At 70.7% G+C, this 55,372-nt stretch carries 54 protein-coding genes and 1 tRNA gene (1 of these 55 cut by a window edge); 38 read left to right on the forward strand and 17 right to left on the reverse strand.

Features of this window, described 5'->3' with window-relative positions; translation table 11 throughout:
- From glgX to glgA, 4 genes are all read left to right on the forward strand, one after another.
- A partial coding sequence (glgX, locus tag VF522_RS01950; protein ID WP_330906526.1) for a glycogen debranching protein GlgX occupies positions 1 to 1,921 on the forward strand: 1,921 nt, incomplete at its 5' end.
- 2 nt (positions 1,922 to 1,923) lie between these two features.
- A complete protein-coding gene (gene treZ, locus VF522_RS01955; RefSeq protein WP_330906527.1) occupies positions 1,924 to 3,744 on the forward strand; it encodes a malto-oligosyltrehalose trehalohydrolase in 1,821 nt (606 codons plus the stop codon).
- Positions 3,741 to 8,807, forward strand: a complete 5,067-nt coding sequence (locus VF522_RS01960; protein WP_330906528.1) for a malto-oligosyltrehalose synthase — start codon at positions 3,741 to 3,743, stop codon at positions 8,805 to 8,807. The genes treZ and VF522_RS01960 overlap by 4 nt, the downstream gene beginning before the upstream one ends.
- Positions 8,804 to 10,303, forward strand: a complete 1,500-nt coding sequence (gene glgA / locus VF522_RS01965) for a glycogen synthase GlgA (RefSeq protein ID WP_330906529.1) — start codon at positions 8,804 to 8,806, stop codon at positions 10,301 to 10,303. The genes VF522_RS01960 and glgA overlap by 4 nt, the downstream gene beginning before the upstream one ends.
- Before the next feature lie 58 nt (positions 10,304 to 10,361).
- Here glgA and VF522_RS01970 read toward each other — a convergent pair whose 3' ends face one another.
- Both VF522_RS01970 and VF522_RS01975 read right to left on the reverse strand, forming a co-directional pair.
- Positions 10,362 to 10,829 (reverse strand): DM13 domain-containing protein, encoded by a 468-nt coding sequence (locus VF522_RS01970; RefSeq protein WP_330906530.1) that lies wholly within the window; start codon positions 10,827 to 10,829, stop codon positions 10,362 to 10,364.
- Positions 10,826 to 11,740, reverse strand: a complete 915-nt coding sequence (locus VF522_RS01975; RefSeq protein ID WP_330906531.1) for a LysR substrate-binding domain-containing protein — start codon at positions 11,738 to 11,740, stop codon at positions 10,826 to 10,828. Before VF522_RS01975 ends, VF522_RS01970 begins: the two co-directional genes overlap by 4 nt.
- A 117-nt stretch (positions 11,741 to 11,857) precedes the next feature.
- Here VF522_RS01975 and VF522_RS01980 point away from each other — a divergent pair, with 117 nt between their 5' ends.
- Positions 11,858 to 12,499, forward strand: coding sequence for an FMN-dependent NADH-azoreductase (locus VF522_RS01980; RefSeq protein ID WP_330906532.1), 642 nt, complete (start codon positions 11,858 to 11,860; stop codon positions 12,497 to 12,499).
- A gap of 168 nt (positions 12,500 to 12,667) precedes the next feature.
- On the opposite strand, the gene VF522_RS01985 is transcribed toward VF522_RS01980, so the two are convergent.
- Both VF522_RS01985 and VF522_RS01990 read right to left on the reverse strand, forming a co-directional pair.
- Entirely contained in the window at positions 12,668 to 13,234 is a 567-nt protein-coding gene (locus VF522_RS01985; protein ID WP_330906533.1) for an NADPH-dependent FMN reductase, read from the reverse strand.
- A 70-nt stretch (positions 13,235 to 13,304) separates the two neighbouring features.
- Entirely contained in the window at positions 13,305 to 14,327 is a 1,023-nt protein-coding gene (locus VF522_RS01990; RefSeq protein WP_330906534.1) for a sulfate ABC transporter substrate-binding protein, read from the reverse strand.
- A 108-nt stretch (positions 14,328 to 14,435) separates the two neighbouring features.
- On the opposite strand from VF522_RS01990, the gene VF522_RS01995 reads away from it, so the two are divergent.
- The 12 genes from VF522_RS01995 to VF522_RS02050 all read left to right on the forward strand — a co-directional run bounded on the left by VF522_RS01995 (position 14,436) and on the right by VF522_RS02050 (position 25,012).
- Entirely contained in the window at positions 14,436 to 14,708 is a 273-nt protein-coding gene (locus tag VF522_RS01995) for an oxidative damage protection protein (protein ID WP_330906535.1), read from the forward strand.
- Positions 14,709 to 14,712: 4 nt separating this feature from the next.
- The gene (mnmC, locus tag VF522_RS02000; protein ID WP_330906536.1) at positions 14,713 to 16,548 is read left to right on the forward strand and encodes an FAD-dependent 5-carboxymethylaminomethyl-2-thiouridine(34) oxidoreductase MnmC; all 1,836 of its coding nucleotides are present in this window, start codon (positions 14,713 to 14,715) and stop codon (positions 16,546 to 16,548) included.
- 170 nt (positions 16,549 to 16,718) lie between these two features.
- Positions 16,719 to 18,548: a nitrite/sulfite reductase gene (locus VF522_RS02005; protein WP_330906623.1), complete on the forward strand. Its 1,830-nt coding sequence runs from the start codon at positions 16,719 to 16,721 to the stop codon at positions 18,546 to 18,548.
- On the forward strand, positions 18,545 to 18,925 hold the full coding sequence (locus VF522_RS02010) for a DUF934 domain-containing protein (RefSeq protein WP_414709423.1): 381 nt from the start codon (positions 18,545 to 18,547) through the stop codon (positions 18,923 to 18,925). Before VF522_RS02005 ends, VF522_RS02010 begins: the two co-directional genes overlap by 4 nt.
- Before the next feature lies 1 nt (position 18,926).
- Complete coding sequence (locus VF522_RS02015; protein ID WP_330906537.1) at positions 18,927 to 19,664, forward strand: phosphoadenylyl-sulfate reductase; 738 nt, start codon at positions 18,927 to 18,929, stop codon at positions 19,662 to 19,664.
- On the forward strand, positions 19,661 to 20,614 hold the full coding sequence (gene cysD / locus VF522_RS02020) for a sulfate adenylyltransferase subunit CysD (RefSeq protein ID WP_330906538.1): 954 nt from the start codon (positions 19,661 to 19,663) through the stop codon (positions 20,612 to 20,614). Before VF522_RS02015 ends, cysD begins: the two co-directional genes overlap by 4 nt.
- A complete protein-coding gene (locus VF522_RS02025) occupies positions 20,614 to 21,888 on the forward strand; it encodes a sulfate adenylyltransferase subunit 1 (protein WP_330906539.1) in 1,275 nt (424 codons plus the stop codon). The genes cysD and VF522_RS02025 overlap by 1 nt, the downstream gene beginning before the upstream one ends.
- A 69-nt stretch (positions 21,889 to 21,957) precedes the next feature.
- Positions 21,958 to 22,287, forward strand: coding sequence for a ferredoxin FdxA (gene fdxA / locus VF522_RS02030; RefSeq protein ID WP_330906540.1), 330 nt, complete (start codon positions 21,958 to 21,960; stop codon positions 22,285 to 22,287).
- A 6-nt stretch (positions 22,288 to 22,293) separates the two neighbouring features.
- Positions 22,294 to 23,409, forward strand: a complete 1,116-nt coding sequence (locus tag VF522_RS02035) for an NAD(P)/FAD-dependent oxidoreductase (protein ID WP_330906541.1) — start codon at positions 22,294 to 22,296, stop codon at positions 23,407 to 23,409.
- Between the two features lie 64 nt (positions 23,410 to 23,473).
- Positions 23,474 to 23,549: transfer RNA gene (locus VF522_RS02040), tRNA-Asn, on the forward strand.
- Positions 23,550 to 23,668: 119 nt separating this feature from the next.
- Complete coding sequence (locus VF522_RS02045; protein ID WP_330906542.1) at positions 23,669 to 24,451, forward strand: pentapeptide repeat-containing protein; 783 nt, start codon at positions 23,669 to 23,671, stop codon at positions 24,449 to 24,451.
- 123 nt (positions 24,452 to 24,574) lie between these two features.
- Complete coding sequence (locus VF522_RS02050) at positions 24,575 to 25,012, forward strand: hypothetical protein (protein WP_330906543.1); 438 nt, start codon at positions 24,575 to 24,577, stop codon at positions 25,010 to 25,012.
- Here VF522_RS02050 and VF522_RS02055 read toward each other — a convergent pair.
- Positions 25,009 to 25,638 carry a response regulator transcription factor gene (locus tag VF522_RS02055; protein ID WP_330906544.1) on the reverse strand — a complete coding sequence of 210 codons (630 nt, stop codon included), beginning with the start codon at positions 25,636 to 25,638 and terminating at the stop codon, positions 25,009 to 25,011. The genes VF522_RS02050 and VF522_RS02055 overlap by 4 nt on opposite strands.
- The gene (locus VF522_RS02060) at positions 25,635 to 26,999 is read right to left on the reverse strand and encodes a histidine kinase (protein ID WP_330906545.1); all 1,365 of its coding nucleotides are present in this window, start codon (positions 26,997 to 26,999) and stop codon (positions 25,635 to 25,637) included. Before VF522_RS02060 ends, VF522_RS02055 begins: the two co-directional genes overlap by 4 nt.
- A 60-nt stretch (positions 27,000 to 27,059) precedes the next feature.
- Here VF522_RS02060 and pqqA point away from each other — a divergent pair, with 60 nt between their 5' ends.
- Genes pqqA through pqqE form a run of 5 tightly spaced genes read left to right on the forward strand, consistent with a single transcriptional unit; the run spans position 27,060 to position 30,245 of the window.
- Positions 27,060 to 27,221 (forward strand): pyrroloquinoline quinone precursor peptide PqqA, encoded by a 162-nt coding sequence (gene pqqA / locus VF522_RS02065; protein WP_330906546.1) that lies wholly within the window; start codon positions 27,060 to 27,062, stop codon positions 27,219 to 27,221.
- 25 nt (positions 27,222 to 27,246) lie between these two features.
- A complete protein-coding gene (gene pqqB / locus VF522_RS02070) occupies positions 27,247 to 28,167 on the forward strand; it encodes a pyrroloquinoline quinone biosynthesis protein PqqB (protein ID WP_330906547.1) in 921 nt (306 codons plus the stop codon).
- A complete protein-coding gene (pqqC, locus tag VF522_RS02075; RefSeq protein ID WP_330906548.1) occupies positions 28,164 to 28,868 on the forward strand; it encodes a pyrroloquinoline-quinone synthase PqqC in 705 nt (234 codons plus the stop codon). Before pqqB ends, pqqC begins: the two co-directional genes overlap by 4 nt.
- Positions 28,865 to 29,131, forward strand: coding sequence for a pyrroloquinoline quinone biosynthesis peptide chaperone PqqD (gene pqqD, locus VF522_RS02080; protein ID WP_330906549.1), 267 nt, complete (start codon positions 28,865 to 28,867; stop codon positions 29,129 to 29,131). The genes pqqC and pqqD overlap by 4 nt, the downstream gene beginning before the upstream one ends.
- Before the next feature lie 4 nt (positions 29,132 to 29,135).
- Positions 29,136 to 30,245 carry a pyrroloquinoline quinone biosynthesis protein PqqE gene (pqqE, locus tag VF522_RS02085; RefSeq protein WP_330906550.1) on the forward strand — a complete coding sequence of 370 codons (1,110 nt, stop codon included), beginning with the start codon at positions 29,136 to 29,138 and terminating at the stop codon, positions 30,243 to 30,245.
- On the opposite strand, the gene VF522_RS02090 is transcribed toward pqqE, so the two are convergent.
- The 5 genes from VF522_RS02090 to VF522_RS02110 form a co-directional block, all read right to left on the reverse strand.
- Positions 30,242 to 31,063, reverse strand: a complete 822-nt coding sequence (locus tag VF522_RS02090; RefSeq protein WP_330906551.1) for a formylmethanofuran dehydrogenase subunit C — start codon at positions 31,061 to 31,063, stop codon at positions 30,242 to 30,244. The genes pqqE and VF522_RS02090 overlap by 4 nt on opposite strands.
- A complete protein-coding gene (fhcD, locus tag VF522_RS02095; protein ID WP_330906552.1) occupies positions 31,060 to 31,971 on the reverse strand; it encodes a formylmethanofuran--tetrahydromethanopterin N-formyltransferase in 912 nt (303 codons plus the stop codon). Before fhcD ends, VF522_RS02090 begins: the two co-directional genes overlap by 4 nt.
- Complete coding sequence (locus VF522_RS02100; RefSeq protein ID WP_330906553.1) at positions 31,971 to 33,590, reverse strand: formylmethanofuran dehydrogenase subunit A; 1,620 nt, start codon at positions 33,588 to 33,590, stop codon at positions 31,971 to 31,973. The genes fhcD and VF522_RS02100 overlap by 1 nt, the downstream gene beginning before the upstream one ends.
- Positions 33,587 to 34,822 (reverse strand): formylmethanofuran dehydrogenase, encoded by a 1,236-nt coding sequence (locus tag VF522_RS02105; RefSeq protein WP_330906554.1) that lies wholly within the window; start codon positions 34,820 to 34,822, stop codon positions 33,587 to 33,589. The genes VF522_RS02100 and VF522_RS02105 overlap by 4 nt, the downstream gene beginning before the upstream one ends.
- A gap of 173 nt (positions 34,823 to 34,995) precedes the next feature.
- A complete protein-coding gene (locus VF522_RS02110) occupies positions 34,996 to 35,727 on the reverse strand; it encodes a HisA/HisF-related TIM barrel protein (RefSeq protein WP_330906555.1) in 732 nt (243 codons plus the stop codon).
- Here VF522_RS02110 and VF522_RS02115 point away from each other — a divergent pair.
- Genes VF522_RS02115 through VF522_RS02125 form a run of 3 tightly spaced genes read left to right on the forward strand, consistent with a single transcriptional unit; the run spans position 35,726 to position 38,459 of the window.
- Positions 35,726 to 36,721, forward strand: coding sequence for an ATP-grasp domain-containing protein (locus tag VF522_RS02115; RefSeq protein WP_330906556.1), 996 nt, complete (start codon positions 35,726 to 35,728; stop codon positions 36,719 to 36,721). The genes VF522_RS02110 and VF522_RS02115 overlap by 2 nt on opposite strands.
- The gene (locus VF522_RS02120) at positions 36,708 to 37,778 is read left to right on the forward strand and encodes a hydantoinase/oxoprolinase family protein (RefSeq protein WP_330906557.1); all 1,071 of its coding nucleotides are present in this window, start codon (positions 36,708 to 36,710) and stop codon (positions 37,776 to 37,778) included. Before VF522_RS02115 ends, VF522_RS02120 begins: the two co-directional genes overlap by 14 nt.
- 3 nt (positions 37,779 to 37,781) lie before the next feature.
- On the forward strand, positions 37,782 to 38,459 hold the full coding sequence (locus VF522_RS02125) for an aspartate kinase (RefSeq protein ID WP_330906558.1): 678 nt from the start codon (positions 37,782 to 37,784) through the stop codon (positions 38,457 to 38,459).
- Here the strand turns inward: VF522_RS02125 and VF522_RS02130 are convergent.
- Genes VF522_RS02130 through VF522_RS02150 form a run of 5 tightly spaced genes read right to left on the reverse strand, consistent with a single transcriptional unit; the run spans position 38,400 to position 43,642 of the window.
- The gene (locus VF522_RS02130; RefSeq protein WP_330906559.1) at positions 38,400 to 39,131 is read right to left on the reverse strand and encodes a (5-formylfuran-3-yl)methyl phosphate synthase; all 732 of its coding nucleotides are present in this window, start codon (positions 39,129 to 39,131) and stop codon (positions 38,400 to 38,402) included. The genes VF522_RS02125 and VF522_RS02130 overlap by 60 nt on opposite strands.
- Positions 39,128 to 39,715, reverse strand: a complete 588-nt coding sequence (locus VF522_RS02135) for a DUF447 domain-containing protein (RefSeq protein WP_330906560.1) — start codon at positions 39,713 to 39,715, stop codon at positions 39,128 to 39,130. Before VF522_RS02135 ends, VF522_RS02130 begins: the two co-directional genes overlap by 4 nt.
- Positions 39,712 to 41,115, reverse strand: coding sequence for a DUF6513 domain-containing protein (locus VF522_RS02140; protein WP_330906561.1), 1,404 nt, complete (start codon positions 41,113 to 41,115; stop codon positions 39,712 to 39,714). The genes VF522_RS02135 and VF522_RS02140 overlap by 4 nt, the downstream gene beginning before the upstream one ends.
- Positions 41,094 to 41,669: a flavoprotein gene (locus VF522_RS02145; protein ID WP_330906625.1), complete on the reverse strand. Its 576-nt coding sequence runs from the start codon at positions 41,667 to 41,669 to the stop codon at positions 41,094 to 41,096. Before VF522_RS02145 ends, VF522_RS02140 begins: the two co-directional genes overlap by 22 nt.
- Positions 41,666 to 43,642 (reverse strand): sigma-54-dependent Fis family transcriptional regulator, encoded by a 1,977-nt coding sequence (locus tag VF522_RS02150; protein WP_330906562.1) that lies wholly within the window; start codon positions 43,640 to 43,642, stop codon positions 41,666 to 41,668. The genes VF522_RS02145 and VF522_RS02150 overlap by 4 nt, the downstream gene beginning before the upstream one ends.
- A 157-nt stretch (positions 43,643 to 43,799) precedes the next feature.
- Between VF522_RS02150 and VF522_RS02155 the strand changes: the two genes are divergently transcribed.
- The 13 genes from VF522_RS02155 to VF522_RS02215 all read left to right on the forward strand — a co-directional run bounded on the left by VF522_RS02155 (position 43,800) and on the right by VF522_RS02215 (position 54,986).
- Entirely contained in the window at positions 43,800 to 44,288 is a 489-nt protein-coding gene (locus VF522_RS02155; RefSeq protein WP_330906563.1) for a dihydroneopterin aldolase, read from the forward strand.
- A 9-nt stretch (positions 44,289 to 44,297) separates the two neighbouring features.
- Positions 44,298 to 45,326, forward strand: coding sequence for a beta-ribofuranosylaminobenzene 5'-phosphate synthase family protein (locus VF522_RS02160; protein ID WP_330906564.1), 1,029 nt, complete (start codon positions 44,298 to 44,300; stop codon positions 45,324 to 45,326).
- Between the two features lie 5 nt (positions 45,327 to 45,331).
- A complete protein-coding gene (locus VF522_RS02165; RefSeq protein ID WP_330906565.1) occupies positions 45,332 to 46,240 on the forward strand; it encodes an NAD(P)-dependent methylenetetrahydromethanopterin dehydrogenase in 909 nt (302 codons plus the stop codon).
- A gap of 10 nt (positions 46,241 to 46,250) precedes the next feature.
- Positions 46,251 to 47,393 carry an ATP-grasp domain-containing protein gene (locus VF522_RS02170; RefSeq protein ID WP_330906566.1) on the forward strand — a complete coding sequence of 381 codons (1,143 nt, stop codon included), beginning with the start codon at positions 46,251 to 46,253 and terminating at the stop codon, positions 47,391 to 47,393.
- Positions 47,390 to 48,370, forward strand: coding sequence for a methenyltetrahydromethanopterin cyclohydrolase (mch, locus tag VF522_RS02175; RefSeq protein ID WP_330906567.1), 981 nt, complete (start codon positions 47,390 to 47,392; stop codon positions 48,368 to 48,370). The genes VF522_RS02170 and mch overlap by 4 nt, the downstream gene beginning before the upstream one ends.
- A complete protein-coding gene (locus VF522_RS02180; protein WP_330906568.1) occupies positions 48,367 to 49,329 on the forward strand; it encodes a RimK family alpha-L-glutamate ligase in 963 nt (320 codons plus the stop codon). The genes mch and VF522_RS02180 overlap by 4 nt, the downstream gene beginning before the upstream one ends.
- On the forward strand, positions 49,326 to 50,204 hold the full coding sequence (locus tag VF522_RS02185) for a triphosphoribosyl-dephospho-CoA synthase (protein WP_330906570.1): 879 nt from the start codon (positions 49,326 to 49,328) through the stop codon (positions 50,202 to 50,204). Before VF522_RS02180 ends, VF522_RS02185 begins: the two co-directional genes overlap by 4 nt.
- 94 nt (positions 50,205 to 50,298) lie before the next feature.
- Positions 50,299 to 50,811, forward strand: a complete 513-nt coding sequence (gene fae / locus VF522_RS02190) for a formaldehyde-activating enzyme (protein ID WP_330906571.1) — start codon at positions 50,299 to 50,301, stop codon at positions 50,809 to 50,811.
- A gap of 33 nt (positions 50,812 to 50,844) precedes the next feature.
- Positions 50,845 to 52,659 (forward strand): methanol/ethanol family PQQ-dependent dehydrogenase, encoded by a 1,815-nt coding sequence (locus VF522_RS02195; RefSeq protein WP_330906626.1) that lies wholly within the window; start codon positions 50,845 to 50,847, stop codon positions 52,657 to 52,659.
- Positions 52,660 to 52,667: 8 nt separating this feature from the next.
- Positions 52,668 to 53,069 (forward strand): c-type cytochrome, encoded by a 402-nt coding sequence (locus VF522_RS02200; RefSeq protein ID WP_414709427.1) that lies wholly within the window; start codon positions 52,668 to 52,670, stop codon positions 53,067 to 53,069.
- Complete coding sequence (locus VF522_RS02205; protein ID WP_330906573.1) at positions 53,066 to 53,929, forward strand: substrate-binding domain-containing protein; 864 nt, start codon at positions 53,066 to 53,068, stop codon at positions 53,927 to 53,929. The genes VF522_RS02200 and VF522_RS02205 overlap by 4 nt, the downstream gene beginning before the upstream one ends.
- A gap of 8 nt (positions 53,930 to 53,937) precedes the next feature.
- Complete coding sequence (locus tag VF522_RS02210; protein ID WP_330906574.1) at positions 53,938 to 54,633, forward strand: hypothetical protein; 696 nt, start codon at positions 53,938 to 53,940, stop codon at positions 54,631 to 54,633.
- Positions 54,630 to 54,986 (forward strand): hypothetical protein, encoded by a 357-nt coding sequence (locus tag VF522_RS02215; protein WP_330906575.1) that lies wholly within the window; start codon positions 54,630 to 54,632, stop codon positions 54,984 to 54,986. The genes VF522_RS02210 and VF522_RS02215 overlap by 4 nt, the downstream gene beginning before the upstream one ends.
- An 11-nt stretch (positions 54,987 to 54,997) precedes the next feature.
- Here the strand turns inward: VF522_RS02215 and VF522_RS02220 are convergent, their stop codons facing one another.
- On the reverse strand, positions 54,998 to 55,372 hold the 3' portion of the coding sequence (locus tag VF522_RS02220; RefSeq protein ID WP_330906576.1) for a 4a-hydroxytetrahydrobiopterin dehydratase. 15 nt of this gene lie beyond the right edge of the window; 375 of the gene's 390 nt are visible here — the last part of the coding sequence; its start codon lies off the right edge, out of view — the gene reads right to left on this strand; the stop codon is at positions 54,998 to 55,000.

A 55,372-nucleotide genomic window follows, 5' to 3' on the forward strand; every position in this document is an offset into this window, starting at 1 on the left:
GAGGGCCGGCGCGCGCTACGGGGTGCGCGTGCACGGGCCGTACGCGCCGCACCACGGCTGGCGCTGCAACCCCTACAAGTTGCTGCTCGATCCCTACGCGAAGGCGCTGGACCGGCCGCTGCACGGCGCGGCCTGGCAATACGGCTATCCGCTGGGCCAGGACAAGCGCGACCTGCACATGGACACGCGGGACAACGCGGCGCATGCGGCCAAGTGCGTGGTGGTCGATCCCGCTTTCGACTGGGGCGGCGACAAGGCGCCGGCCACGACCATGGAGGACAGCATCTTCTACGAGGTGCACGTGCGCGGCTTCACGAAGCAGATGCCGGACGTGCCCGAGAACCTGCGCGGCACCTTCCTCGGCCTCGCTTCCGCGCCCGCCATCGCGCACCTGAAGAAGCTGGGCGTCACGGCGGTCGAACTGCTGCCGATCCAGGCCTTCAACGACGAGCGTCGCCTGATCGACCTGGGCCTGTCCAACTACTGGGGCTACAACAGCATCGCCTTCTTCGCGCCCGACCCTCGCTATCTCGCCCGCGGCGACGCCAACGAGTTCCGCGAGATGGTGAAGGCGCTGCACGCGGCCGGCCTGGAAGTGATCCTCGACGTGGTCTACAACCACAGCTGCGAGGGCAACCACCTCGGCCCGACGCTGTGCTTCAAGGGCATCGACAACCGCAGCTACTACCGGCTGACCGAGGACCATCGCCACTACCTGGACTTCACGGGCACCGGCAACACGCTCAACGCCAGCCACCCCGCCATGCTGCGCGTGGTGATGGACAGCCTGCGCTACTGGGTGGAGGAGATGCACGTCGACGGCTTCCGCTTCGACCTCGCGCCGGCGATCGCGCGCAACAGCCATGGCGGCTTCGACCACCGAGGGCCCTTCCTGTCCGCGGTGGCGCAGGACCCCGTGCTGCGGCGCGTGAAGATGATCGCGGAGCCCTGGGACCTCGGCGACCACGGCTACCAGGTGGGCGGCTTCCCGCACGGCTGGAGCGAATGGAACGGGCAGTACCGCGACCGCGTGCGCGACTACTGGCGCGGCGTCGAAGGCAGCCTCGGCGACTTCGCGGCGGCGCTGTGCGGCTCCTCGGACATCTACGGCCCCTCGCGCCGCTCGCCGCGCGCCAGCGTCAACCTGATCACTGTCCACGACGGCTTCACGCTGCAGGACCTCGTGAGCTACAACGACAAGCACAACGAGGCCAACATGGAGGACAACCGCGACGGCGAAAGCCACAACCGCAGCTGGAACTGCGGCGCGGAAGGCCCCACCGACGACCCCGAGATCCTCGCCTTCCGCGAGCGGCAGAAGCGCAACTTCCTCACCACCCTCTTCGCCTCGCGCGGCGTGCCCCTGCTGCTGGGCGGCGACGAGATGAGCCGCACCCAGGGCGGCAACAACAACGCCTACTGCCAGGACAACGGGGTGAGCTGGTTCGACTGGAGCGAGGAGCGGCGCGAGGACCCGCTGCTCGCCTTCACCACCAACCTGGTCCGGCTGCGGCGCGAGCTGCCGGTGCTGCGCCACAACGCCTGGCTGACCGGCCAGCGCGATGGCGACGGCCGCCGCGACATCGGCTGGTACAGCGTGTGGGGCCTGGAGATGACCGAGGAAGAATGGACCAATCCGGCGGTGCGCTGCGTGGCCGCGGTGCTCGACGCCCGCTTCGCGCCTTCGCATCCCGAAGCGGGCTCCAACCGCTCGGTGCTGCTGGTGTTCAACGCCACCGGCCACGAGGCGATCTTCACGCTGCCCAGCGTGCACGCGCACGCGGGCGACTGGGCGCTGCGCATCTCCACGGCCGAAGGCCATTTCGAGGAAGGCGAGGCGCAGCGCTTCGCCCCCGAGGGCAAGCTGGAGCTGCTGCCGCACTCGATGGCGCTGCTGACGCAGGCGCCCCAGGAGTCGTAGACGTGCATTGCCACCACGAGATGCCCTTCGGCGCCCGCCTGCAGGACGGCGGCGGGGCCGTGTTCCGCCTGTGGGCGCCCGCCGCGCGGCAGGTGGAACTGGCGGTCGAAGCCGCCGGTGCTCCGCAGCTGCGTCCCGCGCAGTCCGACCGCAAGGGCTGGTGGGAATGCCGCGTGCCCGAAGCCGCTGCCGGTACCTTGTACCGCTGGAAGATCGACGGCCAGCTGCTGGTGCCCGATCCCGCCTCGCGCCACAACCCCGAAGGGCCGCACGGCCCGAGCGCGCTGGTGGACGCGCGTCGGTTCGAATGGGACTGCGGCTGGAGCGGCCGGCCCTGGAACGAGACGGTGCTCTACGAACTGCACGTGGGCACCTTCACGCCCGAAGGCACCTTCGCCGCGGCGGCCCGGCGACTGCGGGCGCTGGCGGACCTCGGCGTCACGGCCGTGGAGCTCATGCCCGTCTCCGATTTCGCCGGCGAGTTCGGCTGGGGCTACGACGGCGTGCTGCCCTATGCGCCGCACCACGCCTACGGCACGCCCGACGACCTGAAGCGCTTCGTGCAGCAGGCGCATCGCCTCGGCCTGATGGCGTTCCTCGACGTGGTCTACAACCACTTCGGCCCGGACGGCAATTACCTCAGCGCGTATGCGCCGCCCTTCTTCTCGCGGACCCACCACAGCCCCTGGGGTGCCGCGCTCAACTTCGACGGCCCGGACAGCGAGGTGGTGCGCGAGTTCTTCATCCACAACGCGCTGTACTGGATCCAGGAGTTCCGCTTCGACGGCCTGCGGCTCGACGCCATCCATGCGATCCAGGACGACAGTCCGCGCCACCTGCTGCAGGAACTGTCCGAGCGGGTGCGCACCGCCACGCCGGGCCGCCACGTGCACCTGGTGCTCGAGAACGAGGACAACGGCCATGGACTGCTCGCGCCCGCACCCGTGCACGGCCTCTACGACGGCCAGTGGAACGACGACTTCCACCACGTCGTGCACGTCGTCCTGACCGGCGAGACGCAGCGCTACTACCACGACTACGGGGCCGATCCGCTGGACCTGCTGGCGCGCTGCTTCACGCACGGCATGCTGTTCGAAGGCTCGAAGCGCAAGGAAGGCGGCGCGCGCATGTCCGTCCAGGCGGCGCCGCCCCAGCCGCTGACCACGCTGGTGAACTTCGCGCACAACCACGACCAGGCCGGCAACCGCGCGCATGGCGAGCGCCTGTCGCAACTGGTTCCCGGGGACGCGGCGGCACTGCCCACCCTGCTCGCGCTGCTCACGCCCGCCATCCCCATGCTGTTCTTCGGCGAGGAATGGGGCGCACGGGAGCCATTCCTCTACTTCGCCGACTGGGAAGGCGAACTGCGGGAGGCCGTCCGCGCCGGTCGCAAGCGCGAATTCGGCCATGGGGATGCGCACGACCTGCCCGATCCCTGCAGCCGCGAGACCTTCGCGATGAGCCGGCCCGATCCGGCTCGCGCGCAGGACGACGCAGGTCGCGAACGGCTGCAGCAGGTGCGTGACGCGCTGCGCGCGCGCCGCCAGTGGATCACGCCGCGGCAGCACATGCTGCTGGCCGGCCAGCACACCGCGCAACGCATCGGCGAACGCGGCTTCGCGGTGCAATGGCGCTATGACGACGGCAAGATGCTCGGCCTGGAACTGAACCTCGGCGACCGGCCGCTGCAGGTGGAGGCGCTGCACCTGGGCCCGGTCGAGGCACAGGCGGTCTACAGCCACCGCTGGCCCGCGGACACCGCGCGCGGTACCTGGCCAGCGTACGCCGCGCGCTGGACGCTCGGCGACGAGATCACGCAATGAACGAAGTACTGGAGGCCGGCGCGCCATCGCTTGCCGAACAGGCGCAGCGCCTGGGCGTGGCCGACCGCTATCACGGCTTCTGGGGCAAGGAAGAGACCGTGCCGCCAGCCGTGCTGCAGCGCGCGGTGGCTTCGATGATCGGCGACGGCCGCCAGGTCCCGCCGCAGCATCTCGGCCTGCCGCGGGTGCACGTGGCGCGTGAAGGCGAAGCGGCGGAGCTGCGCTGGACGGACCATGGCAGCGCGCCCGCGCGCTGGAAACTGGTTGCGGAAGACAACGGCCTCGAGGTGGCCACCGGCGAATTGCAGCGCAGCTACGAGCAGGCGGCGATCGCCCTGCCGCAGCCGCTCGCCATCGGCTACTACCGCCTCACGCTGGAAGGGGCGCCGCCGCACGAGTCCTGCCGCGTGGCCGTCACGCCGCGGCACTGCTACGTCGCACCCGGCCTGCAGCAGGGCGAACGCTGGTGGGGCTGCACCATCCAGCTGTACGCCCTGCGCTCCGCGCGCAACTGGGGCATCGGCGACTTCGGCGACCTGCGGCGGCTGTGCGATGCCGCTGCGCACCAGGGCGCGTCGTTCATCGGCCTGAGCCCGCTGCACGCCCTGTTCCCGCACGACGCGGCCGCGGCGAGTCCCTACAGCCCTTCGAGCCGCAAGGCACTCAACCCGATCTACCTCGATGTGCAGACACTGGTCGACCTGAGCGGCTGCGAGGAGGCGACGCAGCGCTTGCAATCGGAGCAATTCCAGGACCGGCTGCAGGCCCTGCGCGAAGCGGAGATGGTCGACTACGAGGGCGTCGCGGCCGCCAAGGAGGAAGTGCTGCGCCTGCTGTGGCGCCACTTCGAGCAGCACGAGCTGGACAAGGACCGCTCGCGCGGCGCGCACTTCATGGCCTTCATGCGCGAGCGCGAACACGCGCTCGGGCGCCATGCGCTGTTCGAGGCGTTGCAGGAGCGGCTCCACGCCGACGACCCGAACGTCTGGGGTTGGCCGGCCTGGCCACAGGAATACAAGGACCCCGAAGGTCTGGCGGTGCAGGCCTTCCGCAAGCAGCAGGGCTCCGCCATCCGCTACCGCTTCTGGCTGCAGTGGCTGGCCGAAGTGCAGCTGGAATCCTGCCAGCGCTATGCGCGCACGCGCGGCATGGGCATCGGCCTGTACTGCGACCTCGCGGTCGGCGTCAACGGCGGCGGCGCCGAGACCTGGATGGAGCACGAGGTGTTCGCGCTGGGCATGCACGCCGGCGCACCGCCGGATCCGCTGGCGCCCACCGGCCAGGACTGGGGCCTGCCGCCCTGGAGCCCGCAGCGGCTGCGCGAAGCACGCTACCAGCCCTTCATCGACACCCTCCGCGCCAACATGCGCCATTGCGGGGCCCTGCGGCTGGACCACGTGATGGCGCTGATGCGCCTGTTCTGGACGGGGCCCGACGGCGGCACCTACGTCGAATACCCGCTGCAGGACCTGATGGGCCTGCTGGCGCTGGAAAGCCAGCGCCACCAGTGCATGGTGATCGGCGAGGACCTGGGCAACGTGGCGCCGCGCATGCGCGAGGCGATGCGCGAAGGCAGCCTGCTGTCGTACAAGCCGCTGCTGTTCGAACGCGAGGAGGACGGCGGTTTCCGCCGGCCCGGGCAATGGCAGTCGAAGGCGCTGGCGGTGGTCAGCACGCACGACCTGCCGACGCTGCGCGGCTTCTGGCTGGGCGAGGACATCGAGCTCTCGTCGAAACTGGGGCTCTATCCCGACGCAAGCTCGCACGAGCAGCAGGTGCTCTCGCGGGCCCAGGACCGCGCGCGGCTGCTGCTCGCCCTGCAGCACGAGGACCTGCTGCCCGAAGGGACCTCGGTGCAGCCGACGTCCCTCCCCGACGCCACGCAGCCCTTCGTCGATGCGGTGTACGCCTTCCTGGCCCGCACGCCCTGCTGGCTGGTGGGCGTGCAGCTGGAGGACGTCACCGGACAGCTGCTGCAGGTGAACGTGCCCGGCACGACGGAGGACCGTTTCCCGAACTGGCGGCGCAAGCTGTCGGTGACGGTGGAAGCCCTCGGCAGCGACGCCCGCTGGGCTTCGCTCGCCGCGGTGCTGCGCGCCGAGCGCAGCGGCCCCAAGCCGCTAGCCAACGCTCCGCTGGAGCTGCCGCCGCTGGACACCGCCAGCGTCCCGTGCGGCACCTACCGCATCCAGTTCCACGAGGGCTGCACCTTCGACCGGATCACGCAGGCGGTGCCCTACCTGCGGGCCCTGGGTATCAGCCACCTGTACAGCTCGCCCTACCTGCGCGCGCGCCCGGGCAGCACGCACGGCTACGACATCGTCGACCACGGCGAGCTGAACCCGGAGGTCGGCGACGAAGCGGCGCACAAGCGCATGTGCCACGCGCTGCGCCGCTGCGGCATGGGGCAGATCCTGGACATCGTGCCCAACCACATGGGCGTGCTGGAGGCCGACAACGCCTGGTGGCTGGACGTGCTGGAGCACGGCCGCGCATCCAGCCACGCCGAGACCTTCGACATCGAATGGAACCCGGCGCAGCCGGAGATGGCGGGCCGCGTGCTGCTGCCGGTGCTGGGCGACCACTTCGGCAGGATCCTGGAAGCCGGCGAGATCCAGTTGACCTTCGACGAGGGCGCCGGCGAGTTCGGCCTGCGCTACTGGGGCCATCGCTTTCCCATCGATCCGCGCAGCTATCCCGAGATCCTCTCGGCCCTGCCCGCGCCGCCGGCGCGCGACGACAGCGAGGGCGACAGCCATGCCGTCGTCTCGGCCCTGCTCGACGCCCTGGGCCGCCTGCCCTCGCGCGACGACCCCGATGCGGAGGCGCGGCGCAGCCGCGTGCGCGATGCCTCCGTGTTCAAGCGGCAGCTCGCCCGGCTGGCGCCGCGGCACGAATGGCTGGCGCGCTGGATCGAGGCCTGCGTCCAGCGCCTCAACGGCCAGGCCGGCGATCCGGCGAGCTTCGATGCGCTGGAGCGGCTGATCTCCAGCCAGGCCTACCGGCTGGCCGACTGGCGCGTGGCGAGCGACGACGTCAACTACCGCCGCTTCTTCGACGTCAACACGCTGGCGGCGCTGCGCATGGAGCGCCGCGAGGTGTTCGAGGCCACGCACCGCAAGGTGCTGCACTGGCTGCAGGAGGGCATGCTCAGCGGCCTGCGCATCGACCATCCCGACGGCCTCAGCGACCCGCGCTCCTATTTCGAGCAACTGCAGCAGCGCCATGCGGCGCAGGCCGAAGTCGGCGGCCACCGGCCGCGCGCGCTGTACCTCGTCGTCGAGAAGATCCAGGCGGAGCACGAATCCCTGCCCGAAGACTGGCCGGTGCACGGCGACACGGGCTACCGCTTCGGCAGCCTGGTCAACGGCCTGTTCGTCGAGTCGCGCAACGAGAACGCGATGCTGTCGGCGTATCACGCGTTCACCGATGCGCCGACCGACTTCGACGCGATCGTCTACGAGTGCAAGAAGCTGATCATCGAGACCTCGCTGTATTCGGAGCTGAACTGGCTCGCGCACACGCTGCATCGCCTCACGCGCCGCAATCGCCGGCGCTGCGACTTCACCCGCAACCGCCTGCGCGCGGCGCTGGCGGAGGTGGCCGCGGCCTTCCCCGTCTACCGCACCTACCTGCGCGCGCACGAACCGGCGAGCGCGATGGACCGCCGCCACCTCGACTGGGCGATCGCCGCGGCGGAGCGGCGCCTGGGCAAGTCCGAAGCCACGGTGCTGGAGTACCTGCGCGAAGTGCTGCTCGGCGAGGGCGAGGCGCAGAACATGCCGCCGGAGGACCGCGAACGCTTCCTCGCGCGCTGGCAGCAGTTCACCGCGCCCGTGACCGCCAAGGCGGTGGAGGACACCGCCTTCTATCGCTATCTGCCGCTGCTGTCGTTGAACGAAGTGGGATCGGAGGCGCGCAGCTTCGGCATGTCCGTGGCCGCCTTCCACTTCGCCAATGCGACGCGGCAGCGGCACCGGCCGCACTGCCTGCTCGGGACCTCCACGCACGACAGCAAGCGAGGCGAGGACCTGCGGGCGCGCATCGACGTGCTGTCCGAGATTCCGTCGCAATGGGAGGACTGCCTCCTGCGCCTGTCCGGCTGGGCGCAGCTGTACCTGACCCGCAAGCCCAAGGAGACCTGGCCCAGCCACAACGACATCTGGCTGCTGTTCCAGACGCTCCTGGGCCTGTGGCCCGCGCAGGCGCCCGGCGAAGCCGCCCGCGAGGACCTGCGCCGGCGCGTGCAGGCCTACATGCGCAAGGCGATTCGCGAGGCCAAGCTGGCCACGAGCTGGGTGTGCCCCGAGGCCGATTACGAGGACGCGGTGGAGAAGTACGTGGACGGCGTGCTGCGCTCCGGACCCAGCCCGTTCGCGGACGAACTGCAGAAGCTCACGGCGCGCATCGCGCCCTTCGGCTTCCGCAACAGCCTGGCGCAGCTGGCACTCAAGTTCACCGCGCCGGGCGTGCCCGACGTGTACCAGGGCTGCGAGCTGTGGAACTTCAGCCTGGTCGATCCGGACAACCGCCGTCCGGTGGACTTCGCTGCCCTCGCCCACGGCCTGGAAGGACTGGAGGCCTTGTACCGCCAGCGCTGGCCTTCGACCGGCGACTGGCAGGCACTGCATCGCGACGCGGCGGACGGCCGCATCAAGCAACTGGTCACCTGGCGGCTGCTGAAACTGCGGCGCGAGCGCAGCAACCTGTTCCACAACGCCGGCTACCTGCCGCTGACGGTGGAAGGCGAAGCGGCGGAACACGCGCTGGCGTACGCGCGCATCCACGAACGCGACGCGGTGCTGGTGGTGGTGGCCCGGCTCACCTCCACGCTGTGCGGCGGCGACGACGCGGCCTGGTCGCCGCGCCTGTGGCAGGGCACGCGGGTGCTGATGGGCGAAGAGAGCGCGCTGCGGCGCTTCCGCCGCTGGCACAACTGGTTGACCGGGGAAGAAACCCCGCTTTCCGGCGAGGAAGACGCAAGCATGGACCTGCAGGGATTGTTCGGCGCGGCGGGCGGACTGCCCTTCGCCGTGCTGGTGGCGGAAGCGGAGGCGGCATGAACATCCTGTTCGCCACGCCCGAATGCGCGCCCTACGTGAAGACCGGCGGCCTCGGCGACGTGAGCGCGGCGCTGCCCGCCACGCTGGCGAGCCTCGGGCACGACGTGCACATCCTGATCCCCGCGTACCGGGGGATGAAGGTCAGCGGGGAAATCGGCGACGGCGTGGACCTGCCGGCCTACGGTCCCTGGCCGGTCGCGCAACTCGTGCCGGTGAAGATCGACAACGGCGTGACGCTGCTGCTGCTCACCTGCCCCGGCCTGTACCAGCGGCCCGGCGGCCCATATGTGGATGCGAGCGGCCGCGACTACCACGACAACGCGATGCGCTTCGGCATGCTGTCGCGCGTGGCGGCGCTGCTCGGCACCGTGCATTCGCCGCTGCGCGGCTGGATCGCGGACGTCGTGCATGCCAACGACTGGCCCTGCGGCATGGCGCCGCTGTACCTGGCGCAGCACCGACTGATCGCGCCGGCCGACAAGACGGCCGCCAGCGTCCTCACGATCCACAACCTCGCCTTCCAGGGCGTGTTCCCCATGGGCAGCGCCGACCTGCTCGGGGTCCCGATGCAATGGCGTGGCATGGACGGCGTGGAGTTCTGGGGCCAGCTGTCGATGCTGAAGGCGGGCATCCAGTTCGCCGATGCGATCACGACCGTGAGCCCGAGCTATGCGCGCGAGATCCAGACGCCGGCGCACGGTGTCGGCTTCGACGGCATCCTGCGCGCGCGCTCGGCCCATCTGCGAGGCATCCTCAACGGCATCGACGCGAAGCAATGGGACCCGGCGCAGGATCCGCTGCTGCCGCACCACTTCAGCCGCGACAGCCTGCAGGGCAAGGCGCAGTGCAAGGAGGCGCTGCAGGCACGCGTGGGCCTGCCGGTCGACGGGGCGGCGATGGTGCTCGCAATGGTGAGCCGGCTCACGCCGCAGAAGGGCGTGGACCTGGTGCTGGGCGCGCTGCCGCGGATCCTGGCGTCCGGTGCCCAGCTCGTCGTGCTGGGCAACGGCGAACCGGCCCTGCAGAAGGCCCTGCGCGAGGCGGCGCAGAAGCATCCGAAGCAGGTGTCGGTGACGCTTGGTTTCGACGAAGCGCTGGCCCACCTGATCGAGGCGGGCGCCGATGCCTTCCTCATGCCTTCGCGCTTCGAGCCCTGCGGCCTGAACCAGATGTACAGCCAGGCCTACGGCACGCCGCCGATCGTGGCGCCCGTGGGCGGCCTGCTCGACTCGGTCACCGACGCCAGCGCGGACCCGCAGCACGGCACCGGATTCGTGATGACGGGCTGCGACGCCGCCGGCCTCGACGACGCGCTGGGCCGCGCCTTCCGGCTGTGGCGCGAGCCGCAGAAGTGGCGCCGCCTGCAGGCCAACGGCATGGCGCGCCATTTCGGCTGGGAAGACAGCGCGGTGCAATACATCGAGGTGTACCAACGGGCCGCGATGGAAGCCGCCGGGGATGCCCCGGCACGCGTCGGGTCGTCGAGGACCCTGTAATTCCCGGTGGGCAAGCGAAGCTTGCCCACCCTACGAGGGACTCGTCGACGACGGGATCTCAGCGGTACTTCGCCGCGGTGATGAAGCGCGAGAAGGATTCGCACCAGACCAGCACCGTGTCGTACTTCTCCAGCGGGGTGCCCGCGGGCAGCGGCACGATGAAGTTGTCGAAGGTGCGGATGTCGCCGACGGCGAGCGACTGCGCCTTCAGCTGCCTGAACTCGTCTTCCGTCTCGACGAAGCGAGGCACCAGATAGAGCTTGTACGCGGGTCCGGGCGCGAGCCGGCCCTCGAATGCGACGGCGGCCGGCGAGAGCGTGAGCTTCCCCTCGCCCCAATGGAAGGCATCGCTGCCCTTCAGCTCGCGCCGGAAGGTGGCGCCGAACATGCGCGCCTGCGCGGCCTGCTGCACTTCCGCCGCCGTCGGCGCGGGCGGCGCGGAGAGGATGGGCAGCAGGTAGATGCCCAGGCCGAAGCCCACGACGAGGACGACCAGGTGCGACAGCGCCAGCAGGACGATCTTCATGCGGCCTCCACGATGCGTTCGCCGACGATGTTCTCCCCGAGGAAGTCGAGGAAGCGGCGCACCGCCGGCACCATGCCGCGCCGCGACGGGAACACCGCCAGCACCAGGCCCACGCGCGGCGCCCAACCGGGCAGCACCGGGACCAGTTCGCGCCGGCGCAGTTCCTCGACGCACATGTAGTCGGGCAGCACGCACATGCCGGCGCCCTGCACCACCGCGAACTTCAGCGTGAGCAGGTCGTCGGCGGTGTAGACCGGACGATGCTGCAGCTCGAACTCCGCGTCGTGCGGGCCGAGGAAATGCCAGCTGGCGCGGCCGTCCGCGGCGCTCATGGCGACCGTCGGCAGGTTGCGCAGTTCCTCCGGACCGTGCGGCTGGCCGAAGCGTTGCAGCAATTGCGGGCTCGCGACCAGCATGCCTTGCGTGTGCCCCAGGTTCTTGATCACCAGCGTGCCGCTGTCGTCGAGAACGGAGCGTACGCGCAGCGCGACGTCGACGCCCTCCTGCACCAGGTCGATCACGCGGTTGGTCACCAGCATGTCGATGCGCACCTGCGGATGGGCCGCGAGGAAGCGCGGCAGCACCGGGCCGATCGTCGACTGCGCCAGCGTCACGGGACAGCTCACGCGCACGGTGCCGCGCGGCTCGGTCTGCACATGGGCCACCGCCTCGTCGGCGGCTTCCGCCTGTTCGCGCATCGCCACGCAATGGCGGTGGTAGATCTCGCCGGCCTGCGTCAGCGAGAGCTTGCGGGTGGTCCGCTGCAGCAGGCGTACGCCCAGCCGCGCCTCGAGCTCGGAAATGCGCCGCGACAGCTTGGATTTGGGCACGTTGAGGGCCCGCCCCGCGGCCGCGAAACCGCCGCGGTCGACGACCTCGGCGAAGAAGAGCATGTCGTTCAGGTCCTGCATGATCGTTCCATGGGCAGGACAATCTAATGCAATTTCGCCGTCTTATCAAATCATCGATCCAACTCCATACTTTATTCCGTGGGGGCGATCGGCCCCGGAAACTCAGGAGAAGACACCTTGAAACTGCTGCACATCGATTCCAGCCCGCTCGCCGGCAACTCCGTTTCCCGTGAGCTGACCCGCCGCACCGTCGCGCAACTGCAGGCCACCCGCCCCGGCACGACGGTGGAGTACCTGGACCTGGCGGTCGACGCCCCGACGCACCTGAACCTCGACTCGCTGGGCTTCCGGCTGGGCGCCGATGCCGAAGGCCTGACCGAAGTCCAGCGCCGCGAGAACATCGTGTCCGAGCAACTGGTGAGCCAGTTCCTCGCAGCCGATGTCGTGGTCGTGGGCGCGCCCATGTACAACTTCAGCGTCCCCAGCCAGCTGAAGGCCTGGATCGACCGCGTCGCGCAGGCCGGCCGTACCTTCAAGTACACCGAGAAGGGCCCCGTCGGCCTGGCCGCCGGCAAGACGGTGATCGTCGTGTCCACCCGCGGCGGCGCCTACGGCGACGAGTCGGCAGCGGACCACCAGGAGAGCTACCTGAAGACCGTGTTCGGCTTCTTCGGCGTGACCGACATCCGCTTCGTGCGCGCCGAAGGCGTGGCGATGGGCGATGCCTTCAAGGCCAAGGCCATCGAGGCCGCGGACGTCGCGATCCAGGCGCATGCCGGGGAAGCGGCGAACGAGGGCAAGGCGGCGATCCGCGCCTGACCGTCATCCCGCGCACAAGCGCGTCATCCCCGCGCGCAGGCGCGTCATCCCCGCGCAGGCGGGGATCCAGAGCATGGAACAAAGCGGCCCGATGGGCCGCTTTTTCTTTGGGACGCCCTGGATCCCCGCCTGCGCGGGGATGACGGGGTTTTGCGCGAGGGATGAGCCTTATTTGTTCGCGACCTTGTCCGCGTGGTGCTTCACCCACTCCGCGAACCTCTCGAGGAACTTCTGCAGGAACTGCTTCGTGCTGTCGTCCGCGATGTCGCCGCCGGGCGTGAAGAACCCCGTCTTGTGCTGCACGAACATCTCCGGCTGGCCCAGCGTCGGCATGTCGAGGTAGGCGAGGATGTTGCGCAGGTGCTGCTGCGCCATCGCGGTGCCGATCGCGCCGACCGAGATGCCGATCGTGGCCGCCGGCTTGCCGGCCCAGGCGCTCTGGCCGTAGGGCCGCGAGGCGTTGTCGATCGCGTTCTTCAGCACGCCGGGGATCGAGCGGTTGTATTCGGGGGTCACGAACAGAACGCCCTGCGACTGCGAAAGCTCCGTCTTCAGGCGCTTGACCTGTTCGGACTGGTTGCCGTCGTCGTCCTGGTTGTACAGCGGCAGGTCGTCGATGCGCACGGTCACGAATTCCAGCGGCTGCGGCGCCAGCTTCGTGAGCGCCGCGGCGAGCTGCCTGTTGAACGATTCGCGGCGCAGGCTGCCCACCACGACGGCGATGCGATAGGTCATCTTGTTCTCCTTTTGGGGACAGCGACCATTGTTCGCCCGCGCCGCGCGTCGCGGTGTCAGCCGCCCTCCCTTACTTGCGGGTATAGATCTGGTCGAAGTTGCCGCCGTCGGCGAAGTGGACCTTGGAGGCCTGGTCCCAGCCGCCGAACGCCTGGTCGATGGTGAACAGGTTCAGCTTCGGGAACTGCTTCGCGTACTTGGCCTGGGCCTTCTGCGACGCGGCCGGACGGTAGAAGTGCTTGCCGATGATGTCCTGCCCCTCTTCGGTGTAGAGGTACTTCAGGTATTCCTCGGCGATGGCGCGCGTGCCCTTCTTGTCCACCACCTTGTCGACCACCGTCACCGCGGGTTCGGCCAGGATGCTCACCGAGGGCACGACCACGTCGAACTTGGTGCCGAACTCCTTTTCCAGCAGGTAGGCCTCGTTCTCCCAGGCGATCAGCACGTCGCCCTGGTTGCGCTGGGCGAAGGTGATGGTCGAGCCGCGCGCGCCGGTGTCCAGCACAGGCACGTTGTTGTACAGCTTGCCCACGAACTCCTTGGCCCTGGCCTCGCCGCCGTACTTGCGCTTGGCGAATTCCCAGGCCGCCAGGTAGTTCCAGCGCGCGCCGCCCGAAGTCTTCGGGTTCGGCGTGATCACGCTGACGCCCGGCTTGGCCAGGTCGTCCCAGTCCTTGATGCCCTTGGGATTGCCCGCGCGCACCACCAGCACGATGGTGGAGGTGTACGGGGACGCGTTGTGCGGCAGGCGCTTCTGCCAGTCGGGCTTCACCCAGCCGCCGTTCTTCACGAGGGCGTCGGTGTCGCCGGCCAGCGCCAGCGTGGCCACGTCGGCGTCCAGGCCGTCGATGATGGAACGGGCCTGCTTGCCCGAGCCGCCGTGCGACTGCTTCACCTGGATGTCCTGGCCGGTCTTCGCCTTCCAGTACTTGGCGAAGGCCGCATTGAAGTCCACGTAGAACTCGCGCGTCGGGTCGTAGGAGACGTTGAGCAGCTGCAGCGGCTGGGCGATCGAGGGCAGGCCCGTCAGGCCCAGGACGCCAGCGGCGGCGAGCGCCAGGGGAATCTTGATAAAGTCGCGGCGAAGGCTCATGGAATGCACCTTGTTGTTGGATGAGGCGCATTCTGGAGAGCAAGTCACATAACTGGAACGACAGAGTTTTCAGTTCCATATTCCCATAAGCTAATCCAGGAGGCGTGAATGGCACGCACGGTGAACTGCATCAAGCTCGGTCGCGAGGCCGAAGGCCTCGATTTCCCGCCCTATCCCGGCGAACTCGGCAAACGCATCTACGAGAGCGTCAGCAAGGAAGCCTGGCAGCAATGGCTGAAGCAGCAGACCATGCTGGTGAACGAGAACCGGCTCAACCTCGCGGACCAGCGGGCCCGCGAGTACCTCAAGCGCCAGATGGAAAGCCACTTTTTCGGCAGTGGCGCGGACACCGCGGCGGGCTACGTTCCGCCCACGCAGTAAGGCCATGGCCGAACCCGTCGTCCGTGACGACGACGGCACGGCGCGCAGCACGCGCTTCGACGACATCCACCGCTCCGGTGGCCTGAAGCAGGCACGGCACGTCTTCCTGCAAGGCTGCGGCCTGCCCGCGGCCTGGGCGGGGCGCCCGCAGTGGCGCATCCTCGAGACGGGCTTCGGCCTCGGGCTCAACTTCCTCGCGGCCTGGCAGGCCTGGCGCAGCGACCCGGCGCGGCCGCGGCTGCTGCATGTCGCTTCGATCGAAGCCTGGCCGGTCAGCGCGGACGACTTGCTGCGGGCGGTGGCCTTCGAGCCCGAACTGCAGCCGCTCGCACGGGAGCTCGCCTCGCGCTGGCAGGGCCTCGTGCCGGGCTTCCATCGCTTCTCGTTCGACGAAGGCCGCGTGCTGCTCACGCTGTGCGTGGGCGACGTCGCGCCCATCCTGCGCGAGCTGGACTTCCGCGCGGATTCGGTGTTCCTCGGCGGCTTCGACCCCGAGGTCCATCCGGAAATGTGGAGCCTGGGCACGCTCAAGGGCGTCACGCGCCTGAGCCGCCGCGGCGCGAGCCTCGCCACCTGGACCATCGCGGGCCACGTGCGGCGCGACCTGCAGACCTGCGGCTGGCAACTGGAGCAATGCCCCGGCCTGCCGCCCGAGCGCGACTGCCTGAAGGGACGCTACGAGCCCGCGTGGGACGTGAAGGGCTTGCCGCAGCAGGACGAGCGCACGCCCGGCGAATGCATCGTGATCGGCGCGGGCCTCGCCGGCGCCGGCGTGGCGGCGAGCCTGGCACGCCGCGGCTGGTCGGTGCGCGTGCTCGATGCCGCGCCCGCGCCCGCCGGCGGCGCTTCGTCGCTGCCGGCCGGCCTGCTCGCGCCGCACCAGTCGCCCGACGACAACCTGCTGTCGCGCCTCTCGCGCGCCGGCGTGCGCATCACCTTGCAGGAAGCGCGGCAGCGGCTCGCGGCCGGCCTCGAATGGGAAGCGACCGGCGTGCTCGAATGGCGCGGCGACGATCACCGGCCGCTTCCCCCGCTCGGTGAGGCGCTGCTGCCCTGGACGCGCGAAGCGACCGGCGCGCAGAAAGCAGCGGCCGGCCTCGCGCCCGCGCAGGCCGCCTGGTGGCACGAGAACGCGGCCTGGATCGAGCCGGCGGCGCTGGTCCGCTCCTGGCTGCGCACGCCCGGCGTGCGCTTCGTGGGCGGCCAGCGGATCGAACGCGTCGTGCGGGAGGACACGCATTGGGTCGTCCGGGGGCCGGAGGGCATCGAGCTCGCCCGCGCACCGCTCGTGGTCGTCGCCGCGGCCCTGGGTAGCCAGGCGCTGCTGGAAGGCCGGGTGCAGCTGCATCCCGTCCGGGGCCAGGTGAGCTGGGCGCCGCACGATGCCGACGCGGCGTCGCTGCCCCCCTTCCCCGTCAACGGCCACGGCCACTTCCTGCCGCGTGTTCCGCTGGTGGAGCGCAACGCCTGGATCACCGGCTCGACCTACGGCCGCGGCGATGCGGACCCGGGCCTGCGCAGCGAGGACGTCGCGGCCAACCTGCAGCGGGTGCGCGAGGTCATGCCCCGGGCCGCCGAAGTCGTGCAGTCCGCGACGGCGCGCGGCGAACTGCGCAGCTGGAGCGGCGTGCGCTGCGCTTCGTCCGACCGTAGGCCCCTGGCCGGCGAACTGGAGCCTGGCTTGTGGCTCAGCACGGCCATGGGATCGCGCGGCCTGACCTTCGCGGCCTTGTGCGGCGAACTCATCGCTGCCCGCCTGCATGGCGAACCCCTGCCGCTGGAAGCACGGCTTGCCAAGGCACTCGACGCGGCCCGGCTGTCGCCAGCATCGCGCGGCTGAGCCCGATCGGCCTTATCCGGACCTGCCCGGCTCCGGGCCCCGGAACCCGCGCCAGCACTCGTGCATATGCTTATCCGCATAAGAGTCGAATAAAAAAATAGTTCGGGCTCATAAGGGGGATCGCTACAGTCTCGGCTCCGGCTCCTGGAGGGGCCGCCTTGACCGAGGCCATGTACCAATACACAGAATTCGACCGCCAGTTCGTGCGCGCGCGCGCAGCCCAGTTCCGTGACCAGCTCGAGCGCTGGCAGGCCGGCACGCTCGGCGACGACGAGCTGCGGCCCCTGCGCCTGCAAAACGGCTGGTATATCCAGCGCTACGCCCCCATGGCGCGGATCTCCGTGCCCTATGGCGAGCTGTCGACCGTGCAGCTGCGCGCCCTGGGCCAGGTCGCGCGCGAGTTCGACCAGCCCGATGCGGAGCTGCTGAAGGAAGCGCAGGAAAAGCAGCTGGCGCTCGGCCCGGTGCCCATCCCCGGCACCGACCGCCAGGTGGTGACGAACCTGAAGTACGGCTACGGCCACTTCACGACCCGCACCAACGTGCAGTTCAACTGGATCCCGATCACCAAGGCCGCCGACGTGATGGAGCTGCTGGCCGGCGTGAGCATGCACGGCATCCAGACCAGCGGCAACGCGATCCGCAACATCACCACCGACGAACTCGCCGGCATCGCCGTCGACGAGATCGCCGATCCGCGCCCCTTCGCCGAGATCCTGCGCCAGTGGGGCGCGCTGCATCCGGAATTCGCCTTCCTGCCCCGCAAGTTCAAGATCGCCCTCAACGGCGCGAAGGAAGACCGCGCGGCCACCGGCTGGTACGACATCAGCCTGCAGCTGCTGAAGAACGAGGCCGGCGAGCTGGGCTTCAAGGTGCTGGTGGGCGGCGGCATGGGCCGCACCCCCATCATCGGCACCGTGGTGCGCGAGTTCCTCGAGTGGAAGCACGTCCTGAACTACCTGGAAGCGTGCATCCGCGTCTACAACCGCTACGGCCGCCGCGACAACGTCTGGAAGGCGCGCATCAAGATCCTGGTGAAGGCCGAAGGCCAGCGCTACATCGACCAGGTCGAAGAGGAATTCCGCCAGATCGTCGAGGTCGACGGTGCCCAGCACACGCTGACGCAAGCCGAACTGGATCGCGTGACCGCGCATTTCGTGGCGCCGGTGCTCAAGCCGCGCCAGCGTGACGCCGCCGACGCGCGCGTGCACGAGATCATCCGCGCCGACGCCGAAGCCGACCCGCAGTACGACCGCTGGCTGCAGCGCAACGTGTTCCCGCACCGCAATCCCGAGCTGCGCGCCGTGAAGCTGTCGTTCAAGCGCCTGGGCCAGAACCCCGGCGACTGCACGGCGGACCAGTTCGACGCCTGCGCCGACCTCGCCGAGCGCTTCTCCGCCGGCGAAGCGCGCGTCACGCACGACCAGAACCTGCTGCTGCCCTGGGTGCACCAGGACGACCTGCCGGAGCTGTATGCCGCTGCCCGCAAGCTGGGCCTCGCCCGCGCCAACATCGGCCTGATCACCGACATGATCGCCTGCCCCGGCGGCGACTACTGCTCGCTCGCCAACGCGCGCTCGCTGCCGATCGCCGAAGCGATCACCGAGCGCTTCCAGGACCTCGACGAGGAATGGGACATCGGCGAGATCGACCTGAATTTCTCGGGCTGCATCAACTCCTGCGGCCACCACCACGCCGGCCACATCGGCATCCTCGGCGTCGACAAGGACGGCAAGGAGTGGTACCAGATCACGCTGGGCGGCTCCGACGGCTCGAACCTTTCCGGCCCCGCGGGTCCCGGCAAGATCATCGGCCCCTCCTTCGCCAAGGAAGAAGTGCCGGCCGTGATCGAGGCCATCGTCGACACCTACCGCCAGCTGCGCCAGCCCGCGGCCGACGGCAAGTACGAAACGTTCATCACCACGCTGCGCCGCGTCGGCCAGGACCCGTTCAAGGTCGCCGCCAACGCCTGCCGCATCGCGGAAAAGGAAACCGCATGATCCCGCTGCAACTGATCGCCGCCGGCAGCACGGCCGAAGAGAACGTGAAGGTCGTGACGCTCGCCAACGACGCCGACCCGATGGAACTGTCCCTCGAAGGCGTGGACCGCATCGAGCTGGACTTTCCCAAGTTCACCGACGGCCGTGCCTTCAGCCAGGCCTACCTGCTGCGCCGCCGCCGCAAGTTCGCGGGCGACATCCGCGCCACCGGCGACGTGCTGATCGACCAGCTGGTGCAGATGTACCGCACGGGCTTCTCCAGCGCGGTGCTCAAGGAAGGCAAGGACCCGGTCGAGGCCGAGCGCCAGTTCGCCCGCTACGCGGAGTTCTACCAGGCGGATGCGCGCGAGGCGCAGCCGCACTTCGCCCGGGTCTGAGATGGGCGCCATCGATTTGCACGCCCGTCCTTCGAAGGACTTCGAGGCCAGGCTGGCGGAAACGCAGAAGCTGCTGATCCGCGCCGCCTCCGAGTTCGCGCCGTTGAAGCAGGCTTCCAGCCTGGGGGCGGAGGACGTGGTGATCACCCACCTGATCAACAGCCTCGAACTGGACATCCCGGTGTTCGTGCTGGAGACGGGTGCGCTGCACCAGGAGACGCTGGACCTGCTGGATCGCACGCTGGCGCATTCGCGCGCACCGGTGGAGGTCTACCGCCCCGTGCAGGAATCGGTGGTGCACTTCGTCGGCCGCGAAGGCAAGGACGCGATGTACCGCAGCATCGCGCTGCGGAAGGACTGCTGCGCGATCCGCAAGCTGGAGCCGCTGGAGCGCGCCCTGACCGGCCAGAAGGCCTGGATCACCGGCCTGCGCAAGGAGCAGTCCGCCGCCCGCGCCGACGTGCCGCTGGTCGACGAGTCGGATGTGCCCAAGAACGGCCGCATCAAGCTCAACCCGCTGGCGAACTGGACCTGGGGCGACGTCTGGCACTACATCGGCGCCAACGAGGTCGACTACAACCCGCTGCACGACCAGTTCTTCCCCAGCATCGGCTGCGCGCCGTGCACGCGCGCCATCAGCCTCGGCGAGGATTTCCGCGCCGGAAGGTGGTGGTGGGAGGATGAGGCCGCGAAGGAATGCGGCCTCCATGTGAAGAAAGAAGAGAAGGTCGCCGCATGAACGCACGCACCGAACCGCAACTGCTGACCCGCCTCAGCAACAAGCACCTCGACGCCCTGGAAGAAGAAGCGATCTTCATCCTGCGCGAAGTGGCCGGCGCCTTCGAGCGTCCGACCCTGCTGTTCTCCGGCGGCAAGGACTCCCTGGTGCTGCTTGCGCTTGCCGAAAAGGCCTTCGGAGTCACAGGAGGAACCTCCGGTTCCGGCCGCATCCCGTATCCGCTGCTGATGATCGACACCGGCCACAACTTCTCCGAAGTGACCGACTTCCGCGACTATCGCGCCAAGCAGCTCGGCGCCGAACTGGTCGTGCGCAGCGTGGAAGACTCGATGAAGCGCGGCACGGTGCGCCTGTCGCGCCCCGACGAGAGCCGCAACGCCCACCAGTCGGTGACGCTGCTGGAGGCGATCGACGAATTCCGCTTCGACGCGCTGATCGGCGGCGCCCGCCGCGACGAGGAGAAGGCCCGCGCCAAGGAGCGCATCTTCTCGCACCGCGACAGCTTCGGGCAGTGGCAGCCGAAGGCGCAGCGCCCCGAACTCTGGACGCTGTTCAACACGCGCCTGGCGCCCGGCGAACACTTCCGCGTGTTCCCGATCTCCAACTGGACCGAGCTGGACGTGTGGCAGTACATCGAGCGCGAGCAGATCGAGCTGCCTTCCCTCTACTACGCGCACCAGCGCGAGGTGGTGGAGCGCCGCGGCCTGCTGGTGCCGGTGACCGAGGTCACGCCGGCCAAGGCCGGTGAAGAGGTCGTGACCCGCACGGTGCGCTTCCGCACCGTCGGCGACATCACCTGCACCTGCCCGGTGGCCAGCCCGGCGGCGAACGCCGCCGACGTGGTGGCCGAGACGCTGCTGGCCGACGTGAGCGAGCGCGGCGCCACGCGCATGGACGACAAGACGTCGGACGCCTCGATGGAAAAGCGCAAGAAGGACGGGTATTTCTGATGACGACCGCAACCCACACCGGACACGACGCCGCCCTGCGCTTCATCACCTGCGGCTCGGTCGACGACGGCAAGAGCACGCTGATCGGCCGCCTGCTGGTGGACAGCCGCGCCGTGCTGCAGGACCAGCTGGCCTCCGTGTCCCGCTCCGGCGAGACCGACCTCGCGCTGCTGACCGACGGCCTGTCCGCCGAGCGCGAACAGGGCATCACGATCGACGTGGCCTACCGCTACTTCGCCACGCCCGCGCGCAAGTTCATCATCGGCGACGCGCCCGGCCACGAGCAGTACACCCGCAACATGGTGACGGCCGCTTCCAGCGCCGATGCCGCCGTGGTGCTGGTGGACGCCACCAAGCTGAAGTGGCAGGACCCCGCCCTCGAACTGCTGCCGCAGACCCGCCGCCACACGCTGCTGGCCAACCTGCTGCGCGTGCCCGCGATCGTGTTCGCGATCAACAAGCTCGACGCGGTGGAAGACGCCACGCTGGCCTTCACCAACATCCGCGGCGCGCTGGAGACCTTCACCGAGGCCGCCGGCATCCACGCCCGCGCCATCGTGCCGATCTCCGCGCTGAAGGGCCACAACGTGGTGGAAGCCCAGCCCGGCTGGTGCGGCTACCAGGGCCCGTCGCTGCTGGCGCTGCTGGAGCAGCTCGACGTGACGCCGGCCGAGACGGCCGAAGCCTTCGCCTTTCCGGTGCAGTGGGTCGAGAAGTTCTCGTCCTCCTCCGACACCTCGCAGGGCCGCCGCGTGTTCTGGGGCCGCGTCGCCACGGGCAGCGTGCAGCCCGGCGATGAGATCACGGTGCTTCCGAGCGGCCAGACCGCCAAGGTGGCGCAGGTGCTGGACCACGTGCGCGATCCCGCCAAGGTGGAAGCGCGCCACAGCGCCGGCATCATCCTGGACCGCGAAGTGGACGTGTCGCGCGGCGACTGGCTGCTGGCGCCGGGCGCCTTCACGCCTTCGCGCGAAGTGTCGGCCACGATCGCCTGGCTCGACGACGAGCCGCTGGTGGCGGGCCGCGCCTACTGGGCGCTGCACGGCCACCGCTGGGTGAAGGTCAAGGTCAAGCGCATCGTCCACAAGCTGGACGTGAACACGCTGGCCGAACAGGACGCCAACCACCTGGAGCCGAACGGCATCGGCCACGTCGAACTGGCCCTGCAGGAGCCCCTGGCCACCCTGCCCTACGCCCGTTCGCGCGCCCTGGGTTCCCTGGTCCTGGTGGACACCGCCAGCCACAAGACCTCGGGGGCCGTGCTCGTTCGTTGATCCTGCCCAAGGGGGCAGGACGAAAACCAAATAAAATAGAGGGTTTCCCCCCAAGCCCTCGCTACCGCAATGACCCACGTCGTCACCGAACAATGTATCCGCTGCAAGTACACCGACTGCGTTGACGTCTGTCCGGTGGACTGCTTCCGGGAAGGTCCCAACATGCTGGTGATCGACCCGGACGAGTGCATCGACTGCGCGGTCTGCATCCCGGAGTGCCCGGTGAATGCGATCTACGCGGAAGAGGACGTGCCGGCGGACCAGGTGGCCTTCATCAAGCTGAACGTGGACCTGTCGCACCAGCCCGGATGGAAGAGCATCACCAAGCGCAAGCCGGCGCTGTCCGATGCCGAGGAATGGAAGGACAAGCCGGGCAAGCTGTCCGAGCTGGTCAAGTAGGGAACCATGAAATCAGAACTGAACGAAGAAGTGATCAAGACCGCAGCCGCCCATGACGGCCCGATCGAGACCGATGCAGTGATCATCGGCGCGGGCCCCGTGGGCCTGTTCCAGGTGTTCGAGCTCGGCCTGCTGGAGATCAAGGCGCACGTCATCGACTCGCTCGCCTACCCCGGCGGCCAGCCCATCGAGCTGTATCCGGACAAGCCGATCTACGACATCCCGGCGATCCCGGTGTGCACCGGCAAGGAACTGACCGACGCGCTGCTCAAGCAGATCGAACCGTTCGGCGCGACCTTCCACCTGGGCCAGACGGTCACGGTGGTGCAGAAGCAGGACGACGGCCGCTTCTTCGTCGAAACGTCCAAGGGCACGAGGTTCCTCACCAAGACGATCTTCATCGCCGCGGGCGTGGGCGCCTTCGAGCCGCGCCTGCTGAAGGTCGAGGGCCTCGACAGGTTCCAGGACTCGCAGCTGTTCTACCGGGTGAAGAACCCGGCGGACTTCGCCGGCAAGAACCTGCTGGTCGTCGGCGGCGGCGACTCCGCGCTGGACTGGGCGCTGAACTTCACCCCGGGCAACGAGGACGGCAACGCCAACAAGGCCGAGAGCGTGATCCTGGTCCACCGCCGCGACGGCTTCCGTGCCGCGCCCGCCTCGGTGGCGCGCATGCACGAATTGTGCGAGCAGATGGAGATGCAGTTCGTGGTTGGCCAGGTGACCGGCTACGAAGAGAAGGACGGCAAGCTCACGGGCGCCAAGGTGACGGGCGCCGACGGCGTCACGCGCGTGGTCCCGGCGGACGTCCTGCTGGTCTTCTTCGGCCTGTCGCCCAAGCTCGGCCCGATCGCCGACTGGGGCCTGGACATCGAGCGCAAGCAGCTGAAGGTGGACACCGAGAAGTTCTCGACCAACGTGCCGGGCATCTTCGCGGTGGGCGACATCAACACCTACCCGGGCAAGAAGAAGCTGATCCTCTCGGGCTTCCACGAGTGCGCGCTGGCCGCCTTCGGCGCCGCTCCCATCATCTTCCCCGAGAAGGGCAAGATCCACCTGCAGTACACGACCACCAGCCCGAAACTGCACAAGGTGCTGGGTGTCGAGACGCCGGTGTTCGACTGACGATTTGCTGAATTTGTCGAGCATCCGGAAGAGCTGGAAATCGACGCTATAATCTAAGGCTTGTTCCCCGATAGCTCAGTTGGTAGAGCGCCGGACTGTTAATCCGTAGGTCCCTGGTTCGAGCCCAGGTCGGGGAGCCAGAATTCGAAAGGCCCGCACGCGCGGGCCTTTCTCTTTTCCGCGGCCAATCCATCACGGCCGACGCAGTCTTCCCCGCCATCAGGACACCGCGTGCTAGCCTGCGCCGCGGGATGACTCCATGGAACGCGACCCCACACGTGCCTGCCTGCGCGTACTCGGCGCGTCGCTGATCGCGCTCGGCGCCGCCGCCGGCGCGGCCGAACTCTCGCGCGACGACGTCGTGCGCATGCTGGCCCAGTCGCCGCCGGCCGATTTCAGCGGCAAGGATCTCTCCGACCTGGACCTGAGCGGTCTCGACTTCCGCAAGGCGAGCTTGCGCGGCACGAACCTGTTCGCCAGCAAACTCGTCTCGGCCGACCTGCGCGGCGCCGACCTTTTCGGCGCCAACCTCAATGGCGCCTGGCTGATGGGCGCCGATTTCACCGGCGCGCAGCTGCGCGACGCCAGCCTGCTTTCCGTCGTCGTGCTCGGCGGGCAGGTGAAGAAGCTGCCCATCTTCAAGGATGCGAACCTGCGCGGCGCGCGGATGATCGCCGACCTGCCGGCGGCCGACCTGAGCGGCGCCGATCTGTCGCAGGCGCGCATCGGCGTCGACATCCGCAACCAGGGCATGGGGCAGATGCGCACCGACCTCACCGGCGCGAATCTCGCGGGCGCGAACTTCGAAGGCGCGGACCTGAACCGCACCCTGCTGTCGTTCGCGAATCTGCGCAACGCCAACCTGCGGGGAGCGAACCTGTTCCGCGCCCGGCTCGAAGGAGCGAACCTCGAGGGCGCGGACGTCGCCGGGGCCGACTTCACCGAGGCCGACCTCTCCGGCACCGTCCTGCGCGGTGCCGGGGGCCTCGCGGAGGCGAAAGGGCTCGAGCACGCCGCGAACGCCGACCAGGCCGTGCGCTGAACCCGGCCTTCGCGCGCGTCTGCCGGACCGTTCCCCCTTCGGCGCGTTGTCCTTCTCCGACATCGCCGTTTCACTGACTCGGACGGGGGATACCCCAGCAAGGTTCGCACGATAGAGTGGGCCATGTCCGATCTCTACGCCACCCTCCTGTCCTGGGCGGTCACCCTGTCCGGCTACCCTTCCCCTCCCGAGCCTCCGGTGGTGGTTCCCAAACCCCACGAGTTCTTCGTCCAGCAAGCCTGCCACGGGCAGGAATGCAAGGTGCTCGGCTGGTACGCCGGCGGCAGGAACGTGTACATCGACGAGAAGCTGGATCCCGAGGACAGCCTGTTCGCGAGCTCCATCGTCGTGCACGAAATGGTCCACTACCTGCAAGGCGTGGCGCGCGGCGACGACTCGCTGGCCGGCGGCGCGGCCTTCAGCGTCCCGCCCTCCTGCAAGCAGTCGGTGGAATGGGAACACCAGGCCTACGCCGTCCAGCGCGAGTACATCCTGCGCTACGGCGCCTTCCTGCAGGTGGGGCAGTCGATGCTCCACGTGCACTGCGACGCGGGATCCTAGGTTTCGATCAGGCCCCAGCGCAGGGCCACCAGCGTCAGCTCCGACTGGTTGCCTGCGCCGAGCTTCTGCTTGACGTGGTACAGGTGCGTGCCCACCGTGCTGGGCGACACCTTCAGGTTCTCGGCGACCTGCTGCACCGTCGCGCCGCGCGCGAGCTGGACGAACACGGCGAACTCGCGCTCGCTCAGCACGTCGGCCGGGCTGCCGGCACCCTCGATCTGCGCCATCGCCAACGCCTGGGCCGTCTGCGGATCGACATAGCGCTCGCCGCGCGCGACCGCGGTCACGGCGTTCGTCAATTCCTCCGGCGCACTGCGCTTGGCCAGGTAACCCAGCGCGCCGGCCCGCAGCACGCGGCTGGAATGCGCCGTGTCCTCGTGCGCGGAGAGCGCGAGCACGCGGGCCCTGGGATCCTGCGCCAGCAGGCGGCGCACCGCTTCCAGCCCGCCCATGCCCGGCATCGAAAGGTCCATCACCACGACGTCGGGCTTCACGCGCGGATAGGCCTGGCAGGCCTGCTCGCCGTCGCCGGCCTCCGCCACCACCTCCACGTGCGCATCGGCCAGCAGCATGCGAAAGCCCATGCGCACCAGGGCGTGGTCGTCCACCAGCATGACGCGGATCACGCCAGTGCCTCCTCGGGCTGGTGGAGCGGCACGGTGACCTCCAGGCACACGCCGCCCGCCGCGGCCGGCTCGACCCGGCATTGCCCGCCCACGGATTCGACGCGCTCGGCCAGCCAGCGCAGTCCGCGCTGCCCGCCGCTGTCGGGCCATCCGGCCGGCAGTCCCGTGCCGTCGTCCACCAGCTGCAGTGCGATGCTGTCCTCCACGGCTCGCAACCGCAGGCGCAGCGAGCGCGCATGGCCGTGCCGCAGCGCGTTGGTGATGCCTTCCTGCGCGGCACGGTAGAGCGTCAGCGCCACTTCGGCCGAGGGCCGGATTTCCGCGAGCTGCGCGTCGAGCTCGATGCGCACGCCGGGCTGGCTGCGCTGCGTGCGTTCCACCAGGTCGCCGAGGGCCTCGCGCAGCCCGAAGTTGTCCAGCACGAGCGGCGTCAGGCGCGGGATCAGCCCGTGCATCGCCTCGTACAGGCGCGACGATTCGTCGGCGATGACGCGGGCGGCGCGCTCCGATTCCTCGTCGATCTCCCGCACCCGCTGCGCGATCGACAGGGCCATGCTGCGCATCGCGGTGACGGACTGCCCCAGCTCGTCGTGCAGTTCGCGCGCGATGCTGCGGCGCTCCTGTTCGATCTGCCCGGCGACCCAGTGCGCGAGCTCGCGGCTGTCGGACAGCCGCCGCTCGGCCAGCGCCGCGCGCCGCTCGCTTTCGATGTTCTGGCGCAGCATGCTCACCATGCGATTGAATGCGTCGCCGATGGCCGCGGCCTCCTTGCCTTGCAGGCGGGGCAGTTCGACGTCGAAGCGGCCGGTCTCCAGTTCGTTCAGCGCGCCGACGATCCTGCCGAAAGGACGCACCGCGCGGCCGACCAGCCAGAACACCGCGGCATTGGCGACGACGAGGAGCAGCACCGACCGCAGCATCAGCGGCCCGAATTCGTCCCAGGCATCCAGCGCGGCGCGCGAGGCGTTGGCCCGCACGATGAGCTTGCCATCGGGAAACTGGATGCTCTGCACCGACGGCCGCGGGGTGATCAGCGACTCGAACCACGCCGGGGCATCGCGGCCCGCCTTCCAGCTGGAGGGCGGCGACCGGTAGAGCTCCGCGCCGTTCGCGTCGAGCAGCGTGATGTCGTTGGAGCGGATGCGCCCCATCCCTTCGAGGTAGGCCAGCAGCGCCTGCGGTCCCTGCGCGGCGTGGGCCCAGACCGCGCGCCGCAGCAGCTGGGCGGCGACGCGGTTGGCCGCCACGACTTCCTCGTTGACCGACTTGCGCATGTCGCCGAACTGCTGCGCCAGCAGCGTGCCCACGAAGAGCAGCGTCAGCGCGCCGACGATCAGGTGGATCTTCAATCGCAGGGTCATGGCCTCGCCCTCCGTGCTGCCATGGTAGCGAGCAAGCGCCGCGCCCGATTCATGAAAATCATGAGGCCGGATTCATGGCGGCGGGGCTACCCGGCCACGGACCCGGCCGCGACCATGTTCCTCCCGGCACCCCACCAGGAGATCGACATGACGTGGCAAACCCCCCAGGCCCAGGACTTCCGCTTCGGCTTCGAGATCACGATGTACGTGGCGGTCCGCTGAGCGGGCCCGCCGGCCGGGGCCGACGATGCGCATCTCCATCCTTGGCAGCGCGGCCGGCGGCGGCTTCCCGCAGTGGAACTGCAATTGCCGCAACTGCGCCGGCGTGCGCGGCGGCAGCCTGAGCGCCTCGGCGCGCACGCAATCCTCGATCTTCGTGCGCGACGACACCGGCGCGGACGGGATCCTCTTCAACGCCTCCCCGGACATCCTGGAGCAGATCCGCGGCCGTGCCGCCTTGCAACCAGCCCGCCAGGTGCGCGACACCGCCATCGCGGGCGTGGTACTGGTCGACGGCCAGCTCGACCACGCGACCGGCCTGCTGATGCTGCGCGAGCGCGGTTCGCCCCTGCCGGTGTGGTGCACCCCGGCGGTCGCCGAGGACCTGGGCAGCGGCTATCCGGTGTTCGAGGTGCTGCGGCATTACTGCGGCGTCGAGCACCATGCGATCCCCCTCGACGGCGCGAGCTTCGAGATCCCCGGCGTTGCCGGCCTGTCGCTGCGCGCCCTCACCGTGCCGGGCAAGGCGGCGCCCTATTCGCCGCATCGCGAACAGGGGGCCCCTGGCGACAACATCGCGCTGACCATCAGCGAGCGCGGGCGACGCGTCTCGGCTTTCTACGCGCCGGGCCTGATGGCGATCACCCCTGCCATCTTCGACGCCATGGCCAACGCCGACGCGGTGCTGGTGGACGGCACCTTCTGGACCGACGACGAAATGATCGCGCAAGGCCTGTCCACGCACACGGCGCGCGACATGGGCCACCTCGCCCTCTCGGGGCCCGGCGGGATGATCGAATGGCTCGCCCGCCTGCCCGCGCATACGCGGCGCTACCTCATCCACATCAACAACACCAATCCCATCCTCGACGCGGACTCGCCGCAGAGCGCCAGCCTTGCGCAGGCCGGCATCGCGCTGTGCGAGGACGGCATGGAGATCGTGCTGTGAGCATTCCCTGGGCGCGCGCGGAGTTCGAGCAGCAGCTGCGCTCGCTGGGCAGCCGTTATCACATCCACCACCCGTTCAACCGCATGCTGAACGAAGGGCGCGCGACGCCGGAGCAGATCCGCGGCTGGGTGGCCAACCGCTTCTATTACCAGGTCGCGATTCCCATCAAGGACGCGGCGATCCTGGCCAACTGCCCCGACCGCGAGGTGCGGCGCGCCTGGGTGCAGCGCATCCTGGACCACGACGGCTTCGAGATCGGCGGCACGAAGGACGAAGGCGGCATCGAGGCCTGGCTGCGCCTGGCCGAAGCGACGGGACTGCTGCGCGAGGAAGTGCTGGACCTGCGGCACGTCGTGCCCGGCGTGCGCTTCGCGGTCGACGCCTACGTGAACTTCGCGCGCCGCGCCCCCTGGCAGGAAGCGGTGTGCTCGTCGCTTTCCGAACTGTTCGCCCCGGAGATCCACCAGCAGCGGCTGGCGAGCTGGCCCGAACACTACGGCTGGATCGAACCGGCGGGCCTCGCCTACTTCCGCCAGCGGGTCGGCCGCGCGCGCCGCGACGTCGAACAGGGGCTGGCGATCACGCTGGAGCACTTCGACACCTACCCGTTGCAACGGCGGGCGCTGGAAGTGCTGCAGTTCAAGCTGGACGTGCTCTGGGCGATGAACGACGCGATGGCCTGGAAGTACGGCGTGTCATGAGCCCGGGCACCATTCCGCGCATCGGCTCCGGCTTCCGCCTGCAGTGGGAACCGGCGCAGGAGTGCCACGTGCTGCTCTACCCGGAGGGCATGGTGAAACTGAACCAGAGCGCCGGCGAGATCCTCAAGCGCTGCGACGGCTCGCGCACGGCGGCGCAGATCGTGACCGATCTCGAATCCGCCTTTTCCGCGCAGGGCCTGGCACCCGAGGTGTTCGCGTTCATGGAGCTGGCGGCGCAGCAGCGCTGGCTCGCCTGGGAGTGAAGGCATGGCACGCCCGGGTCCCCCCCTGTGGCTGCTGGCGGAGCTGACCTACCGCTGCCCGCTGCACTGCGTGTTCTGCTTCAACCCGCTGGACTTCGCGCGCACCGAGGACGAACTGGGCACCGCGGACTGGCTGCGCGTGCTGCGCGAAGCCCGCGCGCTGGGCGCGGTGCAACTGGGGCTGTCCGGAGGCGAGCCGCTGTTGCGCGACGACCTGGAAGAGATCGTCGCCGAAGCGCATCGCCTGGGCTTCTACAGCAACTTGCTCACCTCGGGCGTCGGCCTGACCGCCGAGCGCGCCCGCGCCCTGAAGCAGGCGGGACTCGACCACGTGCAGCTGTCGTTCCAGGACTCCACGCGCGAGATGAACGACTTCCTCTCGCACACGAAGACCTTCGAGCTCAAGAGCCGCGTCGCCACGCTGATCAAGGAACAGGGCTGGCCGATGGTCATGAACGTGGTCATCCACCGCCTCAACATCGACCACGTGGACCGCATCATCGCCATGGCGCATGAACTGGGCGCCGAATACCTGGAGCTCGCGAACACGCAGTACTACTCCTGGGCCTTCCTCAACCGATCGCAGCTCCTTCCCACGCACGACCAGCTGCGGCGCGCCGAGGCGTGCACCGACGCCTGGCGCGCGCGGCTGGCCGGATCGATGCGCATCTTCTTCGTCGCCCCGGACTACCACGAGGGCCAGGTGAAGCGCTGCGTGAACGGCTGGGGGACCACGCTGTTGAACGTGGCACCCGACGGCGTGGCCCTGCCCTGCCACACCGCCCGCATGCTGCCGGGCGCGGCCTTCCCCAACGTGCGCGATCACGACCTGCGCGAGATCTGGTACGACTCCGAAGGCTTCGGGCGCTACCGCGGAACGGGATGGATGAAGGCGCCCTGCGCCACCTGCGAGTTCCGCGAGCAGGACCTGGGCGGCTGCCGCTGCCAGGCCTGGCTGGTGGCCCGCGATGCGGAGACCGCCGATCCGGTGTGTCCCAAGAGCCCGCACCACGACCGCATCCTGCAGGCCGTGGCGGCAGCGGACACCGCCAGCGCCGTCGAACATCCGCTGGTGTTCCGCGACCGGCGCGAATCGCTGCAGCGCAGCGCCTAGTCGAGCAGGACGAGCCACTCGCCGCGGCCCTGCACGGCGAGGTCCCCGGCCCAGAGTGCGATCGCGCGGCGGGGCAAGGCTTCGAAGCGGCCGCCGAAACGCGCGAGATCGCGGGCCAGCAAAGCCCAGAACACGCCGGCGTCCGCATGCACCGGCACGAAAGTCCCCGGCGGCTGCAGCGCCTCGCCCGCCATGACGAGGGTTCCGCGGCGCATGCCCCAGCCCGCGTGCGCGCCGCAGCGTCCGCCGATGGCCACGGTGCCGGCCACCAGCCGCGAGGCGAGGAAGTCGCCTGCATCGCCGTGGACCACCACGGTGCCGCGCCGCATGCGGTCGGCCAGGCGCGCTCCGGCCCGTCCATGCACGACCAGCGTTCCGCCCGTCATCCCGTCCATTGCTCCCGGCAGCGCCCCCGCGGCGAAGTCGCCGACATCGCCCCGGATCTCCAGTCGGCCGCCGCGCATGGCGCAGCCCGCCAGGTCGCGCGCGGATCCTTCCACCTGGAGCTCGCCGCCGGACATGGCCAGGCCGAGCTGGTCGCCGACCGAGCCGTGCACTTCGATCGTTCCGAGGGCCAGGCCCGCGCCCAGGCCGTCGAAGCGCGAGAGGTCGCCCTCGAACCGCAATCGTGGTGGCGCGTCGTCGAGGTCGGAGGCGACATCGAAGCATTCGCCGAGCGGCACGCTCTCGCGTCCCTGCGGCAGGGGCAGGCGCAGCACCTCTTCGCGGCGCATCGCGCACAAGGCGGCAGGCGACAGCGCGCGGGCGTCGACGCGCAGCGGCGGCGCCGCGCGGAGCATGAGCGTGTGCCTCGTCATGCCTCCCCCCGCGGCGCCAGGTCGTGCAGGCGGAAGTGGAACGGGCCCAGCTTGCCGCCATAGTTGCCGGCCGAAATGCGCGTGATCCCCGCCTGCGCGCCGCGCGCGACCACCGCCGCGATGCCGGCCCGCATCGCGCCGGCCACGTCGGCCTCGGCCAGGCCGTCGATCACGATCTCCAGCACGCAGCGTTCCTCTTCGGCGAGTGCGCTGTTCGGGGTCAAGCGCATGAGCGACGGGCAGAACGCGTCGTTGGTGGACGCCACGAGCGACGCATACTTGCTGCCCACCTTGGACCCCGAGCGCACCACGCCGCCGGGAAACGGCAGGATCACCCCGGGCACGGCGCGCATCGCCCGCACGGCGGCCTCCGCACCCGCCAGCGCTGCCTCGGTGTCGCGCGCGAGCAGCAGCAGGTTGCCGCCGCCCACGCCCTTGACCACGAAGGTGCTTTCCTGCGCGACGAACTCGCCGTCCATGACCGGCACGCGCCAATAGCGCACGCCCGCGATCACCTTGGAGGCCTGCCAGCCGTCGCCGAAGAAGCGCAGGTTGCGTCCGAGGGGCACCAGTTCGCCCTCCGCGAGCCCGGCGAACACCGCCGTCGTCGGGCAGGTCAGGATGCACTGGCCGACGCGCCGCTCGACCTGCCTGGCGAGCTCCTTGCCCGAGACGGCGAACAGCAGGATGGCGACGCCGGCGCGGCCATCCGGCGTCTCCTCGCGCGACAGCTCGCGCTCGATGCCCGCTTCGCACCCGCAGCCGATCACCGAAGTCGCCAGGCCCGTCGCACTCACGGCGGCATGCGAGGCCCACACGCTGTCGTGCGCCGTGACGACCAGGCGCGTGGCCTTCATCGGAAAGGCCTCGGCGAAGCCGTCGTCGATGGCGATGCCGTTGCGCCGCATCACAGGCTCCGCGGCGCGCAGGCCCAGGGGAACAGCCGGCCGCCGTTGCAGCAGGCGCAAAGCTCGTCCTCGCCGATGACGGCATGGCGTGGATGGACGCCCAGCGGCCGGTCGCCGCGCGCGGCGAACAGGCGCTGCACGCCGCCATCGACGGCGGGAACGGCGAAATGTGTCGCGCCCACCGGCGTGGCGACGACGCGCCCACCCCGCACGACGGGCTCGCCGTCCTTGAACACCCATTCGGCGCGCGTGAACATCGCCTCGGCGTCGGCCTGTTCGCGGTATACGGCGACGTCCGCCGCCGCGCCCGGCGCGAGATGGCCGCGGTCCCGCAGTCCGAGCAGCCGCGCCGGTGCGGCGCGCGTCATGATGGCGATCTCGTGGAGGCTCAGCTCGCGCGCGATCTCGCGCAAGGCCGACTGGGCCGCGACGTCCGGATGCAAGCGTGCCAGCTGCTCGTCGCGGAAGGGCTTGTCCATCAGCAGGCGCATGAGGTGCGGATAGCTGGTGAAGGGCGCGCCATTGGGATGGTCGGTCGTCAGCACCACGCGCCAGGGGTCGCGCACGCGCAGGAACAGCTCCAGCCCGATGGTCCACTGCAACGCGTTGACGTAGCTCTGCTCGCGATAGCGGAACGGCAGCACCCCGCAGCCGCCCTCGCATTCGATATCGGCGAGCACCGCCTTGCGCGGGCGCGCCAGGTCCGCCATCGGATGCTGCCGCATGGTGTCCGCCGAAGCGGTGACCGTCTGCCCGAACAGCACCTGGCCGATGTCGATCGAACAGTTCGGATGCGCGTCCAGCGCTTCGGCGAGCTGCAGCGCCGCGGAGGAAAATTTCTTCGGCCCTTCGCTCCCGTAGCAGTGGAACTGCACGTGCGTCAGGTGACCGGGCAGCCCGTCCAGGGCATCCATGGTGGCGAGGGTCGAGGCGATGTTGCCGGCGGCGCCGAGATTGCTCGCGTGGATGTGCAGCGGATGGGCCAGCCCCGCTTCCTGCACCGCGCGCGCCAGGGCGGCCACCACCTGCCGCGGACTCACCTGCCAATGCACATGGCGCTCGTCGACGTCGAGCCGGCGCTGGTTGAACTTGAAGGCCGAGATGCCCGCGGGATTGACGACCTTCACGCCCAGCGCCTTGGTCGCATGCACCATCCAGGCCACGTAATCGCGCAGCTGCTCCGGCTGCGCGCCCCGCGACAACAACTCGAGGAACGCCTCGTCGTTGCCCAGCATCACGTAGGCGCCGTGGTCGACGATGGGCACGTCGCCCATCTCCATGTGGGCGTGCCGCGCGTTGCTGGGCGCCATCGCCGGTTCGAACACCGAGGTGTAGCCCATCTCGGCATAGCGGTAGCCCGTGGCGAGCGTGCCCGGCGTGCAGGGGTGACCGGCCATCAGCAAGCGCGCGATGTTCACCTTGCCGCCGCCGATGTGGCTGTGCAGGTCGATGCCGCCGGCCAGCACGATGCAGCCCTGCGCGTCGATCTCCTCGTCCACGCGCTCGCGCCCATCGAGCGCGACGATGCGGCCCGCGCGCATCGCCACGTCCCGCACCTCGCCATTGCATGCATTCACCGGATCGAAGACCCGGCCGCCGCGCAGCCGCGTGGTCGTCATTCCGGTTCCTCCAGGCCAACCAGCAGCTCCGCCACGACACGGTCCAAGGCCGGCACGCCGTCGTCGCGCACCGCCACCAGCGGCACCACGACACCGTCGCCGCGGAAGAGATGGCCCGCGGCGTTCACGCCGGGCGTGGCCACCGGCACGAAGACGCACTGGTTCGCGACGCGCCCCTCCCGCAAGCGCGATCCCATGGCCGGGGGACCGAGCACGACGCGCGACAGGTCCGTGGCGGGTGGGAGGCGGCCGGGGGCGAAGCTCCAGGTCCACAGTAGGCCATCCACGGCCCGGTCGGCGAGCAAGGCCTCGCCCGCGAACCGCACCGGTTCATGCTCGAAGCCGGCGCGACCGAACCGCGTGCGCAGCGGCAGGCCCGAGAGCCACGTGAACACCTGCTGCACGGTCGCCGCGCCATCGCTGCCGCCGAGCGCGAAGCTCGCCGCGCGCGTGCCGCGGTTGAGGGCCATGACGATGCGAAGCAGCATCTCGGCGGCCAGCGCGCCGTGCCGCCGAAGCATCGCGGGCTCCCACACGAGCACCGCGTAGCGGGCCTCGCCGAGCATGCGCGCCAGCCCGGCGAGCTCCGGGTCGCTCTCGTGGCAAGGCGCCGGCCCGAGCAGGGCCGCGAGCTGCTGCAGGTCGGCGAAGAGATCGCCCGAGCCGGCGATGCGGACCGGAGCCAGGGCGCCCGGGACATCCTCGGGCGGTTCGGCGCCGAGAAAGACGAGGCGCGTGCACGGACCATCGGCCCGGTCCAGGCCGCAACGCCGGAAGAACTCGGGGTAACGGGCCGTGGCCTGCGTGCCGACGCAGACCACGACGTCGGCGCGGGCGCCGATCTCGGCCAGCGTGGTGTGGAACTGGCCGCGGTCCTGCAGCGCGCGCAACCCCTGCGCGAGAGGCTCGCCGTCCGCGTGGTCGCAGATCGCGCCGGTGCGCGCGGCCAGCTTGAACAGCGCACGCGCGCCCGCCATGTCGATGCCCAGCCCGCCGAACAGCGGCTGTCGCCACCGGGCCAGCCGGCGCGCCGCTTCGGCGATCGCCTGCGCGGGTTCCACGGCCACGCCATCGATGAATGCGACCGGCGCCTCGGGCCGGGCATGCGCGGCCAGTCCCGCGCGCGCACGCGGGCAGGTGCTTCCGTTCAGCGCGAGCGCCTCCGGCCCGCCTTCCAGGGCGAAGCTGTCGCACAGCAGCGCGCAGAACGGGCAGGTCCAGTTGGCTTCCACGGCCCAACCCTTCCGCAAGCGGTGTGCCAAGCCGCGCTGCCCGCGGGCGGGGGCGGCCAAGGGCAGTCTGCAACGCCCGCATGGAACACTGTGTGGCGGCCGGCGACGCGGTCGGCGCGCATGCGCCATGGCACGCTTCCTGATAGTTCGCGGCCATGGCCGCACCGTCGACATCAATCCGCGTGCAAGGTCCCGTCGTGCAGGGCGCTGGCCACCAGCCATGCATCGGCCCCGGCGGAGGCCGATGCACGCAGGTCCGCGGCATCGCGCACGCCGCCGGCCCCGATCCAGGCACGGTCGGGCGCCAGGGCGCGCAGGCGCGTGAACGTGCCGAGGTCCGGACCGCTGCCCGCGCCCACGCGGTCGAGCGTCATCACGATCAGCGTGCGCGGCCACAGATCGGGCCGCTGCCAGCTGCCCGAAGGATCGAGCGGCCGCTCCAGCCGCGAGTCCAGCGACAGGATCGCGCCGGGATCCGCGGCGAGCTCGGCCAGCGCGGCGCCGCTGGCGAGCGACTCGCTGCCGTACACGGGGCGAACGCGTGCCGCCGCCGCGCCGAGCCCGGGCCTCAGCGCACGCACGGACGCCGGTCCGGCGAAGCCCGCATCGAGCCAGAGAACGAGTTCGGGCTGGGCGCGCAGCAAGTCGAGCAGCACGGAGACCTGGGCCGGACCGCCCTGGATCGCGTCGAGGTCGGCGACGTACAGCACGGCCTCGCGTCCGGACGGCGGCGGGGCCGTCGCGCGCAGGGCCCGCGCGACGTCGACCGGCGCACTGCCGTCCACCAGCCGCGAGACGATGGGGCGGTAGGCATGGCGCTCGCCGCGCACGCCGCGGACCACCTGGCCGCGCAGGAGGTCGATCACGGGAATCACCTGGACCGGGACGACGGAGGAAGAAGGCATGGCGCGGATCCTCGTGTATGAGCCCTTGAGCGCCGGCGACCCCGAATCGACGGACGCACTGGGCCGCGACAGCCCGGCCCATGCCGGGATGCTCGCCGCGGGTCGCGCGATGCGCGACGCCGTGGCCGGCGACCTCGCACGGGTGGCGGGCACGACCGTGACGGTCGCGGTCGCGGAGCAAGAGGCAGGCCACCTCCACGGTCCGCAGGTCCGCGCGATCTCGCCGCTGCCGGGCGAAGGAGCGGTCGCCTTCGTGCGCAGGCAGGCGCCGCTGCACGAGCTGTGCTGGGTGATCGCGCCGGAGTCGGGCGGCCTGCTGTTGCGGCTGCGACGGGCCGTCGGCGCGGCGCGGTGGATCGGCTGCAGCGAGCAGGCGATCCGGCTGGCGGCGAGCAAGCGCGCCACCTGCGAGGTCCTGGCCGGCGCGGGCCTCCTCACGCCGCCGGCGTTCGCCGCGCGCCATCGCGGCGACTGGATCGTCAAGCCCGACGACGGCGCCGGCACCCTGGACACGCGCCGCCACGCCACGCGCGCTGCAGCGCACGCCGACCTGCAGCGGCGCCTGCAAGCCGGCCGGCCGGCGGTGATGGAACCCTTCGTGGACGGCGAACCGCTGTCGATCGCGACGATCGTCGGTCCGGTTCTTGCACACGCCCTTGCGTTCAACCGGCAGCGGCTGGAGCGCGATGCCGCCGGCTGGCTGCACGATCTCGGCGTGCAACCGGCGGCGATTCCACCGGCCGACCCTCGCGCCGTGCTGCTGCGGCCGCTGGCGGCCCGCGTCGCGGCCGCGATGCCCGGGCTGCGGGGCTATGTCGGTATCGACGTGGTGTGGAACGAAAGGACAGGACCGGTGGTCATCGAAGTCAATCCGCGCGTGACCTGCGCCTACGTGGGGCTCTCCGGAATCCTGCATCGCAATCTCGCGGCCGACGTCCTCGCCGTGCACCGGCGCGCCGGTGCGCAGGAGGCGGCCGGCCATGTCGCCGCATGAGACCGCGCGCCTGCAACTCGGCTGGGACATCGGCGGCGCCCACCTGAAGGCCTGCCTGCTCGAGGACGGCGCGGTGCGCGACATCGCCCAGTGGCCCTGTCCCCTGTGGCAGGGCATGCGGCACCTGGACGGCGCGCTGGCCCTGGCGCATTCGCGCTGGTCGAGGGCCTGGGACGGCGGCGCGGACCACGCCGCAACCATGTCCGGCGAGATGGTCGACCTGTTCCCGGACCGCGAGCACGGCGTGGCACGGATCGCCGGGCATCTCGCGCACTCCCTGGGTCCATCGCTCCTGCTGTTCGACGCGGACGGCGGCTGGCGCGCCCCGCGCGAAGCCGCGGCGCGCTGGCGCGGCATCGCATCGGCCAACTGGTGCGCCACCGCGCGGGTGCTCGCGCCGCGCGTGGGCGACGCGCTGCTGGTGGACATCGGCAGCACCACCACCGACCTGATCCCCTTGCGCGCCGGCCGCGTGGCCGCCCGCGGCACCAGCGATGCGCAACGGCTGGTCACCGGCGAACTGGTGTACCAGGGCGTGGTGCGCACGCCGCTCTGCGCGCTCGGACCCCGCGTGCGCTGGCGCCGCCGCCGGGTGAACGTGATGAACGAGTTCTTCGCCAGCACGGCGGACGTCTATCGGCTCACCGGCGAACTGGAGCCCGAGCACGACCAGGCGCCCACCGCCGACGGGCGCGGCAAGGACACGCAGGCCACCTGCCGGCGGCTCGCCCGCATGCTGGGTTGCGACGAGGGCGATGCGGACGAGCGCGACTGGCGGGCACTGGCCGCATGGTGGAAGGACGTGCAGCTGGGAGAGATCCAGCGGCAGCTGGCGCGCGTGTGCGCGGACGCGGGACTGGGCGCCGGTGCGCCGATCGTCGGCGCGGGCTGCGGCGCCTTCCTCGCCGCGCAGCTGGCGCAGCGCGCGGGCCGGCCCTTCCTCCGCTACGCCGACCTCGCCCTGCCCGCTTCGGCCGCCCGGGCGGCGCTGGCGTCGTGGGCCGACGTCTGCGCACCGGCGGTGTCGGTGGCGCTGCTCGCCAGTGCCCGGGGATGAAGCATGTGGATCGTCAAGCTGGGCGGCAGTCTCGCGCATGACCTGCGCCTCGCGCGCTGGCTGGCAATGCTGGCCGAACTGGGTGGCGGCCGCGTCACGGTGGTGCCCGGCGGCGGCGCCTTCGCCGATGCGGTGCGGGCTTCGCAACAGCACTGGCAGTTCGCCGACCTCGCGGCGCACAACATGGCCGTGCTCGCGATGGCGCAGACGGCGCACCTGTTCCATGCGCTCGAACCCCGCCTGACCCTCGCCGCCGACGAGGCCGGCATCCGCCGCACGCTGCACGCCGGCCAGCCCGCGCTGTGGCTGCCCTTCATGGTGCTGCGCGATGCCCCGGACGTGCTCACGAGCTGGGAGGTCACGAGCGACAGCCTCGCGCTCTGGCTGGCCCGCCTGCTCAACGCCGAACGCCTGGTGGTGGTCAAGGGCTGCAAGGTCCGCTCGGGAAGCACGCTCGCGGAACTGGGCGCCGACGGCGTGCTCGACACCCGTTTCGACCAGTGGTCCCGCGACGCACCTTTTCCCATCGACGTCGTCGAGTGCGATTCCGTCGAGCTGGTGCGCGATGCCTTGCTGGGCGGTCCCTCGCTCGCGCCACCGCCGCCGCCGGAAGCCCTCGCCTCAGGCCGTCGCCAGCCGCCCGTGGCCCGCGCCCGCGCCCGCCGCAAACCGTCCGCGTAGCTGGCGCACGAGGAGCGGATCGAGCACGCCCGCGCGGCCTCCGCGGGTCACTGCGCCGCGAAAGCCGGCGAAATCGGGAGCCAGGGCCAGCAGCGCAGCGGCATCGTCCATGCGCAAGGACCCGGCCAGGCCGGCCAGCATGCCGCGCGAGCGCACCGCGGCCACGAAGGACGCCAGTGTCGCCGCCGGCACGCGCTGCAGCAGGCTGCCGCCCCGCTTGGTGGCCGTGTCGACCATCAGGCCCGGAAAGCTTCCGCGCGCCAGCGCGTGGTCGACCAGTCCCGCGTCCAGGCCCTCGTCCACCAGCAGGACCGGCACGATGCTCTCCGTGCGATCGGCCAGCGCATCCAGCAGCGAGGTCACGCGCCCGGGCGCCTCCGGCGTGGGCCACAGGCCGACCTTCACGTAGTCGACGCCGCGGGATGCGACGCGCCCGACCCGCCGCAGGATCTCGTCGGCCTGCTCCGCGGGCAGGTCGCCCACCGTCGCACTGATCGGAAGGCCGGGGTAGCGCGTGCGCAGCACGGACACGATCCGTGCGATGCGTTCCGGGGCGAGCCCGCCCAGCGCGCCATCGGCCGGCTCCTTGAGGTCGATGAGGTCCGCCCCGGCCCCGGCGGCGGCGAGCGCCTCGTCCACGTCGCGCACGCTGACCAGCAGGCGCACCATCATGCTTCTCCCAGTGCGGCGGCCGGCTGCCGCGCGACCGCTTCCTGCAGCCAGCCCCAGGCTTCCCGCTCCGGCGCGCCGGCGGTCTTGTCCACGGCGATCTGCAGGCAGGCCATTTCGCCCTCGATCTTCTCGCGCGGCAGCAGGTGCAGGCGGCTGACCAGCACGGCCCCCTCGATGACGGCCGCCTGCGCGCGGTTGAAGCCGGGAAAGGCGGAGTGCTGCACTTCGTGCACGCGGGCCAGCCGCAGCGTCGGCCGCTGCGCATCGTCGGCCAGTGCGAGCAGGCGCAGCAGCACGTGCGCGTGGGCGCATTCCAGCCGCACCGCCGCGGCCCCGTCGACACCGGCCACCGGCAGCGTCGGCCAGTCGTGGCGGCCGGTGACGCAGCCGGCGAACACGCGCACGTCGGTCAGCAGATTGAGCACCGCCGTGCGCGTGCGCGTGACGTTGTCCAGCGTGCGCGACGGGCGAAAAGGCTTCAGCACCACCTCGCCGGCGGCATAGCGCACGCCCATGGGCGCGACGTGCACCGCGCCTTCGGGCGAGCAGGTGGTGACGACGGTCTCGAAGATGCGGTCGTTCATGGCGTCCCCCGGTGGGTCATCGTCGTACCCGTGGCCTGCCAGCGCTGCAGGTCCTGCGCTTCCCCGTCCACCGCGCAGCCCCAGTCCAGCGGCTGGTCCTGCACGTAGCGCTTGCCGAGTTGCCAGGCGATCTGCGCCCGCGCGACTTCCACGCCCATGTAGAAGGCGTGGCCGGCATCGTTCTCGAGCCGCAGCTGCGGCCACAGCGCGAAGGGGTCGCGCCCGACGCGCAGCCCTTCGCGGTTGTAGACGTGCACGCCCTGCTGCGAGACCTGCACCCGGAAGTTCGGGTCGCGCACTTGCCGCGCGAGCGCGGCGATCTCCTCGGGTCCGTCGGGAAACGGGCTCCTGGCGTGCACCGTCATCAGCTGGTCGCTGAGGCCCTTGGGCAGCATCCGCTGCGACACCGCCGCGTGCATGATGCGCCGCGCCCAGTCGGCCTCGCGCACGGCGCGCCGCGTGTGCGGGCTGACCTGCGTCGTCAGCACCGCGCTCGCGCCCAGTTCGGCGGCGATGCCCATCATCACCGCGTTGATCCCGGTGGAGTCGGCCTCGACGAGTTCGGTGATGTTGCCGATCCCCATCAGGATGGGCGCCCGCGGGAAGCGCTCGCGCAGCCGCTGGTAGCGCACCAGCGAGGCCAGCAGGCCATAGGGGATGGGGTCGAGGATCGCATCGGCGAGGTAGGCCCGGCCGCTGCGCTCCATCCGCTCCATCGCGTCCCACAGCGAGGCTGCGTCCTGCGGCGTGCGCCCGATCAGGACGGGCGTGGCGCCGACCTCCTGCGCGATCCACAAGGTGTCCGACGTGAGGCTCAGCAGGTAGTCGGCGCCGGCGCGGCCGCCGCGCAGCAGTTCGGCCGTGTCCAGCGAATCCACGCTGACGCGCAGGCCCCGTTCCTTCAGCGCCCGCACGCTGTCCTCCAGGTGCGGGAACGCGGTGTCGGGCAGGCCGCCGAGGTCGATCACGTCGGCGCCGTCGGCCGCATGCGCGAGCGCGCGCTCCACGATGGCATCGACGCCCAGTCGCGGCGCATCGACGATCTCGGCGAAGATGGCGATCGCATACGCGTCGAGGGTGACGGGCCGGGCCGCGCGGCTGAAGAACTGCGGCAGGTCCTTGAGTTCCTCCGGGCCGCGCTGCACCGGCATCCCGAAGTGCGCAGCCAGCGCCTCGACGTCGCCGCGGCAGCGCCCCGGCAGCAGGATGCGGTCCGCGGCGACCGGCAAGGCGACACGCCGCCGCACCATGTCGGCGGTCATGAGCGCGGCCACCTGCAGGCCGATCTCGCGCACTTCCCAGGTGAACGGCGCGTCGCTTCCGGCCGCCGCGAGCTGCTCCAGCACCCGCCGCAGCGCCGGCTCGGCGAGGCGCCCCGTCAGGAAGAGGATGCGTTCCATGCCAGGTGCAGCGCCCGCAACCGGGCATCGAGGACGGCCTCGAGCTCGGGCACCGAACAGACGACGCTGCACCCGTCGAAGGCGCGCAGCCGCTGGACGTTGTCGAACTCGATGCGGCGCGGGCGCAGCGTCACCTCCTCGCGCGGCGCCTGCGTGATGACGACGGGCTCGGTGTCGCAGGCGAACACGATGCCCTGGATGCCCAGCTTGCCGGCCTGGGCGAACATGTTGGTGGGCAGCGTGTCGCTGATGCCCAGGGCGCACTTCGCCACCGTGTTGCTGGTGGCCGGCGCGATCACCAGCGTGTGATAGCGCTCGTGGTACAGGAAGCCCACCGGCACGGCGCTCGCGCTGCGGTCGGTGAAGATGCGGAAGTTCTCGCGCAGCACGTCCAGCCGCAGGCCGTACATCGGCAGGATCTCCTCCGCCGCCGCCGACAGGAAGAGGTCGACGCGCGGCAGCCGCTGCGCCACCGCCAGCGACTCCGGCAGGAAATGGCCGGAGCCGGTCAGCGCCCAGGCGAACCGGCCGCCCGGGGCGGCGGCATCGCTCAGCCGTTGTGCGTCACCGGGATGTGCAGCTTGTGCATGCGCCGGTACAGAGTGTTGCGGCTCACGCCCAGCGATTTCGCCACGTGGCTCACGTTCCAGCGCTGCGACTCCAGCACGTCGAGCAGCGACTGCCGCTCCTGCACGTGCTGCGGCGACAGGAACGTGACGTCCGCCGCCGCCGTCGCGAGGCTCGCCGCCGCGGCCGGTCCGGCCGGCGCGCCCAGCGAAGGGAAATGCTCCACCCCCAGGGGCGCGCCCGCTGCCAGCGCCACCGCGCTGCGCAGCACGTGGTGCAGTTGTCGCAGGTTGCCGGGCCATGGATGGCGCAGCAGCAAGTCCCAGGCCGCCGGCGTGACCGCGGCGTCGGCGCGGCCCTCGTCGGCCAGCAGGTTGCGGATGATCTCGGCGCGGTCGGTCCGCTCGCGCAGCGGCGGGATCTGCAGCTCGATGCCGGCCAGCCGGTAGTACAGGTCCTCGCGGAAGCTGCCCTCGCCCACCATGTCGGCCAGGTTGCGGTGGCTCGCGCTGATCAGCTGGAAGTCCACGGCGCGCGCTTCGTCGGTGCCCAGCGGCGTGACCATGCGTTCGTCCAGCACGCGCAGCAATCGGGCCTGCAGCGGCAGCGGCATGTCGCCGATCTCGTCGAGGAACAGCGTGCCGCCGTCCGACTGCACGATCTTGCCCCGGCGCCCGCCCTTCTCCGCGCCGGTGAAGGCGCCCGCGCGGTAGCCGAAGAGCTCCGCCTCGATCAATGTCTCCGGCAGGCTCGCGCAGTTGATCGCCACGAACGGTCCGTCCGCCCGGTGGCCGGAAGCGTGCACGGCACGGGCGAACACCTCCTTGCCGGCGCCCGTCTCGGCGCGCAGCAGCAGCGGCGTGCCGCCGTTGACCACGCGCCGCGCCGTCGCCAGGTGCGCCAGCAAGCGCGGATCGCCGAACGTCGCGGCGGGGATGGCGCGGGCGGGCCGCAGGCGGGCGGCGTGCGGCAGGGCCGGCACGGCCGGCGGCGCCGGGACGCGCACGCGTGCCGGGACGGCATTCCTGGCGAAGTCCTCCTCGCGGGCGGGCTGGCGCGCCACCGCGAAGAAGCGGTTCGCCGCGTTGGCCCGGTACGTGACGACCGGATGGAAGGCCGCCCGGTGGCTGCGCTCGAGCATGGCATCCAGCGTGGTCTGGAAGATCTGCTCCAGCCGCGCTCCGCGCAATTCACCGTGCGTGCTCCCCAGCTGCAGCAGGGCACTGTGGTTCGCCGCGAGGATGCGGCCGTCCTCGTCGACCACCAGCTTGCCCTCGTGCAGGGTGTAGACGAACTCGGGGCGGCTGTGGAAGTGGATCGGGTGCGCATCGCGGAAGCGCGTGTCGATCAGCCGGTTCTCGATCATGCGCGCCGTCATGGCCAGCAGCACCAGCAGGTGGTTCTGCGGCTGCACCGAACGGCTGCTCACGTCGAGCACGGCGGTCATCTCTCCGGCGGGATCGTGGACGGGCACGGCGGTGCAGGTCAGCCCGGTGTACTGGCTGAGGAAATGGTCGGCCTGCTGCACCACCACCGGCCCGGCCTCGACCACGCAGGTGCCCATGCCGTTGGTGCCGACTTCCGCCTCGCTCCACACGGCCCCGAGCTCCAGGCCCATCGGTTGCGCGAGCCGCTCGAATTCCTGCGAGGTGACCATGTGCAGGATCACGCCGTCGGTGTCGGTGAGGACCACCGCCAGGCCGGGATCGCCGAGCTGCTGGTACAGGGTGGTCATCTCGTAGCGCGCGCAGTCGATGACCGAAGCCATGCGGCGCAGGCGCGTGGGCAGGTCGACGCGGCTGAGCACCGGTGGCCGCCGCGCCTGGCTGGGATCCAGCCCATGTTCCCTGACGCAGCGCGCCCACGACTGTGCGACGGCATCGCTCGTCGCATGCAGCATCCCGCCGCGCACCACGTCGAACACGCGGTGCGCGTGCTCAAGCGGATCAGAGATCGGCATCGATGTCCCCTCGCTCCCCGGCGGATGCATCCGGGCAGTACGCCTTCATTCTGGAACACTCTGTCGAGTGTTTCCACAAGGATTTGTGAATGTCCGTTCCAGTGGCCCGCAAGTTGCTTTTCAGCCCGCAGCACGACGGGATGCTCGAGGGGGATCCATGTTCCAGGCCCTGGACCGTACCGACGATTTCCACTTCCCCGGATCCTCCGGGCAGGAGCCGCTGGACCTCGTCTTCATCGAAGGCTTCAGCGGCGAGACGGTGATCGGCATCCACGACAGCGAGATGCACGCACCGCAGCCGGTCATCATCGACCTGTGTGCCGGCATTCCCCGAGTGCTCGCCTGCGAGACCGACCGCATCGCCGACACCATCGACTACGGCGCGCTGCGGGAACGCCTGCAGCGCCTGCTGCGCGAGCACGGCGTGCAGCTGCTGGAAGCCCTGGCCGAACAGGTCGCGCGGATCGCGATCGACGAATTCCACGCCCACTGGGTGCGCGTGCGCGTGGTCAAGCCGCGCAAGTTCGAGGACACGGCCGCCGTGGGCGTGCTGATCGAGCGCAGGCGGCCCGTGCCGTCGCCGGCCGCGGCGCGCGCGGCGACCTTGAGGCTCATCGGCCACGGCCTGGTGCCGGGAGGGCGTTGAGGAAAGAAGATGCAGGCCGCGCACGACACCGAGCTGCGAGCGGTCACGCCATTCCCCGCTGTTGCGAGAGCGCGGGTGCAGGCATCGTCGCGGCTGCACCTGGGTTTCCTGGATCCGGCGGGCAGCCTCGGACGGCCCTTCGGCAGCCTCGGGCTGGCGATCGATGCAGCCGACACCGTCGTCGAGCTGGCTGAAGGACGCGCCGACACCTTCGACGGCTTCGCCGGCGGCACTGCGACGCTGGAACGCGCACTCCGCCACGTGGAAGCACTCCGCCATGCGACAGGTTGCCGCACCCCGGTGAACTTGCGCCTGCGGAGCGCGCCGCCCGCGCACGTCGGCCTGGGCTCGGGCACCCAGCTCGCACTCGCGGTGGGACGCGCCTTCTGCGTGGCTTTCGGGATGGAGATGACGAACGCGCAGCTCGCCGCCACGCTGGGCCGGGGCGCACGTTCAGGGGTCGGCATCGCCGGGTTCGACCGCGGCGGCCTGCTGCTCGACGGCGGACCGCGCGCGGACGGTGCGCCCGCGGCGCTGCTGGCGCGCATTGCCCTGCCGGCCGAATGGCGGGTGCTCGTGGTGCTCGATGCGCGCGCACGGGGACTCAGCGGCGCGGACGAGAAGGCAGCCCTGTCGGCGCTGGCGCCGCTGCCGCGCGAGGCCGCCGCGGAGATCTGCCACCAGGTGCTGATGCGCATCCTGCCCGGCGCGGCCGGCGGCGAGTTCGCCCCCTTCGCCGCCGGGGTGAGCCGCATGCAGGAACTGCTGGGGCAGCATTTCGCGCCCGCGCAGGCGGGCCGGCCGTTCACCAGCGAAGCGGTGGGCCGGCTGCTGCAGTGGATCGGCGCTCATGCGGCCGCCGGCACCGGACAGAGTTCGTGGGGCCCGACCGGCTTCGCATTCCTGCCCTCGGAGCCCGAAGCGCACAGGATCGTGGCCGCGGCCCGCGACGCCGGCGCCCTCGATCCTGCCCTCGAGATCCTCGTGGTCCGCGCGCGCAACCACGGGGCGCTGGTGTCCGGCGCGCGCAAGGGGTGACGACCATGGAACGCCCTTACATCCTGCACATGTTCACGCCGGGGCCGCAGGTGAGCCCGTTCGACGTCAACATGGCCGCCGATGCCGGCTACCAGCTGGCGGTGCCGTATTGCCACGTGACGCCGGAGGGCATCGCCGGCCTCACGCAGGACGCGATCTTCTCCCGCGGCCCCAAGGGCGCGGCCCGGACGGGCCTCTTCATCGGCGGGCGCGACGTGCTCGTCGCCGACGACATGCTGGAGCGCGCCCGCAACGCGATGATTCCGCCCTTCGCCGTCTCGCTCTGCGCCGACCCGAGCGGTGCGTACACGACCGCCGCGGCCCTGGTGGCGTACACCGAGGCCGCGTTGGGGGCCACGAGCGATGGCGGCCTGGCGGGAACGCAGGTGCTGCTGCTCGGAGGCACCGGCCCGGTGGGCCGCATCGCGGCGGTGCTGTGCGCGCGTCGCGGTGCGCATGCCCTGCTGGGAAGCCACAGGGGCGCGACCGCGGCCGGGGAAGCGGCGGCGGCCACCGGTGCACGCTTCGGCGTCTCGCTGCAGGGGGTTTCCACCGCCACGGCCGACGCGCTGCGCACCGCCTTGTCGGAGGCCGACGTCGCGATGGGCGTGGCCGGCGCGGGGGTGCAGGTGGCGAGCGAGGCGGACCTCGAGGCCGCGATGCGCCTGCGCGTCGCCGTCGACATCAATGCGGTGCCCCCCGCCGGTCTCGCCGGCGTCGGTGCGATGGACGACGGCAAGCCGCTGGCCGGAACCTCCGCCGTCGCGATCGGCGCGCTCGCGGTGGGCAACGTGAAGTACCAGGTGCAGCATCGCCTGCTCTCGCGCATGCGCGAGTCCGAGCGGCCGGTCGTGTTCGGCTTCGCCGAGGCCTTCGAGCTGGCGCGCGAAGTGCTGGCGGAGAAGAAGCGCTGAGGGCCGCGGGATGGCCGATGCCGTCGTCGTCGCGGGCCTGTGGGTGCGGCCGCTCGCCGAATCGGCCTGCCAGGCCGGCTGGCGCGTCATGGCCCTGGACCTGTTCGGCGACGCCGACACGCGCCGTGCCAGCGCCCGCTGGATGCGCATCGGCGATCCTGCATCCTTCGCGATCGCGCCCGCGCTGCTGGGCGACGCGCTGCAACGCGCCGCGCGCGAGCCCGGCGTGACCGGATGGATCGCGGGCAGCGGCTTCGAGGCATGGCCGGACGCACTCGCCCTGCACGTCCCCGGATTGCCGCTGCTGGGCATGGCGGCGGCCGCGGTCCGCCGCGTGCGCGATCCGGCATCGTTCTTCGCCACGCTCGATCGGCTCCGGCTCGAACATCCGGAGGTGTCGCTGCGGGCACCGGGCGATCCCGAAGGCTGGTTGGTGAAGAGCGGCGCCGGCGCCGGCGGCTGGCACATCCGTCACGCGCGGGATGCCGGCGTGCCCGCCGGCCCCTCGATCTACTGGCAGCGGTTCCAGGCCGGGGAAGCCATGTCCGCGCTGTTCCTGGCCGACGGCGCCCGCGCGCGGCTGGTGGCGCTGAACCGCTTGCTCGTGCGCCCGCTCGGCGCCCTGCCCTTCGTCTACCACGGCGCCATCGGGCCGATCCGCGACGGCGTGCTCACGCGGCGCCTGCAGCAGATGCTGGCCGTCCTCGTGCCCGCCTTCGGCCTGCGCGGACTGGCCAGCCTGGACTTCATCGCGCGGGACGGCCGGGTGTCGCTGCTGGAGGTGAACCCGCGCCCTTCCGCCACCATGGTGCTGCACGCGCAGGCCTGGCCCGGCGGACTGCTGCGCGCCCACGTGCGCGCCGTGCAAGGCGAGTTGCCGGACGCGCCAGCCTCGCATGCGGCCGGCGTGCGCGGCTGCCTGACGCTGTTCGCCGACCGCGCCTGCAGCGTCGACGCGGCGCTCGCGGCCGAACTGGCAACGTCCCCGTTCTGCCATGACCTGCCCGCGCCCGGATCGACCTTCGGCGCCGGCGAACCGGTGTGCAGCGTGAGCGCCGAGGCGGCCGGCACGCAGGCGGTGCTCGGCGAACTCGCCGTCCGTGCCGAGCGGGTGCGCGAACGGCTCACGTCCTGCGAGGAGCTCGCCGCATGACGGCCACGGAGCCCAGTGTCAACCGGCTCGCCGCGCCGCTGCTGGAAAGCCTGCTGCACGAGGCCGATCGCCTGCGCATCGAGGTCGCGCGCGACGAGGCCGGCGTCACCGTGATCGATGCCGGCATCGCGGCACGCGGCAGCGTGGCGGCCGGCCTGCGGATCGGCGCGTTGTGCCTGGGCGGACTCGGCGAGGTCCGCCTCGCGCCGCTGCCGCGCGAGGGCTGGCCGGACTGGCTGCACGTGCGCAGCTCGCAGCCGGTGCTCGCCTGCCTGGCCAGCCAGTACGCGGGATGGAGCCTCGCGGCTTCCAGGGAGGAAGCGGGCGGCCGGAAGTTCTTCGCCCTGGGCTCCGGCCCGGCGCGCGCGCTGGCGTGCAAGGAGCCGCTGTTCGCCGAGCTCGGCTACCGAGATCGCAGCGACAGCGGCGTCCTCGTGCTGGAGGTCGACCGGCCGCCGCCTCCGGTGGTCGTCGCCAAGGTGCTGCGCGACTGCGCGCTCGAGCCGGCGGGCCTCGCGATCGTGCTCACGCCGACGGCGAGCCTGGCCGGCACGACGCAGATCGTCGCCCGCGTGCTCGAGGTCGCGCTGCACCGCGCGCACGAACTGGGCTTCGCGCTGCGGGACATCGTCGAAGGCACGGCCTGCGCGCCGCTGCCCGCGCCCGGCGCCGGCACGCTCGAGGCCATGGCACGCACCAACGACGCGATCCTGTATGGCGGCCAGGTCCACCTCACCGTCGCCGGCACGGCGGAAGCCGCGCGCGAACTCGCGTCGAGACTGCCGTCGTCGAATTCGCGCGACCACGGCCGCTCCTTCGGCGAATTGTTCGAGGAGGCAGGCCACGACTTCTACCGGCTCGACGGCGCGCTGTTCGCGCCGGCCGAGGCCTGGGTGACCCATCTCGGCTCCGGCCAGACCTGGCGGGCCGGCGGGCTGGACATGGCCCTCCTGCTTCGACTGTGGCAGGCCGCATGAAACCCGCGCTCGCCCCGAGCCCCGGCCTGCGGGTGGCCATCATGACCGACGAGACCGGCTGGCATACGCGCCAGCTGCTGCGCGCGCTGCGCGAGCGCGGCTGCACGGGTCGCTGCATCGACCTGGCGCAGTGCCGCATCGCCACCACGCATGCGTGGCACGGCCTGGTGCTGCCGGGCCATGGCACGGACCTGCCCGACGCCGTGCTCGTGCGCGGCATCGCGGCCGGCAGCTTCGAGCAGGTGACCAAGCGGCTCGGCGTGCTGCATGCCCTGCGGGAATTCGGCGTGCCCGTCTACAACGACGCCCGCGCGATCGAGCGCAGCGTCGACAAGTCCATGACCAGCGTGCTGCTGCACGCCGCCGGCGTGCCTACGCCTCCCACCTGGGCGATGGAATCCGCGGCGCTCGCCCAGCGACTCGTCACGCGGGAAAGCGCCGCGGGACACGCGCTGGTGCTGAAGCCGCTCTTCGGCTCGCAGGGGCAAGGCCTGCAGCGCATCGGCCGGGTCGATGGCGTGCACGTGCCGCTGCCGCCGCTCGAGGGCGGCTACGGCGGGCTCGCCTACCTGCAGCGCTTCGTCGAGGCGCGCGCGACGCCGGGTTACGACTACCGCGTGCTGGTCGTGGGAGGGAGCGCGCTGGCGGCGATGCGCCGCGTGAGCGAACACTGGGTGCACAACGTGGCCCAGGGCGCGCGCTGCGAGCCGCAATCGCTCGCGCACGGCGCCGGGCCCGAACTCGCCCGGCTCGCCGAGGCGGCCTCGCGTGCACTGGACATGGATTACGCGGGCGTCGACCTGCTCCCCGCGGGCCATGGCGCGCAGGTGCTCGAGGTCAACGGCGTGGCGGCGTGGCAGGGCCTGCAGCGCGTGACGCCTTTCAACATCGCGCGGGCCCTGGTGCACGACCTGCTCGATCGCAAGTGCGCCGGCCTCGCCCGCCGGCGGCAGGCGTGAAGCGCGCGCGGGCGCTGCCTGCGGCGGATCCTGCCGCGCGGGGCCGTCAGGCCTTCCTGTGGGCCTGCGCGCTCGACGTGCAGGTCCGCAAGCCGGGCAACGTGAGCCTGGCCTCGCCCGGGCACCGCATGGACGCGGCGCAGTTCATCGCCGCCGCGACGGCGGCCGCCGGCCCCATCAGCTCGGCCGGCGCACCGGTGGGCGAACGCATCGAAGGCGCGGTGCGGGCCGCCTGGGAGGCGACGCAGTGCAACACCAACCTGGGCATCGTGCTGCTCTGCGCGCCTCTGCTGGCCGCCTGCGAGCGGCCCGGCAGTGCGAAGGACGCGCCGGCCCTGCGCGCCGCGCTCGAAGCGGTGCTGCGGTCGCTCGCCGTCGCCGACACGCGCGCGGCCTACCGCGCCATCGCACTGGCGCGTCCGGCGGGTCTGGGCCGCGCCCCCGAACAGGACGTGTTCGAGGCTCCGACCGTCGGGCTGCGCGAAGCCATGGCGCTGGCCGCCGGCCGCGACCGCATCGCATGGCAATACGTCCATGCCCATGCGGACGTGTTCGACCTCGGGCTGCCGGCCTTCCTCGTGGCGCCGGAAGCCGCGCCGGCGATGCAGCGCGCCTTCCTGGAGTTGCTCGCCGGCCGGCCCGACTCACACATTGTGCGAAAGCACGGAGACGCGGTGGCGCAGTCTGTCATGCGCGAGGCGGCGCCCTGGCGCGCCCGCGCGCGCCAGGGCCACGTGCTGGACGAGGACCCCGCCTTCGCCGGCTGGGACCGGGACCTCAAGGAGAAAGGGATCAATCCGGGCACCACCGCCGATCTCTGCGTGGCCGTCGCGCTGGCGGCCGCCTTCCTGGATCCGGCTTCGCGTTTCCCCTGAGCGGACCCGGCATGGAATATGTGAGCGCGGTCCTGATGGCCCCGGCGCGTGCCGCGGCCACGCACGCCCACACCCCCCTACCGGAGGAGCGCACATGGCCAAGATCGACCGCCTGCTGATTGGAGAGTCCCTCGTCGGAGAGGGCAACGAGGTCGCCCACATCGACCTGATCATGGGGCCCCGCGGATCGGCGGCGGAAACCGCCTTCGCCAACGCCCTGACGAACAACAAGGACGGCTTCACGTCGCTGCTGGCCGTGGTGGCGCCGAACCTGCCGGCCAAGCCGGCCACCGTGATGTTCAACAAGGTGACCATCAAGGGCGCGAAGCAGGCCGTGCAGATGTTCGGGCCGGCGCAGCATGCGGTCGCCCTCGCCGTCGCCGACTGCGTCGAGGACGGCACGATCCCGCTGGCGGAAGCCGACGACGTGTTCATCTGCGTGGGCGTGTTCATCCACTGGCAGGCCGACGACGACAAGAAGATCCAGGAATTCAACTACCGCGCCTGCAAGGAGTCGATCAAGCGCGCCGTCAACCGCGAGCCCACGCCGGCCGACGTGGTGGAGCGCAAGTACCAGGTCGCCCACCCGTTCCAGGCAGCGGCCTGAGCCTGCTGCCGCACATCGACGAAGGAGACAATGATGGACCCGAGACGCAGCGTCCCCTGGCGGCAGTGCATCGCCGCCGCCCTGTTCACCCTGCCCGCGCTGGCGCACGCCAATGGCGACGTGGAGAAGCACATCGCAGACCCGAAGAACTGGGCCATGCAGGCGGGCGACATGTACAACCAGCGCTACAGCAAGCTGCGGCAGATCAACACCGGCAACGTCGGCAAGCTGCAGGTCGCGTGGACCTTCTCCACCGGCGTGCTGCGCGGGCACGAGGGCTCGCCGCTGGTGATCGGCGACACGATGTACCTGCACTCGCCGTTCCCGAACAAGGTGTTCGCGCTCGACCTGAACACGCAGAAGCTGCTGTGGAAGTACGAGCCCAAGCAGGATCCCGCCGTGATCCCGCAGATGTGCTGCGACACCGTCAACCGCGGCCTGGCCTACGCCGAGGGCAAGGTCTTCCTGCAGCAGGCCGACAGCATGCTGGTCGCGCTCGACGCGAAGACCGGCAAGCCCGTGTGGTCGGTGAAGAACGGCGACCCGAAGGTGGGCGCGGTCAACACCAATGCGCCGCACGTCTTCAAGGACAAGGTCATCACCGGCATCAGCGGCGGCGAATGGGGCGTGCGCGGCTACATCACCGCGTACGACATCAACACCGGCAAGCAGGTCTGGCGGGGCTACAGCACCGGACCGGACGCCGAGATGCTGGTCGACCCCGAGAAGACCATGACCTGGACCGACGGCAGGATGGCGCCGGTCGGCAAGGACTCTTCGCTGAAGACCTGGCAGGGCGACCAGTGGAAGATCGGCGGCGGCACCACCTGGGGCTGGTTCAGCTACGACAAGGCGGCCAACCTGATGTACTACGGCACCGGCAACCCGTCGACCTGGAACCCGGCGCAGCGCCCCGGCGACAACAAGTGGTCGATGACGATCTTCGCGCGTGACGTCGACACCGGCATGACGAAGTGGGTCTACCAGATGACGCCGTACGACGAGTGGGACTTCGACGGCATCAACGAGATGATCCTGGCGGACATCAACGTCAAGGGGCAGCCGCGCAAGGCGCTGGTGCACTTCGACCGCAACGGCTTCGGCTACACGCTCGACCGCATCAGCGGCGAGCTGCTGGTGGCCGAGAAGTTCGACCCGAAGGTGAACTGGGCGACCCACGTCGACATGAAGAGCGGGCGGCCACAGGTGGTGAAGCAGTACTCGACGGCCGCCGGCGGCCCCGACCACAACACCAAGGGCATCTGCCCCGCGGCGCTCGGAAGCAAGGACCAGCAGCCGGCCTCGTTCGACCCGAACACGAAGCTGTTCTACGTGCCGACCAACCACGTCTGCATGGACTACGAGCCGTTCAAGGTCGAATACACCGCGGGCCAGCCCTACGTCGGCGCGACGCTGTCGATGTTCCCGGCGCCGGGCAGCCATGGCGGCATGGGCAACTACATCGCCTGGGACGCCGGCACGGGCAAGGTCGTCCAGACGAAGGCCGAGAAGTTCTCCGTCTGGAGCGGTGCGCTCAACACCGCCGGCGGGCTCTCCTGCTACGGCACGCTGGAAGGCTACATGAAGTGCGTCGATGCGAAGAACATCAACAAGGAACTGTTCAAGTTCAAGACGCCCTCCGGCATCATCGGCAACGTGTTCACGTACGAGCACAAGGGCAAGCAGTACGTGGGCGTGTTCTCCGGCATCGGCGGCTGGGCCGGCATCGGCATGGCGGCGGGCCTGGAGAAGGACACCGACGGCCTCGGCGCGGTCGGCGGCTACCGCGAGCTGAACCAGTACACAGAACTGGGCGGATCGCTGACCGTCTTCACGCTGCCGAACTGATGGCCCCGATGGCCCGCGGCCTGCTGTTCACCGCGCTGTTCGTGGCACTGGCCACGGGCGGCGCGTGGGCCCAGGACCAGAAACCGTACAAGGTGGTCGACGGCTACAAGGTCGACCCCGTCACCATGACCGGCTTTCGCACCTGGCGCGCCGCGGCCTGCGACCGCTGCCACGGCGCCAACCAGGAAGGCTCGGTCGGCCCGTCCCTGATCGCCAGCCTGAAGACGCTGAGCAAGGAGGACTTCGTCAAGGTCGTGCGCGACGGCCGCCAGGACAAGGGGATGATCGCCTTCTCGGCCAACCAGACGGTGATGGACAACCTGGATGCGCTGTATGCGTACCTGAAGGGGCGCTCGGACGGCGCCATCACGCGCGCCCGCGTCGAACCGATGCCGGGCGCGGGATCATGACCGCGCGCGGCCTTGCGGCACTGCTGTTCGCCGCGCTGGCCTGGCCCGCCGGCACCGCGCACGCCCAGGCCGCGGCGGAACCGCCGGCGCGCTCCGTCTTCCGGGTCTGCCAGGACCCGAACAACCTGCCCTTCTCCAACCTGCAGGGCGAAGGCTTCGAGAACAGGATCGCGGAACTGTTCGCGCGCGACCTCGGACTGCCGCTCGCGTATTTCTCCTTCCCCAACCGGCTGGCCTTCGTCCGCAACACGCTGCGCTATCGCCTCCCCGGCGAAGACTATCGCTGCGACGTGGTGCTGGGCGTGCCGGCCGAATTCGACCAGGTCGCGGTGACGAAGCCGTACTACCGCTCGACCTACGCGCTCGTGTACGCGAAGGGCAAGGGCCTGGACGGCGTGCGCACCTCCGACGACCTGCTCGCGCTGCCGCCCGAGAAGCTGCGCACGCTGCGCATCGGCGTCTACGACCGCTCGCCGGCGTCGCGCTGGCTGGCCCTGCATGGCCTGGTCGATCGCGGCGTGCCCTACCCGATCATGAGCCCGGACCCGGACCAGTATCCGGGCCAGGTCATCGAGCGCGACCTCGCGCAGGGGAAGATCGACGCGGCGATCGTGTGGGGGCCGATCGCGGGCTACTTCGCCAGGCGCATCCGCTCGCCCGAGCTGGTCCTCGCCCCCATGAAGTCGGAGCCCGGGCTGCCGTTCGAGTACGCCATCGCGATGGGCGTGCGCCACGGCGAGCCGCAGTGGAAGCAGCAGGTCGAGGGCCTGCTCGCCAGGCACCGCGAGGAGATCCTCACGATCCTGCGCGACTACGGCGTGCCGATGGTGCCGGAGCCGGCCGCGACGGCCGGCAGGTAGGCCGAAGCATGACCGCCGCGCGGCATTCCGCACGCTGGTCCGGGGTCCTGCTCGCGGCGGCCGTTCCGCTGGCCGGCGCGATGGACCCGCCCGCGACGCAGCCACCGCCGCCCTCGGAGGCGGAGCGCCTGCTCTTCGTGCACGACCACCTGCGCGCCAGCCGCAGTCCGGGGTCGCTGGGCTACCGGTACGTGGAAGAGGCAGAAGGGCAGCCGGACGTGAACGACCGCGCCGTGCTGACCCTGGCCGCCGGTGCCCGCGGCCGCTGCTGCAATATCGACGGCGACTATCTCTCCGGCGCCCGTGCGGTGAAGCTGCCCGGGATCCCGGACGCGCGCGCGAACCCGGTGCTGCTGTACTTCCTCGAAGGCGAGGTGCGGCGGCTCGAGCGCACGACGAAGGGCCAGGCCGCCCACTTCCGCCGGCGCATCCGGCTGGCGCTCGCCGACGCGGCGACCGTCAGCGACGGCACCATCCGCTGGCGCGGGCAATCGGTGCCGGCGCGAATCGTCCGCGTGGCCCCGTTCGCGGGCGATCCCTACCGCGAGCGCTTCATGGGCCAGGCCGCCACCGAGTACGCCTTCGTGCTGTCCGACGCCGTGCCGGGCGGCGTCTACCAGCTGAGTGCGACCCTGCCCGGCCCCGCGGCCGGCGCCGCTGCGCTCGCCCGGCGCACCCTGTCGCTCGAGGAGCCTCCGCCATGACACGCCTGCACTGGATCGCCGCCGCGATGCTGGCGGCCCCCGCATGGGTCCAGGCCCACGACTACCCGACGGCCGAACGCGTCCTCTACGTCGAGGCCTGCATGCGCGAGTTTCCCGGCGGGCACTACGAGATGCTGAACAAGTGCTCCTGCGTGCTCGACGCGATCGCGCGCGAGGTGCCCTTCGACCAGTACGAGTCCATGAGCACGGCCACCAATGCGGCCAGCATCGGCGGCGAGCGCGGCTCGTACATCCGCGACGTCGATGCGCTGCAGGTCCAGATCCGCAAGTTCCGGCAGCTGCAGGCACAGGCCCGCAAGAGCTGCCTCTTCGCCCCGGCGACGCCGCGCTGAGGGTCGGCGCCTCAGTCGTACTTGACGTACTTGAAGCGCGGATCGTCGGGCGTGCCTTCCAGCGCGGAGCCTTCCTGCCGCCCCGGCTGCCACATCACCACCTCCTCGATCTTGCGCGCGAGTTCGAAGTCGCGGTCGGTGACGCCCTTGGCGGCGTGGTTCACCAGCTTGACGATGACGAAGGCATAGGACACCGTGAGATCGGGGTGATGCCATGCCGCCTCGGCCAGGTGCCCCACGGTGTTCACCACCATCAGCGTGGATTTCCAGCCGCCGGTCTTGAACTTGCGGCGGATCCAGCCGTCCTCGAAATACCAGGTGGGCAGCTCGGCCTGGAGCCGCTCGTTGATTTCCTCCGGGGAGTAGACCTCGCCCGGGGAGCCCTT

The organism is Ramlibacter sp., from assembly GCF_036383835.1.
In the GTDB taxonomy this organism is placed as follows: Bacteria; Pseudomonadota; Gammaproteobacteria; order Burkholderiales; family Burkholderiaceae_C; genus Ramlibacter.

Coding starts and splice junctions, on each gene's coding strand:
- VF522_RS01960 (WP_330906528.1), top strand. CDS start 3,741: ATGAACGAAGTACTGGAGGCCGGCGCGCCATCGCTTGCCGAACAGGCG.
- glgA (WP_330906529.1), top strand. CDS start 8,804: ATGAACATCCTGTTCGCCACGCCCGAATGCGCGCCCTACGTGAAGACC.
- VF522_RS01970 (WP_330906530.1), bottom strand. CDS start 10,829: ATGAAGATCGTCCTGCTGGCGCTGTCGCACCTGGTCGTCCTCGTCGTG.
- VF522_RS01975 (WP_330906531.1), bottom strand. CDS start 11,740: ATGCAGGACCTGAACGACATGCTCTTCTTCGCCGAGGTCGTCGACCGC.
- VF522_RS01985 (WP_330906533.1), bottom strand. CDS start 13,234: ATGACCTATCGCATCGCCGTCGTGGTGGGCAGCCTGCGCCGCGAATCG.
- VF522_RS01990 (WP_330906534.1), bottom strand. CDS start 14,327: ATGAGCCTTCGCCGCGACTTTATCAAGATTCCCCTGGCGCTCGCCGCC.
- VF522_RS01995 (WP_330906535.1), top strand. CDS start 14,436: ATGGCACGCACGGTGAACTGCATCAAGCTCGGTCGCGAGGCCGAAGGC.
- mnmC (WP_330906536.1), top strand. CDS start 14,713: ATGGCCGAACCCGTCGTCCGTGACGACGACGGCACGGCGCGCAGCACG.
- VF522_RS02005 (WP_330906623.1), top strand. CDS start 16,719: ATGTACCAATACACAGAATTCGACCGCCAGTTCGTGCGCGCGCGCGCA.
- VF522_RS02010 (WP_414709423.1), top strand. CDS start 18,545: ATGATCCCGCTGCAACTGATCGCCGCCGGCAGCACGGCCGAAGAGAAC.
- VF522_RS02015 (WP_330906537.1), top strand. CDS start 18,927: ATGGGCGCCATCGATTTGCACGCCCGTCCTTCGAAGGACTTCGAGGCC.
- cysD (WP_330906538.1), top strand. CDS start 19,661: ATGAACGCACGCACCGAACCGCAACTGCTGACCCGCCTCAGCAACAAG.
- VF522_RS02025 (WP_330906539.1), top strand. CDS start 20,614: ATGACGACCGCAACCCACACCGGACACGACGCCGCCCTGCGCTTCATC.
- fdxA (WP_330906540.1), top strand. CDS start 21,958: ATGACCCACGTCGTCACCGAACAATGTATCCGCTGCAAGTACACCGAC.
- VF522_RS02035 (WP_330906541.1), top strand. CDS start 22,294: ATGAAATCAGAACTGAACGAAGAAGTGATCAAGACCGCAGCCGCCCAT.
- VF522_RS02045 (WP_330906542.1), top strand. CDS start 23,669: ATGGAACGCGACCCCACACGTGCCTGCCTGCGCGTACTCGGCGCGTCG.
- VF522_RS02050 (WP_330906543.1), top strand. CDS start 24,575: ATGTCCGATCTCTACGCCACCCTCCTGTCCTGGGCGGTCACCCTGTCC.
- VF522_RS02060 (WP_330906545.1), bottom strand. CDS start 26,999: ATGACCCTGCGATTGAAGATCCACCTGATCGTCGGCGCGCTGACGCTG.
- pqqA (WP_330906546.1), top strand. CDS start 27,060: ATGAGGCCGGATTCATGGCGGCGGGGCTACCCGGCCACGGACCCGGCC.
- pqqB (WP_330906547.1), top strand. CDS start 27,247: ATGCGCATCTCCATCCTTGGCAGCGCGGCCGGCGGCGGCTTCCCGCAG.
- pqqD (WP_330906549.1), top strand. CDS start 28,865: ATGAGCCCGGGCACCATTCCGCGCATCGGCTCCGGCTTCCGCCTGCAG.
- pqqE (WP_330906550.1), top strand. CDS start 29,136: ATGGCACGCCCGGGTCCCCCCCTGTGGCTGCTGGCGGAGCTGACCTAC.
- VF522_RS02090 (WP_330906551.1), bottom strand. CDS start 31,063: ATGACGAGGCACACGCTCATGCTCCGCGCGGCGCCGCCGCTGCGCGTC.
- fhcD (WP_330906552.1), bottom strand. CDS start 31,971: ATGCGGCGCAACGGCATCGCCATCGACGACGGCTTCGCCGAGGCCTTT.
- VF522_RS02100 (WP_330906553.1), bottom strand. CDS start 33,590: ATGACGACCACGCGGCTGCGCGGCGGCCGGGTCTTCGATCCGGTGAAT.
- VF522_RS02115 (WP_330906556.1), top strand. CDS start 35,726: ATGGCGCGGATCCTCGTGTATGAGCCCTTGAGCGCCGGCGACCCCGAA.
- VF522_RS02110 (WP_330906555.1), bottom strand. CDS start 35,727: ATGCCTTCTTCCTCCGTCGTCCCGGTCCAGGTGATTCCCGTGATCGAC.
- VF522_RS02120 (WP_330906557.1), top strand. CDS start 36,708: ATGTCGCCGCATGAGACCGCGCGCCTGCAACTCGGCTGGGACATCGGC.
- VF522_RS02125 (WP_330906558.1), top strand. CDS start 37,782: ATGTGGATCGTCAAGCTGGGCGGCAGTCTCGCGCATGACCTGCGCCTC.
- VF522_RS02130 (WP_330906559.1), bottom strand. CDS start 39,131: ATGATGGTGCGCCTGCTGGTCAGCGTGCGCGACGTGGACGAGGCGCTC.
- VF522_RS02135 (WP_330906560.1), bottom strand. CDS start 39,715: ATGAACGACCGCATCTTCGAGACCGTCGTCACCACCTGCTCGCCCGAA.
- VF522_RS02140 (WP_330906561.1), bottom strand. CDS start 41,115: ATGGAACGCATCCTCTTCCTGACGGGGCGCCTCGCCGAGCCGGCGCTG.
- VF522_RS02150 (WP_330906562.1), bottom strand. CDS start 43,642: ATGCCGATCTCTGATCCGCTTGAGCACGCGCACCGCGTGTTCGACGTG.
- VF522_RS02155 (WP_330906563.1), top strand. CDS start 43,800: ATGTTCCAGGCCCTGGACCGTACCGACGATTTCCACTTCCCCGGATCC.
- VF522_RS02160 (WP_330906564.1), top strand. CDS start 44,298: ATGCAGGCCGCGCACGACACCGAGCTGCGAGCGGTCACGCCATTCCCC.
- VF522_RS02165 (WP_330906565.1), top strand. CDS start 45,332: ATGGAACGCCCTTACATCCTGCACATGTTCACGCCGGGGCCGCAGGTG.
- VF522_RS02170 (WP_330906566.1), top strand. CDS start 46,251: ATGGCCGATGCCGTCGTCGTCGCGGGCCTGTGGGTGCGGCCGCTCGCC.
- mch (WP_330906567.1), top strand. CDS start 47,390: ATGACGGCCACGGAGCCCAGTGTCAACCGGCTCGCCGCGCCGCTGCTG.
- VF522_RS02180 (WP_330906568.1), top strand. CDS start 48,367: ATGAAACCCGCGCTCGCCCCGAGCCCCGGCCTGCGGGTGGCCATCATG.
- fae (WP_330906571.1), top strand. CDS start 50,299: ATGGCCAAGATCGACCGCCTGCTGATTGGAGAGTCCCTCGTCGGAGAG.
- VF522_RS02195 (WP_330906626.1), top strand. CDS start 50,845: ATGGACCCGAGACGCAGCGTCCCCTGGCGGCAGTGCATCGCCGCCGCC.
- VF522_RS02200 (WP_414709427.1), top strand. CDS start 52,668: ATGGCCCGCGGCCTGCTGTTCACCGCGCTGTTCGTGGCACTGGCCACG.
- VF522_RS02205 (WP_330906573.1), top strand. CDS start 53,066: ATGACCGCGCGCGGCCTTGCGGCACTGCTGTTCGCCGCGCTGGCCTGG.
- VF522_RS02210 (WP_330906574.1), top strand. CDS start 53,938: ATGACCGCCGCGCGGCATTCCGCACGCTGGTCCGGGGTCCTGCTCGCG.
- VF522_RS02215 (WP_330906575.1), top strand. CDS start 54,630: ATGACACGCCTGCACTGGATCGCCGCCGCGATGCTGGCGGCCCCCGCA.